We start from the raw sequence: 57,671 nt of genomic DNA on the forward strand, positions 1-57,671 counted from the left end.
CCCAAGGGGGCGCGCATCCGGATCGCCGTCATGGATCAGTACGACGGCATGGTCTACAACGTCACCGACGGCGGACCCGACTCGTCGAGTGCGTTCGCGCCGCTCCGGTCGAACATGTCACCGGAGGCCGAGGGCGTCCCCGTCACGCTGAAGGTCGACATCGACCGCTACAACGGCGTGTGGGTGCCCGACGCGGGCGCCGTCTCCGCGATCGACTTCACGGGCGGTCGCGCAGAGGAGCTGCGCCGCACGGGCTACTACAACACGGAGACCGGCACGGCGGTCGTCACGTCGAAGCTCAAGAAGGGCGACAGCTACACGATCGACACGGTCATGCCCGCGCCGCTCGACGACACCCAGCTGGCCGACGTCGACTTCGGCAAGGTGCCCCTCCCGAAGCAGAGCAACGTTCCGGAGGAGCTCACCTCCCTCGCGTCCGAGACCGTCGCCGGCGCCGAGTCGCCCATCGAGCGCGTCCGCGCGCTGGAGACGTTCCTCGCAGAGGGCGGCTTCTTCAGCCACGGTCTGGAGGGCGAGGTCCTCTCGCGCGCCGGCCACACGGCCGAGCGCATCTCGACGCTCATCGGCGGCGATCAGATGATCGGCGACGACGAGCAGTACGCGGTCGCGATGGCGCTGCTCGCGCGTGAGGTCGGCATTCCGGCCCGCGTGGTGATGGGGTACTACCCCGACGAGGAGCGCGAGGGAGACCCCGAGTTCGCGGCCACGGGCGACGACGTGCACGCGTGGGTCGAGGTCAACTTCGAGGGGGTGGGCTGGCTCACCTTCAACCCGACCCCGCCCGAGGACAAGGTCCCGAACGACCAGAACACCAAGCCGAAGGTCGACCCCAAGCCGCAGGTGCTGCAGCCGCCGCCCCCGCCGCAGGAGCCGGTCGACCTCCCGCCGACGCTGCCGGACGACCGCAAGGGCGAGGACGAGACGTTCAACCTCGCGGGGCTGATCGGCATCATCCTCGCGGTCGGCGGCATCACGCTCGGCATCCTCGCGCTGCTCGCGTCGCCGTTCATCGTGATCGGCGCGTGGAAGGCGGCCAAGCGCCGCTCGCGGCGCAACGCGGCCAGGGCGTCCGACCGCATCAGCGGCGGGTGGGACGAGCTGACCGATCGCGCCGTCGACTACGGAGCCAGGGTCGCGCCCGGCGGCACCAGGGTCGAGGAGGCCGCGACCGTGGCCACCGCCCTCACCCTCCCGCAGGTCACGACGCTCGCCGAGCGCGCCGACGCCGAGGTGTTCGGACCCGCCGATCCGACCCCTGACGACGTGGACGCGTTCTGGGCGGAGGTCGACGGACTCGTCGGCGGGCTCGGCAAGGAGGCGGGCTTCTTCAAGAGGATGAAGGCGCGCCTGAGCCTGCGCTCGCTGATGGGCGGCACCGCCGTGGCGACCGGAATGCAGAACCTGAAGGATGCCGCCACCGCGCGCGTCCGCCGTGAACCTGGCACGATCAAGAGCAGCACCGCTGCGAAGACGCCCCCCGCACCCGAGAGCGAGACCCCATGAGCCAGCCCGCGATCGAGAGCAGCGCGCCGATCCCGCGGCGCGCGATCGCCTACCTGATCGACGCCCTGATCGCCGGGGCGATCGCGATCGTCGGCTTCATCGTCGTCGCCGTGATCGCCTTCAGCACCAGGCCCATCGAGAACCTCATGATCGTGATGCCGATCGGCTACGGGCTGCTCCTTCTGGTCATGATGGGCTGGGCCGTCGCCTACACCGTGATGCAGACCGGCAAGGGCTCGTTCGGCATGCGCGCGCAGGGCGTGCGGCTCGCCTCGGCGACCGACGGCTCCCCGATCCGCTTCGGACGCGCTCTGCTGCGCAACATCGTCTTCTGGCTCACCGCGAGCGTCGTGGTCGGATACTTCTCCCCGCTGTTCGACGGCTCCGGCCGGTTCCAGGGCTGGCATGACCGTGTCGCGGATGCTCGTGTGCTCGACGCGCGGCGACCGTCGACGGCGGCGCCCGCAGCGCCCGCCGCTCCGGCGACGACGGCGTTCCCCGTGGTGGCTCCGGGCCAGGGGTTCCCCGGCATCCCCGCTGCACCGCCGGTCCCCGGCATCCCCGCTCCGGCCGCTCCGCAGCACCCCGGGGCGTTCGCGGCACCCGCAGCGCCCGCGGCTCCAGCGGCGCCGGTCGTCCCCGCCGCACCCGCCGTTCCTCCGGCTCCGGTCGTGCCCGCGGCTCAGCCGGCGCCGGCTGCTCAGCCCGCGACCGTCCACCCGGAGCCGGTCGAGCAGGCCGACGCGGGGTCGCTGATCGCCTTCGTGCCCGGCGTCACCCAGCCCCGGCCCCCGGCCGCGGCTGCACCCGAGCCCGCTGCCGCTCCGGCGGCGTCGGACCTCGACCCGTCGCTCGACGAGACGGTGGTGCAGCGCCCCGCGCCCGCAGCGCCGATCGCCGCCGAGCCGACACTCGCCGCTCCGCCTGCTCCTGCCGTGCCGCCCGCTCCTGCGGCGGCGCCCGCTCCCGCCGTGCCGCCCGCTCCCGCAGCGCCGCCCGCCCAGGATGCGCTCCCCGTCGACGGCGCGGAGGACGAGGCGGAGCTCGAGCAGACCCGCATCAGCATCCCCGGCCACCGCCTGATCTTCACGTGGGACGACGGCACGAGGGTCCCGGTGTCGCGCCGCACGATCTTCGGCCGCAACCCCGCCCCCGAAGACGGCGCCGTGCTCGTGCCCGTGCGCGATGAGACGCTGTCGCTGTCGAAGACGCACTTCGAGGCGGCATCCGAGATCTCCGGCGGCTGGGTTCTCGACCGCCATTCCACGAACGGCATGACCATCGTGCGCGACGGCCAGCGCATCGCCTGCCCCGCCGGCCAGCGCGTGCCGGTGCGGCTCGGCGACGCCATCGAGATCGGCGATCGCATCGTCACGGTCGGCGGCTACGCGTGAGGCCCGGACTCGTCGTCACCACCGGGTCAGCGACGCACCCGGGGCTGCGACGCGCCCTGAACGAGGACGCGTACCTGGCGAGCTCGCCCGTGTTCGTCGTCGCCGACGGCATGGGCGGCCACGAGGCGGGAGAGCGCGCGAGCGCCACCGTGATCGAGGAGTTCGCGCTGTTCATCGGCCGGGCATCCCTCGCACTCGACGACGTCCGCTTCGCCCTGGAGCGGGCGCGGGAGGGCGTCGAGCATCTGTCGACCTCGGGCAACGGGCGCGCCGGCACCACGCTCAGCGGCGTCGTGATCGCCTCGGTCGACGGCATGGGCTACTGGCTCGCGCTGAACATCGGAGACTCCCGCACGTATCGTCTCGCCGACGGAGAGCTCGAGCAGATCACGGTCGACCACTCGGTCGTCCAGGAGCTCATCGAGGCGGGGCAGCTCACCCCCGAGGACGCGGCGACCGATCGGCGGCGCAACATCATCACCAGGGCGATCGGAGCGAGCAGCACGGGGGATGCCGACTACTGGCTCTTCCCCGCCGAGCTCGGCGACCGGATCATGGTGTGCTCAGACGGCCTCACCTCCGAGCTCTCCGACGGGCGGATCCGCGAAGTGCTCACGCTGACGACGGACCCGCAGGAGGCCGCAGACGTTCTCGTCGCCGAGGCCCTGCAGGCCGGAGGACGCGATAACATCACGGTCGTGATCGCGGATGCCGTGTCGGTGGCCTCGCGCCCCGGCACGCTGCTGGAGACCGACGACACCGACATCGACATGGACACGCGTCCGCGCGAGGCAGCAGGAGGGGTTCGCTGATGCAGACGATCTATCGACCGGGACAGTGGCACCTGATCGTGATTCCGGGGGCTCTCGTCGCACTGCCGCCGGACGCGCCCGCCGACCTCGTGGCGCGGCTGTGGGACAGGCTCCCCGCCGAGAAGACCCTCGCCAGCGTGGTCGACGTGCTCACGACGAGCGTCGGGGGATCGTTCACCGCGCTGCCGCCGTTCGCGGCCGCCGTCGCGGAGGGCACCGACGTCCGCATCGCGCTGCGCGGCGGCGTCGTGGCCAGGATCAGCAGCGGCACGGAGTCCGCGCAGGAGTTCACCGGCGCGGAGGTGACCACCTGGAGCGAGCGCTTCGTCGGCGGCGCCACCCGCATCGAGATCACGGTGGAGGAGTCGGATGCCGTCGCCGCGCTCCCGGTGCAGAGCGGGGTCGTGCGGGCCGCGGCCGTGAGCGCTGAGCTCGAGGCGAGCGACGCCGAGCGGATCGTCGCCGTGCTGGGCCCGGCCCCGGTGATCGAGTCCGAGGAGAGCGGCGTGTCCGCCGCGGTCCTGGGAGGCGTACCCGCTCCGGCGCTCGCGCTGTTCGGTGCGGCTGTCGCACCGGTCCCGCCTCTCGTCGCTCCCGTGCCGCCGATCGTCGACGTCGCTCCCGTGCCGCCGGTCGCCGGAGCCGCCCCGGTCGACGCTCCCGCATCCGCTGCGGCGCCCGAGCCTTCTGCCGAGGACGGAGCCGTCGAGGCCCCGATCGATCCGGCGCCCGAGGTCTCCGAGCCGGCGGCCGCGGAGCCGGTGGTCGACGAGGTCCCGGTTCTCCCGGAGTCGGTCGAGGCGCCGGTCGAGGAGCCGTCCGAGCCCGCCGCGGCGCCGTCCGACGAGGATGAGGCGCCCGACGCGGCATCCGACGAGGACCCGTCGGCCGAGGACGAGGTCGAGGGGGTCACGCTGATCCCCACCGAGACGCTGTCCCCCCTGAGCGACATCGATGAGTTCGATCAGCTCTTCGGCGAGACCGTGCACACCGCGCCGAGTTTCGTCGACGCTCCGCCGCCTCCGCCCTTCCCGATCGTGGCCGAGGGCGACCACGACGGAGCGACCATCTCGGCCGCCGAACTGCGGGCGCTGCGCCAGCAGCCTCCCGTGGCCGACGACGCTCCCACCCAGGTGATCCCCGTCGCCTCGGCCGGTTTCGGCCGCATCCGCGTCTCCACGGGCCAGGTGGTCGAACTCGACCGCACCGTGATCATCGGCCGGCGTCCGCGATCCACCCGCGCCAGCGGTGAGAACCTGCCGCATCTGGTCGCGGTGGAGAGCCCTCAGCAGGACATCTCGCGCAGCCACCTCGAGGTGCGCCCCGACGCCGACACCGTCGTCGTGATCGACCTGCACACGACCAACGGCTCGACGCTGCTGCGTCCAGGCGCCGACCCCGTTCGACTGCATCCCGGTGAGCAGACGCTCGTCCTGTCCGGAGACGTCGTCGACCTGGGAGACGGAGTGACCGTGGCCTTCGAGGACCTGCCGTGACCCGTCGCCCCTCACCGCCCCCGCAGCTGCCGGGCTTCACCTATGTGGAGCCGCTCGGCACCGGAGGGTTCGCCGACGTCTTCCTGTACGAGCAGCAGATGCCGCGCCGACGGGTCGCGGTCAAGGTGCTGCTCGCCGACCGGATCTCCAGCGGCGCCGCGCAGGAGTTCGCCGACGAGGCGAACGTCATGGCGATGCTCTCGACGCATCCGGCGATCGTCACGATCTACCAGGCCGGCGTCGCGGGCGATGGGCGCCCGTATCTGGTCATGGAGTACTGCCCCCGGCCGAACCTGCAGCTGCGTGCGCGCAAGGAGCCGTTCTCGGTCGCCGAGGCGCTGCGCGTCGGCGTGCAGGTCGCCGGTGCGGTCGAGACCGCTCACCGGGCAGGGGTTCTGCACCGCGACATCAAGCCGGCGAACATCCTCGTCACCGAGTACAACCGTCCGGCCCTCACCGACTTCGGCATCGCCTCGACGACGGGCGCGACGGGCGAAGCATCCGGCATGTCCATCCCGTGGTCGCCGCCGGAGTCGTTCGCCGAGCCGCCGCAGAGCGGGCCGCGCACGGACGTGTGGGCCCTGGGTGCGACGCTGTACACGCTGCTGGCCGGTCGCTCGCCGTTCGAACGCGTGGGGGAGCGCAACTCCAGCGCCGACCTCATCGAGCGCATCGAGCGCGCCGCCCTGCCGCCCCTCGCGCGCCCCGACTCCCCGGAGAGCCTGCAGCGCCTGCTCGAGCGCTCGATGGCGAAGAACCCCGACGACCGCTACCCGAGCGCCGTGGCCTTTGCCCGCGCCCTGCAGAAGGTGCAGATCGAGCTGTCGCACTCGGTCACCCCGATCGACATCGTCGACGACCACGCACCGGCCGAGGAGCAGGAAGACGACGGAGACGGGCTGACCCGCGTCAGGGAGATCGTCAGCATCGACCCCGAGGTCGCCGCCTTCACACGTCCGTCGGCGACGACGGAGCGCAAGGCACCGGCGGTCGTGTTCCCCGAGGTCCCGCGCTACGATCCGCCCCCCGCCGCGCAGGCGCCGTCGATCGAGGAGACCCAGATCCGGGTGCCCGCTCCGGTGCTCGGAGCGGATGCCGACGAGCGCACGCTGTTGCGCGCGCCTCGAGTGCTCGCGCCGGATGCCTCGGCATCCGCCGCACCGCCCGCCGCTCCCGTCGTCGACGCCCCGGCGCAGACGATGTCGACGGCGCCTCGAGGACGCAAGGGGCTCTGGATCCTGCTCTCGGTCGCGGGAGTCGCCGTCGTCGTCGGTGCGATCGTGATGCTCAACATCCTGGTCTCCGGAATCGAACCGACTCCGCAGGCGACGTCGGAGGCCCCCGACCCGCAGGACGTCGTCTCCGACGTCGTGCCGAAGGTGGGCGACCTCAGCGGCACCAGGACGGGCGAGCAGATCGCGTTCACCTGGACCAACAAGGACCCGCAGGAGGGCGACTCGTTCATCTGGAACGTCGTCGAGGTGTCCGGTGAGGTCGACCCGCAGCAGACGACCGAGCCGACGGCGCAGTTCACGGCGGGCGCGGGGAAGGTCTGCGTCGACGTGATGCTCCGCCGTGACGACGGCCGCGCGTCGGAGCCGGTGCGGGGGTGCGTCGAGTGAGCGGGACGAGCGGCGTGACCGTCGAGTTCGCCGGGGAGTTCTTCCCGCTGGAGCGCGGCGGCCGGTTCGTGGTCGGTCGAGAGGGCGACCTGGAGCTGGACGACAACCTCTTCCTGCACCGCCACTTCCTGGAGATCACGGATGCCGACGGCCTGTGGTGGCTGTCGAACGTCGGCACGCGCCTCACGGCGACGGTGACGGACTCGGCCGGCGGCGTGCAGGCCTGGCTCGCGCCGGGCGCCCGACTGCCGCTCGTGTTCGAGATGACGACGATCGTGTTCAGCGCGGGACCCACGACCTACGAGCTGACGGTGCACGCCGCCGAGCCGACCTTCCGCGCCACGCGCCGTGAGCACGACGACGGCGGCGCCTCGACCATTGGCGACGTGCCGCTCACCCTCAGCCAGAAGCTGCTGATCCTCGCGCTCGCGGAGCCGCAGCTGCGCAGAGACGGCACCGGGATGAGCGACATCCCGACATCCGCGAAGGCCGCAGAACGGCTGGGATGGACGGTCACCCGCTTCAACCGCAAGCTCGACAACGTGTGCGACAAGTTCGACCGCGTCGGCGTCCCCGGCATGCGCGGGGGGCAGCGCCTGCTCGCGACCAACCGCCGAGCGCGTCTCGTCGAGCACGTCATCGCCTCGCGTCTGGTGACGAAGGACGACCTGCCGCTGCTCGACACGGCGCACGCCGACGAGGCAGAGGGGGAGTCCGAGTGATCTGGGAGATCGACGATCACGCCCCGGTGATCGAGGGCCTCGACGCGCACGGACGCCCTGATCCCGCCTATGCCGCCTCGCTCGGACTCCGTGCGGCCGGACGAGGAGCCCGCGTGCTCGCGGCGCTGATCGAATGGCTCGTCGCGGTGCTCATCGCCCTGCCGGCCATCATCGTCCTCACACCTCCGCTCACGCAGGCCCTCTCGGGCACCCTCGACCTGGGATCCGTCTTCGGCGGCGCCAACGGGGTCTGGGCGATCGTGGCCGTCGCCGTGTCACAGGGACTCATGACCGCGTACGTCGTGGTGCAGCTGGTGCTGCACGGACGCAAGGGCGTCACGCTCGGCAAGGCGATCTGCGGCATCCGCTCGGTGAACGTGCGCACGCTGGAGCGCCCCGGATTCTGGCGCGGCGCCGTGGTGCGCTACCTCGTCGCGTACGCGTCGCTGCTGGTGCCGCTCATCGGGCCGTTGCTCGTGATCGCGCTCTCGCCGCTGTTCGACACCGAGCGCCGTGGACGCGGCTGGCTCGACCTGGCGGCAGCGACCTGGTTCGTCGACGTGCGCGGCGGCCTCAACCCCTACGACCAGAAGCGCATGCGCATCGCCCGCAAGCGCGTCAAGACCCCGGAGGTCGAGGAGCAGGCGCCGCTGCCGTCTCTCGCGACGCCGGTCGATCGCGACGCCCCTGCGGAGTACGTGCCGAGCGCCCGTCTGTCCGGCGGTGTGATCGGCGCGCACCGCACCTCGACTCCGACAGCTCCCGATGCGGCGCAGCCGCAGGTCTCCGGTTCCATGGTGTCGGCGGTGCCTCCGTCCCACGCGACGGGGGCCGCCACGCCCTCGCCGGCCCCTGCGGCGCCGACCTCCTTCGCGCCTCCCGCCGCGGAATCCGCGCCGTTCGTGCCTCCGGTGATCGCCCCGCAGCCGACGGGCGCCGCGCCCGCTGCGGTTCCCGCGCCGGCCCCGGCGTCGGCGGTGGCTCCGGCGGTGCCAGCTCCGGTCCCGGTCCAGGCGGCCCCGGCCGTGGTCCCGCAGACCCCCGCTCCCGCCTCGACGCCGGGTCCCGCTTCCGCGGCCTCCGCTGCAGCCCCGGCTCCCGCCTCAGCACCGTCTCCCGCCCCGGCATCCCCCGCTCCCGCGCCTGCCACCCCCGCCGGGGTGCGCGCCGTGCTCGTGCTCGACACGGGAGAGCGCATCGAGGTCCGCGGCACCACGCTGTTCGGCCGCTCGCCGAGCCCGGCCGCCGGAGAGGGCGAGACCCAGCTCGTCGCGGTGTTCGACGACACCCGCTCGGTGTCGAAGACGCACATCGCCGTGATGCCCGCCCGCCGCGGTCTCTTCGTCGTCGATCGGGCCTCGACCAACGGCAGCGCGATCGTGCGGGGAGGCTCCGAGACGGCGTTGGCGCCCGGCCACCCCGTGGAGCTGAAGGCGGGCGACACGGTGCGGTTCGGCGACCGCACGCTCCAGGTCGAACGGGTATGACGCGACAGTGCAGAACGCGCCTGCGGCGCGGTGAGGACGGACGATGAGAGTCAAGCTGACGTTGCGGCGCCCTTCGGCCCCGCTGACGGATGTCGTCGTGATGGCGGATTCGACGGCGACGGTCGCCGACGTCGCGAGGCAGATCGCCTCGACCGACCCGCTGCGCAGCATCCCCGCCGGCCCCTCCGACGTGCTCACGCTGTCGGTCGCACCGCCCACCAGCGATCAACTGACCATGCTCAGCCCCGATCTCCTCGTCGGGGACGCCCCGATCGGCTCCGGCTTCCTCGCCGAGGTGGTCAACGTGGGCGCGAACCGCGCCTCGACGGGCTCGGCGAGCGCGCGCCCCGCGGCCGTGCTCACCGTGGTGGCAGGTCCCGCCGCCGGGCAGGAGTTCCCGCTGCCGATCGGTCACTTCATGATCGGACGCGATCACGCGAACGACGTCGCGATCGCCGATCCGCTGATCTCGAAGCGCCACGCGCGCATCGAGGTCGCAGCGACCTTCGTCGAGCTCGTCGACCTGAACTCCGCGAACGGCATCCTCGTCGACGGCGGTCTCGTGCAGCGCCTGCGCGTCATCCCCGGCCAGCACTTCACGCTCGGCGACTGCGAGTTCGTGGTGCACCTGGTCGGCGACTTCGACGGCTCGGCGTCCGGCGACCCCGTGCTCGAACGCGGCGGCGCCCTGCTGTTCAACCGCAGCCCGCGCGTCGAGGAGCGCTTCACCGGAGAAGACCTCGACGAGCCCCGTTATCCCCGCGACCAGGTGCAGCGCCTCTTCCCCTGGCCGATGCTCGTCGCGCCGATCCTGTTGGGCGCCGTGACGTTCTTCATGTTCGAGAATCCGCGCGCGCTGCTGGTGATCTTCATGTCGCCGCTCATGATGTTCGGCAACTTCATCTCGCAGAAGACCAATCTCGGCCAGCGGCTGCGCAAGGAGGCGGAGTCCTTCGAGGAGCAGTTCGAGCGTCTGGAGGAGAAGCTCTACCACTCCCACCCCAAGGAGCGGGAGGTGCGCCAGAACGAGGTGCCCGCCGTCGCCGTCGTCTTCGACGAGGCGATGCGGCTCGGCCCGCTCCTGTGGACCCGTCGCCCTGAGCACTGGAACTTCCTCTCGGTGCGACTCGGCGTCTGCGAAGACGAGTCGCGCACCGCGATCAAGCGCACCGAGACGCCAGAGGCTCTGGTCGAGTACGTCGAGCGCGTCGACCGGCTCGAAGAGCGCTACCGGATGATCAGCGACGTGCCGATCCTCGAATCGCTGCAGAGCGTCGGCTCGATCGGCGTCGCCGGTCCCACGTCGCTCGCGAGCGATGCCCTCCGCGGCATCGCGGTGCAGCTGTTCGGCATGCACTCGCCGAACGAGCTGGTCACCGTGGCCCTCACCGAACCCGGCTGGGCCAACGAGCTCGACTGGTTGAAGTGGCTGCCGCACACGTCCAGCGAGCGCAACCCGTTCAAGGACGTCTCCCTCGCAGACTCGGCCTCCACGGGCGCCGCCCTGCTGTCGGGTCTGGAGGAGATCGTGATGCGTCGCTCCAGGGAGGCGAAGTCGCAGCGGCCGCCCTACGGCGACGACTGGGATCCGATGCTCTTCGGCACCGACGTCAAGCGGGCGGCGGAGGATGCGACGTTCCCCGGCCAGACCGCGATCCTCGTCATCGTCACCAACGATGCGCCGGTCGACCGAGCCCGGCTCACGCAGATCCTCGAGCGGGGCGCCGACGTCGGCGTCTACGGCCTCTTCGTCGCCCCCGTGGTGGCGGCGCTGCCCGCCGCGTGCCGCACGTTCGTCGACGTGAGTCGAGGGCTCGAGCACGCCACCGTCGGCACCGTGCGCAGCGGCGTCGCCTATCCCGATGTGCAGGTCGAGGGCGTCTCGCACTCGTACATGACGATGTTCGCCAAGCGGCTCGCACCGGTGGTCGACTCCAGCACGGTGATCGAGGACTCCTCCGACATCCCCAACTCCGTCATGTTCCTGTCGCTGATCGGCGCCGACCTCGCGACAGACCCGAACGCGGTGATCGACCGGTGGCGGCAGAACAACACGATCATCGATCGCTCGGGGGCACCGCAGCCGCGTCTCAAGAAGGCGGGCAACCTGCGTGCGATCATCGGTCAGTCGCAGACCGACGCCATGACGCTCGACCTGCGCACCCAGGGACCGCACGCCCTCGTCGGCGGAACCACCGGAGCAGGCAAGAGCGAGTTCCTGCAGGCGTGGGTGCTCGGCATGGCCGCCGCGCACAGCCCCGACCGCGTGACGTTCCTCTTCGTCGACTACAAGGGCGGCTCCGCGTTCGCGGATTGCGTCGATCTGCCGCACACCGTGGGTCTGGTGACCGACCTGAGCCCGCACCTCGTGCGGCGCGCGCTCACCAGCCTGCGCGCCGAGCTGCACCACCGCGAGCACCTGTTCAACCGCAAGAAGGCGAAGGACCTCCTCGAACTCGAGAAGCGCCGCGACCCCGAGACGCCGCCCGCGCTCGTGCTCGTGATCGACGAGTTCGCCGCGCTCGCCGGAGAGGTCCCGGAGTTCGTCGACGGCGTCGTCGACATCGCCCAGCGCGGGCGGTCTCTCGGCATCCACCTCATCATGGCCACCCAGCGTCCGGCTGGCGTCATCAAGGACAACCTCCGCGCCAACACCAACCTGCGCGTCGCGCTGCGCATGGCCGACGAGTCGGACTCGAAGGACGTCGTGGACGACCCGGTGGCGGCATCCTTCCCTCCGTCCCTCCCCGGCCGCGGCATCGCCAAGACCGGACCGGGGCGTCTGGTGCCCTTCCAGTCCGCCTATGCGGGTGGCTGGAGCACCGACGAGGTGCAGGCCGCCGAGGTCAAGGTGGCGGAGCTGCGGTTCGGCTCCATCCAGACCTGGGAGGCCGAGCAGGCGCCCGAGTCGGACTCGCACGACGAGGACCTCGGCCCGAACGACCAGAAGCGCATCGTCGCGACGCTCGTGAAGGCGGCGACCGCCGCCCGCATCCCCGCACCTCGGCGCCCGTGGCTGGACGACCTCGAGCGGGCCGTCGACATGCGCGATCTGCCCGTGCTCGGCGACGGGCAGATCCTGCTCGGCAAGATGGACGTGCCGGAGCGCCAGCTGCAGGAGCCGGCGTACTTCCACCCCGACAAGGACGGCTCGCTGCTCGTCTACGGCACCAGCGGCTCCGGCAAGTCGACCGTGCTGCGCACCCTGGCGATCGCTGCGGGGTTCGACCCGGCCCGGTCGAACGTCGAGGTCTTCGGGCTCGACTTCGGCTCCGGCTCGCTCAAGAGCCTCGAAGAGCTCCCGCACGTCGGCTCGATCATCTCGGGCGACGACGCCGAGCGCGTGCAGCGCATCCTGCGCTCGCTGTCGAGGGTGCTCGACGACCGCGGCAAGCGGTTCAGCGCGGCGAACGCGTCGAGCCTGACGGAGTACCGCGAGATCACCGGCACGGCCGAGTCGCGCATCCTGCTGCTGATCGACGGCTTCCCCCAGTTCCGCAGCGAGTGGGAGTCGACGACCGCGAGGATGCCGTTCTACCAGACGTTCATGCGGATCCTCGGCGAGGGACGGCCGCTCGGCGTCCACGTGATCGCCAGCGCGGATCGCTCGGGCTCCGTGCCGACGGCCGTGAGTGCGAACGTGTCGCGCCGGGTCGTGCTGCGTCTGTCCGACGAGTCGGGCTACGCGATGCTGAACGCGCCCAAGGACGTGCTCGACGAGCGCTCCGCACCGGGGCGCGCGATCGTCGACGGGCTGGAGACCCAGATCGCCACCCTCGGCGGAACCCCCAACGTGGCGGAGCAGACGAAGTTGCAGGGCCTGCTCGCCGCGGAGCTGCGTGCCGCCGGAGCCCGCGAGGTCGCCGAGATCGGCGCACTGCCGACCCGGCTCTCGCCGCGGGAGCTGCCGGACCGCATCGGGGAGTTCCCCGTGCTCGGCATCGCGGAGGACACCCTGGCCGCACGCGACTTCGACCCGGTCGGCACGTTCGTGGTCGCGGGGCCGCCGCAGTCGGGCAAGACGAACGCGCTCAAGGCGATCATCGGATCGATGCGCCGCTTCGACCCCGAGATCAAGCTGTTCCACTTCGGCGGTCGGCGTGCGCAGCTCAAGGAGTTCGCCGACTGGACGCGCAGCGCCGTCACACCGGAGGACGCGAAGGAGCTCGCGAAGGAGATCGCCGAGATCGCCGTCGACGAGACGGTCCCCGTGCGGATGCTGATCGTGGTGGAGGACGTGCCGCAGTTCGCCGACGGACCCGCCGAGCGCGAGATGAAGGCGCTGTTCCAGGCGATCAACCGCAGCGACCACCTGCTGATCGGCGACGCCGACGTCACGCAGGTGACCAGCGGATTCGGCTTCATCGGAGACTTCAAGGCCGGACGCAAGGGCATCATCCTCAAGCCCGACGCCTTCGACGGCGACGCCGTCTTCAAGGTGCCCTTCCCGAAGGTCAAGCGCACGGACTTCCCCGACGGCCGCGGCATCTTCGTGCAGGCCGGGCGTCAGGTCACCGTGCAGATGCCGCTCGTCGAGGGCGAGCGGACGGCGTGAGCGCGCGGCGGCCCGGATGCCGTCGCCGCTGACAGACGCAGGAAGGTGGAACGATGCCCGTGAGCTTCGACATGTCGGCGCTGAGTGCACCGGTCGACCCCGCCGTCGCGCACCGCGAGTTCCAGGAGCGGATCGATCGTGAGGGGCGCCGGACCGGTGCCAGGGTCGGCATGGCCTGGTCCGTCTTCCAGACCGTCGTCCTCGTCGCCGGTGGCGGCATCCTGGCGGCGCTGGCCGTCGTGGCGGTGCAGCTCGCCTTCGGCGGGGAGGGGCTGAACGCCGCGACCGTGATCATCGCGGCGCTCGTGGTCGCACCGCTCGCCGTCGCACGGGTGCGGTCGTACCGGACGGGTCCGGATGCCGTGGAGGCCGACGTGTACCGGCTGACGAGGTTCGCCGCCGCGAACGGCCTCTCCCACGTGCTGGCCGAGAGCGACCCCGACCTCCCCGCCGCACTGTTCCAGGTGGGCGGCGCACGGGTCGCGAGCGACGTGATGGTCGCGGCCTCGCCGCGCAGGTTCGAGGTCGCCAACTACTCCTACGAGACGTGGACGGCCCGCACACGGATGCCGCGGAGCGCGACGTTCGCGGTGCTCGAGTCGGGGATCCCGCTTCCGGCGATGACGATCAGGGCCGCATCCCCCAGCGATCAGGCGGGGGCGTGGGCGCCGCAGCCGCAGCAGACGCCGCTGCCCTTCGAAGGCGGGTTCGGTTCCACGTTCCGCGTCTTCTGCGCCGTGGAGGACGCTGATCGCGTCCGCGCCGTGCTCACGGAGCCCGTGCAGACCGCGCTGATCGCGCTGGTGCGCCACGGCGATGTCGAGATCGTCGGCGGGAGCGTCTTCTTCCTCGCGCGGAGGCAGCTTCGACTCGCCGACGTCGCGTTCTGGGAGTGGGTCGAGGACCTCGTGGCGATGGTGGATGCCGTCGATGACGGCGGCGTGCGGGTGGGCACATCCGCCGATCCGGCGCGGCGCGTGCGGCGCGAAGCGCTGTTCGATGGGCGCAGGAGCAGCAGGCCGTTCGTGCTCGGCTGCCTCCTTCCGCTGGTTGTCGGACTCGCGGCGGCGGCGCTCGTCACGGCGTTCTCGCACTGAGAGACGGCGGATGGGGAGTCCTCCCCATCGCGGTGGGGGGTGTTGTTTCGTAAAGTTGGTGGTGTCGGGCCGGAGAGGTCCGGTCCAATTCGATTACCGGAGGTGTGGACGATGGCCGATTTCGGTGCGTCTTATGCGGAGATGGAGCAGGTGGCGTCGTCGCTGTCGCAGGCTCGTGATGACATTCAGGGGCAGCTGGATTCTCTGAAGTCTCAGGTGGACACCCTGCTGGGTGAGGACTTCAAGACGCAGCATGCGTCGGGCAAGTTCGGTGAGGGCTATGGGGAGCTGACCACGGGTCTGAAGACCGCGGTGGATGGTATCAACGACATGTCGGAGTCGCTGCTGGGCATGATGCGTGCGATCCAGGATCTGGACACGCAGCTCGCCGGCGGCTGACACGCTGCTGCAGGATCTTCGGGGGTCGGCCGAGAGGCCGACCCCCGCTATCTGACACATACCGGAGGAGAACAGCGTGGGCGACGGGGTCAAGCTCAAGTACGACGATCTTGATGATCTGCAGACCGAGCTCAAGAACATCATCGGCGAGTTCGAGGCGGCGGGGAGCCGGCGCAGGGATCTGTCCCATGCCGTCGGGCGGCCCTACGGCGAAGACGCTCTGCAGGATGCCGCCGACGACTTCGAAGGCCGCTGGGACGACAAGCGCAAGACGCTGATGGACAACTGCAAGAAGGTCGCAGAACATCTCGAAGGCGTGATCAAGGGCTTCAAGGACTTCGACGTCGAAGCCGCGAAGAAGTCAGAGAACAACGGGGGCAACTGACGATGTACCGGATGATGCCTCAGACTTCCCCCGCCGGACACTACATCCAGGTGGTCACGGGTGATGCCGACGCGATCAAGGAGCGCGGCACGCAGATCAGCGAGCTCGCGACGGACATGCAGAAGTCCTCCGCCCTCCTCCAGCGTCTGGTCGACAACGGCTCCGACATGAGGGGCGACGCGATCGACAAGCTCAAGGAGCTGTCGAAGGAGGTCCACGAGGACCTCAAGAAGGGCGGCGAGCTCTACAGCGTGGTCGCGCCCTACATCAAGACCTACGGGCAGGAGCTCGAGGGGTCCCAGACGGCGATGACCACGATCATCGAGGACCTCTGCGACCTCTGGGACGAGTACAACCGCAAGGCCGAGGCCGCGGAATCGGCGCGCAACGAGCGCCCTGACTACCCGACGGGCGACGACGCCGACGACGAGCAGCTCCGCAAAGACGCCGAGGATGCGCGAGACGAGGCGGCCGGAGCCGCGAACACCGTCGCCACCAACGCCAAGGGCGCCTGGGACGCCCGTGCGAAGGACTACGACGCCGAGTGGGACTCGTGGCACACGGCGTTCACCAACGCCGCCAACGGCATCCGCGACGACATGGCGGGCAAGATCGAGGACTCCTGGAGCGATGACTTCGGCGGCTTCCTGCAGTTCATGTCCGATGTGCTGGCCGTCGCCGGCATCATCCTCGCGGTGCTCGCCATCATCGTCGGCGGACCGATCATCGCCGTCCTCGCCGGCATCGTCGCCGTGCTCACCCTCGCGGTCGCGCTCACACGGGCGATACGCGGGGAGGGCAGCTGGGTCGACGTGGCCTTCGGCGTGATCGGCGTCATCCCCTTCATCGGTCCCGCCGCCCGCGGCATCCGGACCTTCGCCAGCGCCCCGGCCGGCACCGGCTTCCTCGCCAGGATGACCCCCGCCGCGGGGTGGAGCGCGTGGAGCCGCCAGACCGATCTGGTGAGGAGCTTCCCCGACTTCAGCGCACGACTCTTCGGAGGCCACTCTCTCGTGGAGTTCGGGACGCTGACGAGCGGCACCGCCACCGGCGTGCAGACGCTCGAGATGGTCGGGAAGATCTGGTCCGCGCAGTTCGCGATCGCCGGCGCCACCAAGGATTCCTTCGGCGGCGCCTGGTCGGGGACCTTCGATCCCGATCAGAACCCGTTCAGCTGACCGTTCGCGTTTCTGCAGGGATGACAGACTGGTGCCATGAGCGATCTTCGATCTGAGCTGCTCGGGCGCCGCGGCGCCACCATTCCCCCGTATCGCATGCTCCTCCCTCCGGGGTGGGACGCCTACGACCTGAGCGAGCAGACCGAGAAGGAGCTGGTGAAGCGGGCGACGACCCGGCTGCGCGCCGCGCAGGCGACCGAGGCGCTCACCCTGAACCTCTCGCGGCAGGTCCGCGATGCGCTCGCCTCCGTGCGCGCGCAGAACGGTTTCGTGTACGCCTTCGCGGGGGAGAGCGCGCCCACCTGGGCGCTCGGCTCCGCGAGCCTGATCGGCATCAAGAGAGCGGCGACGCCCGAGGCTCCTCTCGGACGCGTCGTCGAGAACGTGATCGCCAACCAGGGCGGCGTCGCCGTCGGCGAAGGGCATCGCATCGTCCGCTGGACCGAGCGCCGCCCCGTCTCCATGGATGACGTCGATGCCGTGTCGTTCATGATCAACTACCTCATCCCGATCCCCGGCTCGAAGCTCACCGAAGCCGTGCAGTGGACGGTCACCGTCGCGCACGAGGCCGATCTGCCCGAGGACGACCCGGTCCTTGAACTCTGGGTGGCGCTCTTCGATGCCCACATCGCCACGTTCACCTGGGAGGCATGATGGAGATCGGCTTCGACTTCGAGCTGGCCAAGGCCATCCCGGTGGAGACCGCCGACGTCCGGCAGCTGGGCGCCGCCGAATGGGCGGCTCAGGCCGTCTCCCGGTTCACCGCGGTCGTCGATGTGCCGGTCGCACTTCGCGCGCGCCTCCAGGGGGCGCTGGAGAGCGTCGCCGCCGAGGTCTCCGACGACGCGCGACGGTTCCTGCTGGTCGGCACGGATGCCGCCGTGCTCGCTCCCCTGGTGTTCTTCGTCGTCGACCGCGAGCTCACCCGGCAGGAGCAGGCCGACTTCCTGTGGGCGCCGTCGGCGATCCTGCCTCCGGCGTCGCTTCGCGTGGAGACGGAGCATCTCGGCGTCGGATTCTCCTCGACCCTCGCGCAGCGCGAGGACGGTGTGGACTTCGGGACCCGTCGCTGGCTCTTCTTCGGGCAGGGGCTCACGGCAGGTGCTCTGCTGGGTCCGGTGGCGCCGTACTCGCTTGCCGTCGCCGAGCCCATCGCCGAGAGCATCCTCTCCGCCGCGCGCGTGGAGGGCTTCGTCCCGCTCGCGAACCACGACCGGGTCGAGGAGCTCTTGGCCGCTGTCGTCCGGGCGGGAGACGAGTGGAAGGCGTGAGTTCCCTCGAGTTCGACACCGCCGCCCTGCACGCACCGATCAGCCCGTCGGCGCCCGCCCTTCCGGCGGACGGTGCGATCCACGGGAGCGCTGCGGAAGAGCTGTCGGTGCGACGGCTCGTCATCAGAGTCGTCTTCCAGGTTCTCGGGTTCGGCGCGCTGGCCGCGATCGTGGTCATGTTCGTCCAGATGATCTTCGGCGGTGACGGGATGAACGTCCTCACCTGGATCATCGCCGCGTTCATGGTCGCGCCGTTCGCGATCTCGCAGATCGTCGCGTTCGGATCACGCCGCCGCGAGATCGCGGACATCGCGTACCGGCTCCCGCGGCTCGCGGCGGACAACCGGATGAGCCACGTCGCCGCCGAGCCGGCGGCGCAGCATCCCGTCACCCGTTTCCGCGCAGGCGGCCCGCTCGCGATCAGAGACCTGCTGACCTCCCCCGAGCGGTCAGGACTCGAAGCGGGCACGTACTACTACGAGCGGAGCATGGGGCGCTCGATGGTGGAGCACAGCGCGACCTACGTCGCGCTGGATCTTCCGGCCCCGGTGCCGTCGATGACCGTCGCCACGAAGCTCGGCGACGTGTGGAGCCAGCAGTCGACCCGTCAGAAGGCGCAGCATCCGGTCAGCATCGACCCCGACTTCGACGCGCACGTGCGGGTGTACTGCGAGCCGCAGGATGACGACGCCGTGCGGAGGCAGCTGACTCCGCCGGTGCGTGACGCACTGCGCGAGGTGGCGGGTCGGTGCGACGTCGAGGTGGACGGCGGCCGGATCCATGTCATCGCCCGCAAGGCCCTCCCCTTCACGGAACCCGCGTTCTGGCGCTGGGTCGGCGACATCGGCGCTCTCGCCTCCCTCCTCTCGCGGCCGGACGCTCCGGTCCCGGCGGAGACGGCATCGGGATGGAGGAGCCGCGACGCCGAGCGCGAGGCGCTCTTCGCGGCGCCCAGATCGGGGAGGGGCTTCGCCATCGGAGTCCTGTTCATCGTTCTGGGCCTGGTGGCCGCCGCCGTCATCACAGCCACGACCTGATCCGAGCCGTTCCGCGACCCGTTGGTGGATGGGGAGTTGTGCCCATCGACCGGTGGTGCGGGTGTTGTTAGGTTGGTGGTGTCGGGCCGGAGAGGTCCGGTCCAATTCGATTACCGGAGGTGTGGACGATGGCCGATTTCGGTGCGTCTTATGCGGAGATGGAGCAGGTGGCGTCGTCGCTGTCGCAGGCTCGTGATGACATTCAGGGGCAGCTGGATTCTCTGAAGTCTCAGGTGGACACCCTGCTGGGTGAGGACTTCAAGACGCAGCATGCGTCGGGCAAGTTCGGTGAGGGTTACGGGGAGCTGACCACGGGTCTGAAGACCGCGGTGGATGGTATCAACGACATGTCGGAGTCGCTGCTGGGCATGATGCGTGCGATCCAGGATCTGGACACGCAGCTCGCCGGCGGCTGACACGCTGCTGCAGGATCTTCGGGGGTCGGCCGTCTGCGGTCGGCCCCTGTGCATACACGCGACGGAGGGGTCGTACGGATGTCGGAGGAGACGCTGAGAGCGGCGATGCAGTCGCTGCGGGTGCGTGTGCCCGCGTCCGTCGCGGACGCCGCCGAACTGCGCGCCGAGGTGAGGGCGGCCGATGCCGCGCTGGGAGCCTGGCTGCGGGAGACGACGGCGGACCGCCTCGCGCGGCACGACCAGAGTGATGACGGGGGAGACGCATGAGCGACGTCAGGATGGACCTCGCGCGGTTGCAGTCGACCGCGCAGAAGGCCAGGGGGCTGGCGACGACGTTCGACGAGGCGGAGTCTTTCGCGGACGACCTCGGAGGCCTCACCGGTCACGGCGGTCTCAGCGACAAGGTCGACGATTTCGGCGGCAAATGGGACATCGCGCGGGAGAAGCTGCGCGACAACCTGCGTTCGCAGGCCGACTTCATGCAGGCCATCGTCGACACGTTCCGTGACCTCGATCAGAAGATGGCCCAGGACGGGGAGGGTTAGACCATGACCGTTCTTCCCGGAAGACCGGACGAGCTGACCGCGCGCGCCGCGGATCTCGTCGCATCGGCCGGCGTCATCCTCACGGTGATCCACGAACTGCGCGGCATCGTCGAGGACGACGAGGGCAAGGCCGTCCAGGCGCTCTACGAGCAGAACGACGAGATCTCCTCGGACCTCGAGCGCATCCATCCGCGCTACAAGGGAACCGCCGACGCGCTCACCGAGTACGCCGTCGCGCTCACTGATGCTCACGCCGACGCCGAACGCGCGCAGGACGATCTCGACGACGCGCTCCTCGCACAGGGTCGCGCCGACGCGGCGCTCCACGACCTCAACGATCGGGTGGATGCCGCCGGCGACTCCACCGAACCCTCCCTCGCCGATCAGGTCCCCGGTGCGCAGCGTGCGGCGAACGACGCCCAGGCGGCCGTCGGGTCGGCGCGCTCGCGGATCGACGCGGCGCGCGAGGCCATGAACGACGCCGCCGAGATCGCGATCCGCAAGATCGACGCGGCCATCGACTCCACGAACGAGGGGTTCTGGGACAAGGTCGGCGACTTCTTCTCCGACATCGGTGACTTCCTCGCGAGCATCGGCGAGTGGATCGGCGACTTCCTGCAGGACGTCGTCGATCTGCTCAAGAAGATCGCCGACACGCTCATCGCGATCCTGGGCGTTCTCGTGGTGCTGCTCCTCATCATCGCGGTGGGTGCGCTGTTCGGAACGATCGGTCTCATCATCGGGGCCGTGATCGCCGGGGTGCTCGCCGCCTTCATCATCACGAGCATCCTGTCCGACGTGCTCAAGGGCACGCCGGGGGTGAGCGAGACGGATCCTTACGCGAACGTGCCGGCGGAGGACGTTCCCGAGGGGCCGAGTCTGGCGACCGTGCTCGACGGCACCGGGGAGGTGGACGGCCTCGGCGGGGAGACCGACTCGGTCGTGAAGATCACCAAGGTGCTCGGGCCCGACGGCTGGTATTACACCGTCACGCTGCCCAGCACGCAGGAGTGGCTGTCCCGTTTCGGCGACCAGGGAGCGGTCAACGACCTCGACAGCAACCTCGCGCTGATGCTGACGCCGGCTCTGCAGACGCAGTACGAGCGGGCGGTCCTCGAGGCGATGGAGCAGGCGGGCATCGGTGAGAACGACCCCGTCATGCTCGTCGGATTCAGCCAGGGCGGGATCATGGCCGGACACCTCGCGGCGTACAACTCCGACTACAACTGGCAGGCGGTCGTCGTCTCCGGGGCGCCCATCGACCACATGCCGATCCCTGATTCGGTCGACGTGGTCTCCGTGCAGCACAACGGAGACCCGGTGCCGAACCTCGACATCGTCGCCGGCGACCTCGGCACCGAGCACGGCTCGAACTGGACGACCATCCACGTGGACCCGCCGAACCCCGCCCCGGTGCTGGGCGTGGATGCCGGCGCACACAACGCCGACAAGTACTCGCAGACCTACCAGGATCATCTCGCCGAAGTGCAGGCGAATCATCCCGGTCTCTCGAACTTCTTCAACGAGGATGGGTACGTCGACGTGTCCTACTACCACTGGAGCGAATGAGCATGAGGCGAGGACACATCGGAGGGCGACGGATCATCGCCGTGATGCTGGCGGGGTCGCTCCTGAGCGGTGCGCTGGCGGGATGCACGATGCTGATGCCGCAGACGGGCCAGGCAGAACAGACGGAAGGGTCGACAGTGGACTACGGTGATGTGGCGAACGCCGTGACAGCGGCGGTGCCGAGGGTCGTGGGAGTGCGAGATCTCGCGCAGTCGGCCAATGGTCTGGGCCATCGACTCAGCCTCGGACTGGAGGTCGACACCGCCGAGCCGCTCACGGCTGATGAGCTGGATGCCGTGGTCGAGGCGATCTGGGGTGCGCTTCCCTGGGAGCCGAACACGATCAAGATCACGGCCGGTGCGGATACGGCGGAGGGCCACGAGATCGTCGATCTCAGGACGGCGGCGGCCGATCTCGATCCGATGGGCGTGACGAATGCGGGCACGGGTGGAGTGAGCCTGACCGACATGAGCGCTCGGTACGGGAAGTGGTCGGCACCCGAGTGACCGGTCGCGATCTGCGGTTCCGCCTTCCCGGGCGCTGGTTCTCGGTGGACCTGTCCGGCGAAGACGCCACGACGTCCTCCATCGCGCGCATCGCCAAGGATGCGGTGGGACCGGCCGATGATCGCGCGGCCGAGCGTGCCACGGTGCGGCGTCAACTGCAGCAGGCGGTCACGGCGGGGGCGGATGGCGACGTCCGCGCCATCATGTTCTCGACCGAGATCGCCAGGGGAACTCCGCTGCCGGTGACGCTCCTCGTCTTCGAGCCCGCAGACCTACGGATGAGTCCAGCGGTCGGCACGGCGCCGCAGTCGGTGCTCAAGGTCATGGCCGAAGGGCTGAAGCAGCTCGATCCCGGCGCGTATGCCTCGATGATCGAGGTGCGCGGCCCGGGCGTTCCCGCTCTGCGCACGCACCGCGTCGAACAGGTCGAGGAGAGCGGGGACTCGGAGGGGATCCTGCGGTTGATCGCCGACTACTGGATCCCCGTGCCCGACACGAAGCGGATGCTCATGGTGCGGTTCTCGACGCCGCTGGGCGAGCTGGAGAACGTGATGCTCGCACTGTTCGACGAGTTCATCGCCGTCGCCTACTTCAGCGAGGACAAGCCGGAGTCCCTGCGCGATCAGCTGCGCGCGGGTGCGACCGCGCACAGCTGATCGGGCCGACATGATCGCGCGCAGCGATCGCGCTCGGCTGACCACGCGCAGTTGATCAGGCGGCGTCGACGGCGCGGAGCTGACCGGGCGGAGCTGACCGCGCAGCCACCACCGCGCGCGTCCGTCGTTGGTCGACGGGTTGCGGTCTGTCTCAGCGTGCAGCCGCGTCGGCGAGGTGTCTCGCGTTGTGGCTGAGCACCTTGACCATGATGCCCCGGCGACGCAGGTCAGCCACCGTCCTGGTGCCTTCTTCGGCGTTCCGGCCGAGGGCGTTGATGTTGGCGACGACCAGGACGTCACCGGGATGCAGTGTCGCGATCAGCCGCGCGAGGCGGTCGTTCCAGCTCTCCAGGATGTCGGGTGCCGGGTGCCGGAAACCCTCGATCGGCACCCCGAACCGGGTGAGATCGTCGCGCTGCTCGACCACCGACGGCATCCCATCGCGTGCGACGACCAGACCGACCAGTCGTGACCCGTCCGGTCGCGCCGACCAGAAGTCCCTGTTCTGCTGCAGCTCGGTGAAGCACTTCGGGCACTCTGCGGCCGCGTGCGGCAGGTGCAGCGGGCTCGTCAAGGCGTCATCCACGGATGCCGCAGCCTTCGTCGGTTCTGTCATCTCGCTCATCGCGCACCTCCAGCGTCCATTCTGCCCTGTCCGCACACCCCTGGCATGCCTGCCTGCAACCTGCGGGCACGCCCTCAGAGTCGCTGCAGTCGCCGTTGCGGACCTTCGAGACGGGCCACGGCGATCTTGACCTCGACGATCTCACCCGCCAGGTGGTCGAGCTGGGACTCGACGCGGTCCATCCTGCCCTCGACGCGGTCGATGCGCGTGTCGAGTCTGTCTATCCGTGCATCGACCTGATCGAAGCGCGCTCCGACCTGATCGAACCGTGCATCGAGTCCCCTCGACTGGTGCGCGATCATCCCGCCGACGCCACCGAGGACGGCGACGGCGAAGGCGAAGAGGGCGATGACCATTCCGATCACGTCAGGCGACACGAACACCCTCCCATTCTGCTCCGGCGACCAGGGCTCGTCCATCGACTTTAGGCCAGAGAATCCGGCGGTTCCGCGGTCTGTGGACGAACCCGATCGGTGGCGCGATGGGGAGGAGGAGTGCGGGTCAGAGCAGGCCGAGCGCCCGCACGGTCTCGCGCTCGTCGACGAGCTCTGCGACGGACGCGTCGATCCTGGCCCGAGACCGTGCGTCGGGCTCGAGCCCCTCGACGATGCGCCACTCTCCGTCCACCGACTGCACGGGGAACGAGGAGATCAGCCCCTCCGGCACTCCGTACTCGCCGTGGGAGACCACCCCCGCCGAGGTCCAGTCGTCGGTGCCCCGCACCCAATCGCGCACGTGATCGATCGTGGCGCTCGCTGCCGAGGCCACGGAGGACGATCCGCGGACCTTGATGATCTCGGCCCCGCGCTGAGCGACCCGTGGGATGAACGTCTCGTCGAGCCACGCGGGCACATCGCCCACGATGGCGGCGAGAGCATCGCCGACCGGCATCCCGGCGACGGTCGCGTGCGAGACGTCGGGGAACTGCGTCGCCGAGTGGTTGCCCCAGATGGGCACCCGGCGCACGGTCTCGACCGGGACGCCGAGGGTGGCCGCGAGCTGCCCGCGGGCGCGGTTCTCATCGAGTCTGGTCAGCGCCGTGAAGCGCTCCGCCGGCACGCCGTCGGCGGATGCCGCAGCGATCAGGGCGTTGGTGTTGGCCGGGTTGCCGACGACCGTGACGCGCACACCGGATGCCGCGTGCGCCGCGATCGCGCGCCCCTGCGGACCGAAGATGCCGCCGTTGGCCGCGAGCAGGTCTCCGCGCTCCATCCCCGGTCCTCGGGGGCGGGCGCCGACCAGCAGCGCGAGGTCGCTTCCGTCGAAGCCGACAGCGGGGTCGTCCGTCACCTCGACGTGCTCGAGGAGCCCGAACGCGCCGTCCTGCAGTTCCAGAGCCGCACCCTCTGCGGCGCCCAGGCCCTGCGGGATCTCCAGGAGGCGCAGCCGGACCTTCTCGTCGGGCCCCAGCAGGTCGCCTGCGGCGATGCGGAACAGCAGGGCGTAGCCGATCTGGCCGCCCGCACCGGTGATCGTGATGGTCGTCGTCATATGTCGAGCCTATGACGGCATCCGCCCGGGAGTACCCTCGATCCATGACGTTCAATCCGGATGCCGACATCTCGACCAACACCACTCGTCGCCGAGGACGCGGGGCTGTCGTCGCCGGCGCCGGAGGAATCGGCCTCCTCGGGATCATCGCGCTGATCGCGGGTCCGCTTCTGGGCATCGACCTGACCGGACTGATCCCCGGCGGCACCGATGGTGGCGGGAGCGGCGCGGGAGCACCCCAGGAGTCGAGTCTTACGGACTGCAAGACCGGCCAGGATGCGAACGAGAGGACCGACTGCCGTATGGCAGGCGCCGAGGTGGCGCTGAACGCCTACTGGGAGGACCACGTCGACGGATATGTCAAGCCGGGCATGGTCGTCGTCGACGGATCGACGTCCACGGCGTGCGGCACCGCATCGAACGCGGTGGGCCCCTTCTACTGCCCGCCGGATCAGACCGTCTACATCGACCCCACCTTCTTCCAGGTCATGCAGCAGCAGTTCGGGGCCTCCGCCGGAGACCTCGCTCAGCTCTACATCGTCGGGCACGAGTGGGGCCACCACATCCAGTACATCACCGGCACGATGGACAAGTATCCGAACAACGGCACAGGACCCGAGAGCAACGGCGTGCGCACCGAGCTCCAGGCCGACTGCTATGCGGGGGCCTGGATCGCGCGCATGTCGGAGGACAAGGATGCCGACGGTGTTCCCTACCTGAAGCCTTCGACCGAGGAGCAGCGTCGTGACGCGCTCAATGCGGCACTTGTGGTGGGCGACGATCACATCCAGCAGCAGTCGGGCGGCTTCGTGAATCCGGAGAGCTTCACCCACGGCACGAGTGCTCAGCGCCAGTACTGGTTCGCGAACGGGTACAAGAACGGCCTTGACGTGTGCGCGGCGACCTTCACTCTGCCGGGGGATCAGCTCGACGGCCAGTAGCGTTAACGGCGTAGGTCTGTGATCTGGAGGATCGATGACGATGAATCTGGATGCGCTGTATCCGGCGATCGAGCCGTATGAGACGGGCGAGCTGCTCGTGGGCGACGGCCACCGCATGTACTGGGAGGTCAGCGGCAACCCGGAGGGCAAGCCGGTGGTGTTCCTCCACGGCGGCCCCGGGAGCGGGACGTCGCCCTGGCAGCGACGGTTCTTCGACCCCGAGGTCTACCGGATCGTCCTGCTCGATCAGCGCGGCTGCGGACGCAGCACACCGCATGCGGGGGAAGCGGGCGCCGACCTGCGCCACGTCACCACCGCGCACCTCATCGCCGACATCGAGCTGCTGCGCAAGAACCTCGGCATCCGCACCTGGCAGGTGTTCGGCGGCTCCTGGGGCAGCGCGCTCGCGCTCGCCTACGCGCAGGCGCACCCGGATGCCGTCTCCGAGCTCGTGCTCCGCGGCATCTTCACCCTGCGCCGCGAAGAGCTGGAGTGGTTCTACGAGGGCGGGGCGGCCGCGTTGTTCCCCGACCTCTGGGAGGCGTTCATCGCGCCGATCCCCGTGCTGGAGCGCACGAGGATGATCGAGGCGTACCATCGGCGCCTGTTCGATCCGGACCCGGCCGTGCACGAGCCCGCCGCGGTCGCCTGGTCGACCTGGGAGGCGTCGACGGTCACGCTCACTCCGGATGCCGAGCAGATCGCCGCGATGTCCGATGCGCGCAGGGCCACCGCGTTCGCGCGGATCGAGAACCACTTCTTCGTGCATCGCGGCTGGTGGGACGAGGGACAGCTGATCGCCGGTGTGGACGGCATCCGTCACATTCCGACCGTGATCGTGCAGGGGCGGCATGACGTGTGCACGCCCATGATGACCGCGTGGGACCTGCACAGGGCGTGGCCGGAGGCGGACTTCGTCGTGGTCGACGACGCTGGCCACTCGGCATCCGAACCCGGCATCCAGCGCGCGCTCAGGGCCGCGACCGACCGCTTCGCCGCGTCATTCTCCGCCGGTCGGTGAGCGAGCTTCCTCTCGGCCGTTGAGCGAGGGAGCGGAGCGACCGAGACGAAACGGATCTGTCGGCGGGGCGTCTCGTCTCGCTGCGCTCGCTCAACGACCGGGACTTCAGGGAGCGGAGCGACCAAGACAGACGGGGTGGGGTCAGGGCTACGCGCGCAGCGCCTTCAGCAGCGTCTTCACGAGACCCGCGGTGCTGCCGTTCACGCGGAACCGTGTCAGCCCTTCGCTCACCTCGGCGCCGGTGCGGGCCGACACGAACCACGGCGGCTTCGGGAGGATCGTGAGCCGACCGCCGCCGTTCACCACGGGCAGCGACCGGGGGAACGGGCGGAACGGTCCGCGGATCACCGAGCGCTCCACGCCGTCGAGCAGCAGGGCGTTGTGCACGATGCCGATGCCGCTGCCCACGTCGTCGATCGTGCTGCCGGGGAACGCGCCCCACGTGAGGGTCGGGGTGATGAAGCCGAAGGCCGTCCAGCCGTTGATGGCGATCGAGCCGTAGCGGAGGTTCGCGATCGCACGCTCGAATCCGCTGCCGAGCGACTTCTCCGTCGCCGGGTCGATCAGCAGGTTCGCGCCGAGCGTGCCCTGCAGCTCGTCGTTGGCGTACGAGACCGCGGCGTCGAGGAAGGACTGGCCCTCGCCGGGGACGGTCACGACGCCGAGCACAGGGGCGAAGTACTCGGTGTGCTGCAGGGCGTCGGGGTCGTCTCCGTCGCCGATCTCGACGAGCAGGCGGTCGCCGAGCACGAGGGCGTCGGGGTACGCGTCGGTGGCCTGCTGCATCCTCGAGGGCGACCCGGGGTACCAGATCGGCCGTTCCGGGGCGTTCGCGTAGGCGCGGCGCAGCTCGGCGCGGAAGCGGTCGGCCTGCGCCCAGTCGGACGACAGGATGACGACCTGACCGGCGATGCAGTTGTGTCCGCCGTTCTGCAGACGCATGGTCGCGACGTGCTCCGCCTGGTAGCGCAGGTCGTCGTCCGACCACGCGCCGGGGACGACGATGATGGGCGAGACTCCGCCCAGCTCGGCGGTGATCGGCTTCTTCAGCTGCGGACGGTTCTCGCGGCGGCGTCTGGTGGCCGCGGCGCCCGTGCCCCACACGATCGCGTCGAACGTCGCCGCTGAGCCCGTGATGTGCACGTGGACGAGGTCGGGGTGACCGGTCAGGTAGGCGCCGACCGCCGGTCCGCCGCGCACGATGCGCAGGAACCCCGGCTCGATGAGCGGCGCGAAGGCGCGTTTGTAGACGGGCACGAGGGCGTCCTGCGTGGGGTTGACCTTCAGCAGCGCGGTGCGGTTGTGGGCGAGCAGTTCGTAGAGCACGTCGAGCACGGGGATGGAGGTGATGTTGCCCGCGCCGAGCACGAGTTCGACCCCGCCGGATGCGGTCGGGGTGCGCTGCGCGAGCCCCGCGGCGGCCCGCGCCCCGTTCGGGGTGATGCCCGGTTCCAGCCAGACCTCTCCGGTGAACCCCGACAGCAGGAACCTGTCGATGCCGGTCAGGGGGAAGGTGTGCACGCGGGTGCGTCCGCCCGGGGCGCGGTCGATCTTCACGCCGTCGAGGGGGTTGGTGCCGTCGGCGAGACGCGAGAGGGTCTCGATGTAGGCGTCGAGGGCGCCGAGCACGCTGTACGGGCCGCTCAGCCACTCCTCGCCGCGAAGAGGATGCCGTCCGTCCAGCCCCTTCGACGCCGCAGCGGTGTCTGCCCAGTCCTCGGCGGTCGCCGCGACGCTCGTCCGCACCGCGCGCAGGAGAGTGACGCGCTGTGACAGCGTCAGCGCCGACCAGATCGAGGCGCCGGTCTGCAGGTCGCCGATCGCGGAATCGAGGCGCGTGCGCTCGCCCTCATCGAGTGCGGGGAGGGCGGAGGCGGATGCGGTGGTACCCGAGCTCTTCGCCGTCGCAGGTGCGGTGCTGGCGGCTTCCGAGCTCTTCTGCCGTGCAGACGCCGGAGCCTTCGCGGTCTTGGTGCCACCCGGGCTTTTCGCCGCCGCGGCGGCGGTCTTCGGCCGTGCAGACGCCGGAGCCTTCGCGGTCTGGGCAGCATCCGGGCGCTTCGGCGTCGCGGGCGCGGTCTTCGGGGCTTTCGCGCCCGACGAGGCCTTCTTCGCAGGGCGAGGGGTGCTCGACGCGCTCTCGTCGGCGCTGGGCGATGTCGCAGAAGTCATCGGCGTCTCCTTCAGGCAGGACCCCAGCTTATGCCGCCGGGTCCGGTTCGGCCCGGTCTCACGTGGTGGACCTGGGCTTTCGCGCGGCGAGAACCTGCACGAGCTGCAGAAGTTTCGGGCGCGTGCGCAGCAATCAGCAGCGCGAGCGGGAGAAGAGCCGCGCGAGGGAGGGGAGCAGCGCGAGCGGGAGAAGCGCAGCGGGAACGGGGAGCCTGCGCGAGCGGGTATCAGCCCTCGATGTCGGCGCGACGGAGGCGGTAGCGGCGCAGCGCGGCGAGACTGCCCAGCATGAGGACCGCCGGGAGGATGCTGAAGCTCAGTACGATGCCGGCGATCGCGGCATCCGGCTGGGTCGTCGTCGCCCCGGCGACTGTCGACACGTAGCCGGTCGCGGCCAGCGTGAGCGACACGACGGTGGCGCCCAGGGCGAAGCCGACGGTCTCGCCGGCGGTCCAGACGCCCGTGAACGTGCCGGCCTGGCCGGCGCCGTGGAGGCGCTCGTCATGCGAGATGACGTCGGGGAGCATGGCCATCGGCAGGGACTGCAGCCCGGCGTAGGCGACTCCGGCCACGGCCACCGAACCGTAGATCCACGGTCCGGGCGCCCACACGGCGAGCGTGATCGATGCCGCCGCGACGGTGAAAAGCACGCTCGCGACACCGAATGCGCGTTCCTTGCCGACGCGACGGGCGATCGCGGTCCAGCCGGGTGTCGCGAGCAGCGCAGGGCCGACGAGCGCGAGGAAGACCAGCGTCACGGCATCCTCCGACCGCAGCACCCAGGTCGCCACGTACTGGGCGCCGGCGAGCATCGTGCCGGTCGCGAGCGCCTGAAGGAGGAACGTCGCGAGCAGCGCCCGGAAGGGCTGGCTGCGGCGGAGGGCGCTGAGCCCCGATGCGTAGTGGTCGCGCAGGCTCGCCGTCTCCGGCACGGCGCTCGCCGCAGGGCGCGCACGGGATGCCGCGGCATCCGCCGTCTTCGCGGCCACGTACATCCCGATGCCGATCGCGAGACCGGCGGCGATGCCCATCAGGAGGTATCCGACGACCTGGTCGGAGCCGGCCTTGCGCAGCTCGGGGCCGCCCGCGCCGAACAGCAGGATCGCCGCGGTCAGGACGATGACGCGCCAGCCGAGCAGCCGCGTGCGCTCGTCGTAGCTGTCGGTGAGCTCGGCGGGGAGGGCGACGTACGGCACCTGGAACAGGCTGAAGGCCGTGGCGGTGGCGAGGAACGCCAAGAGCACGCATGCGGCGCCGGCGACAGGGCCCCACGATGGCGGCACCGCGAAGGTGAGCGCGAAGAAGAGGGGGAGCGTGAGCGCGCCGGTGACCATGAATCCGCGGCGGGATCCGGTGCGGGCGAGCTGACGGTCGGATGCCGCCCCGATGACCGGGTCGATCACCACGTCCCAGATCTTCGCCGCGGTCACGATGAGCCCCGCGGCCAGGGCCGCGACACCGAGGTTGTCGGTGAGGAAGTAGGTCAGCACCAGACCCGGCAGGGTCGCGTAACCGCCGGTCCCCAGGGAGCCGATCGAGTACAGTGCGATCGTGCGGGCGGACAGGCGTGCGGATGCTCGTTCGGGGCGAGCCTCGGTGCTCATCGCGCCAGTGTATCGGTCGCCTCGGCGAGGCGATCCGCGCCGTCCCGCTGAGGGGTCGGCGAGGATCGAACGCCGATCGGGATCAGATCAGGGAGAGCTCGCGGAGCTTCGCCTCGACGTCGGCGTTGGACGGCTCGACGTGGTGGGAGGAGTCCGGGTAGACGACGACGGGGATGTTCGTGCGGCCCGAGATCTCCTTCGCGACGTCGGCTGCGGAGGGATCGGCGACGAGGTCGATGTAGGTGTACTCGATGCCGAGCTCGTCGAGCTGCTTCTTGGTGCGGATGCAGTCGCGGCACCAGTCGGCGCCGAACATCGTGATCTCGGATGCTGCAGGAGTGGTCATACATCCAGGGTACGACGAACGGATGCCCCCGGCGTCGTTGACGAGTAAGGGTAGCCTTACCTATTCTTGAGGGATGAGCACCGCATGCGAGCACCTCGAGGATCCGGACTGGGAGAGCATCGAGGGCGCGGTGCTCATCGCGGGCGATGCCGCGGACGCCGTGTACATCGCCGGCATCTGCGCCCGACTGCCGTGGGACGCGCAGGGCGTGGTCCTGCTCGAGGCCGCCGCCCGCATCCAGCTCCGCCATATCGACGTGCCCGACGGGGTGTCGGTGCGATGGCTGATGCGGGGCGACGGCATCCGCCAGCACGTCAAGGGGGAGCGTCTCGCCGCCGCGGTCCACGCCTGGTGCGTGGAGTGGACCTGCACGGAGCCTCCGGCGCAGTGGACGGTCTGGCTCGGCCCGCACACTCCTCCGCGGGTGGCCCGTATGGCTCGGAGCCTTCTCGGCGTCGCCAACTGACCACGCGCCGCCGACCCCGGAGGGCGGCGGCGCGTCCCTCGACCGCATCGACCCGGCGGCCCCAGCTCGGCCGGATCGATGCGGTCGGTCTCAGCGCGCGACGGCGGATGCCGTCTGCGCGGCCCCGGCGGTGATCGCATCGAGGGCGCGGCGCAGCGAGGAGCTCGAGGTGTGGGCGGTGTACGGGAAGTACACGACCTCCACTCCGACCTCGGCGAACTCCCGCTCGAGCCGCAGGCCCTTCTCGGTGCCCCGCCAGTCGTCGCCCTTGAAGAAGTGCGTGAAGTGCACGTCTCGCCAGGAGTCCATCTTCGACGGCGTCGTCTCGACGTAGACGTCGTCGACGAACGAGATGTGACGAACGATCTCCGCGCGCTCCGCCGTCGGGATGACGGGCTCGATGCCCTTCACCTCGCGCAGCATCTCGTCGCTCACGACGCCGGCGATCAGAATGTCGCACTGCTGCTTGGCGTGTCGAAGAAGGTTCAGGTGCCCGACGTGAAACAGGTCGAAGGCACCAACGGCATAGCCGATGCGCGTCCCCATGATCTCCCCAGATCAGTAGATTCCCCAGAAGCGGATCCCCATCCGCTCAGCGACTCCCACAGCCGCATCCGGTCAGCCTAGCAGGAGTTCGCCCGAAGCGGGGAGTGCCCGGTTCTGACCCTTCTCACGCGGGGCCGAATATGGAAAGGTTGTTTATGAAGTGAGCGGGGACGTTCTCAACTCATAGCAACCCGTGAAACGATGGAGTCGGCATCCGAAGAGGGGGATCAGGTGGTGGCAGAGGTCACGGTCATCGTGCCGACGTACAACGAGCGCGACAACGTCGCGGAGCTCGTCGCACGCACCGCCGCCGCGCTCGCGGGGCGCGACACCGAGATCCTCTTCGTCGACGACAGCACCGATGACACCGCTCTCGAGGTCGAGCGGGTCGCGGCCGACGCGCCCCTGCCCGTCCGCGTGATCCACCGCGAAGACAACACCGGCGGACTCGGCGGCGCCGTGGTCGTCGGACTCAAGGCCGCGGCATCCGACCTCTGCATCGTCATGGACGGCGACCTGCAGCATCCGCCTGAGCTGCTGCCCTCGCTCCTCGACCGCCACGACGAGGGCGGCGCCGACGTCGTCGCGGCGTCGCGCTACATCGGCGGAGGCGACACCAGCGGGCTCGGCACGGCCGTGAGATTCGGGGTGTCGCGCGCCGCGACCTGGCTGACCAGGGCGATGTTCCCGATCCGCCTCGCGCGCAGCACCGACCCGATGACCGGCTTCTTCCTGGTCGACCGCAGCAGGCTCGACCTCGACGCGCTCCGACCGCAGGGGTTCAAGATCCTCCTCGAGATCCTCGCGCGCACCGACCTGCGCATCGCCGAGGTGCCGATGGAGTTCGCCGAGCGACGCCACGGCACATCCAAGGCGAGCCTCCGGCAGGGGGCCACGTTCATCGCCCACCTGGCCAGGCTCCGCTTCGGGAAGATGTCGCTGTTCGCGATGATCGGCGTCATCGGCGCCGTCGCCAATCTCGGCATCATGTGGCTGCTCGTCGAGGCGGGAGTGCCGGACATCTGGGCGGCGATCATCGGCGCCGAGGTCACGATCATCGGCAACTTCCTGCTGCAGGAGCGCTTCGTCTTCGCCGACATGCGCACGGACGCCAGGGCCCTCGGCATCCGCTTCGCCTCGTCGTTCGCGTTCAACAACGCCGAGGCGGCACTGCGCATCCCGGTGATGGCGCTGATGGCCTCGAGCTGGCACATCTCCAGCGTGCTCGCCACGGCGCTCTCGCTGATCGTCGCGTTCTTCGCCCGGTTCCTGTTCCACTCCCTCGTCGTCTACGCGCCGCGTCGGCGGCGGAAGGCGGATGCCGCGGAGGAGCCTTCCGTCGACACCGCGGCGCTCAGGGTCATCAGGGCGATCGACGCCGAGGCGATGCGGCCGGGGGAGCTCTAGTTCTTCGGGCGGGCGTACTCGCCGCGCACGATGCCGAGGGCGGCGAGCATCCGTCCCTGCGCGAACCAGGCGCGCCGCTGGTAGACGGCGTTCGCCGCCGTGTCGCGTCGCAGAGCCGAGACCGCGCGTCCGCCGGTGAAGGCGACCCAGCGCACCGCTCCGCCGACCAGGTGCGCGACGTGCAGGAGCGGGCGCTTCCACGCCGGCGCCTCCCGGATCAGCAGCCGCACGCGGGCCTGCCCGTGCGAGATCGCGCGGCGGTGCACGAACTCGCGCGTCGTGCGCTCGGGCGCGATGTCGTCGCGGGCCACGGAGTCGGCGGAGGCCACGATCGATCCTCCCCGCGCGACGATGGCGCGGCCGAACACGTTGTCCTCGCCGCCGATGAGACCGAGCGAGACGTCGAAGCGCACGCCGAGGGCCCGCACCTGGGCGGTGTCGACGAGCACGTTCCCCGTGGCGAGGGAGTCGAGCCGCTTGCCGTTCGGGAAGCGCGTGCGGCGCATGAAGCCGCCCGCGGCGATCCACGGATCGGTGCCCTCGGGCCATACGTAGCGGACGTAGCCCATCACGACGGCCGCACGTGTGTCGCGCCAGACGTCGACCAGGCCGTGCAGCCACCCGTCCTCGGGGAACACGTCGTCGTCGATCATGACCGTGAGCTCGTCGTCGGATGCCGCGTCGAGGGCCGCCTGCCGGACGGCGGCGATACCGGGGGTCGTCTCCGAGAGGTACTCGACGCCCAGCTCTCCGGCGACGACCTCGGCGGATCGCTCCGGGTCGTTGTCGACGAGCAGGATGCGCGTGCGCAGCCCATCGGTCTGCGTGCGGATCGCCGCGACCAGAGGGGGCAGCAGAGCAGCGCGTCGGTACGTCGGGACGGCGATCAGCACGGACTCGGTCATCGTGTTGCTCCGCGACGGTGCGCCACCGCGCGCGTGAAGGCCTCGCGATGGGCGACGCCCGCCCGGTCCCAGTCACGGGCCGAGAGGTCGGGCTCACCGGCGGGAAGGGTGCGGATCGCCTCGGCGAACGCCAGGAGGTCGGATGCTGCGAGCTCCTCGTCGAACATCGTGATCCAGCCGGGGCCGACCTCCGCCGACAGGGCTTCGTTAACGGCGGTGCGGGGCACCAGCACGGGGCGGTTCAGGGACAGCGCCGCGAGCACGGTGCCGGAGTTATGCATGAAGCGGTAGGGCAGCACGATGCCGGAACTGCTCATGACGGCGCGGGCGAAGTCGGGCTCCGACAGGTAGCGGAGGTCGAGCTCGATGCGGCCGTCGGCCTTCGCGCTCGCCCGCACCTCGTCGGCGAGGCCGGCGCTGGTCGGGTTGCCGGCGATGCGCAGCCGCAGCTCGGGGGCGATCTCCGCCGTCTCCGAGAAGACGCGGATCAGGTCCTCGACGCCCTTGTACCGTCGCACGAGGCCGACGAATCCGAGGGTTCCGGGAGCGGCATCCGTCTTCTCGACATCGGCGAACCAGTCGCGGTAGTGGCCGTGCGGGATCAGCGTCGACTCCGCGCCCTCCGGCAGCTCCGTCAGCTCGTTGAGCACGATGCGGTGATCGGTGCGACGCTCCACCCATTCGAGGTAGCGGCGCTGCCAGGGGGAGACGTCGCCAGGGAGCTCGACGTTGTGCACGGTGCGGATGACGGCGACCCGGCCCATCGAGATGCGGGCCCGCAGCGCGATCGCGTACGCCCGACGGGCGAGGCCCTTCGCACCCGTCCCTGAGCCGAACAGCGTCTCCGGCCAGTGGAACTGGATGGCGTCGAGTCGGCCGAACAGCGCCTGACGGCGGTCGAAGCGCCGGTGCTCGACGCCCGGCGTCGACGCCAGCGCCTCATCCAGCATGTGCACATACGGATTGGATGTGGGGCGCGGCGCCCCGAACGACTGCATCACCCTGATCGGGCGCGCAGAACCCCCTGATTTGTTCCCCATGGTTCCAGTGTGCCAGCAGTCGGGCTCTACACTGGTCGGGAATGACCCGGGCATGTGGGGTGCCCGCGGGTCGTGACATAGGGGAGTCGACATGTCCGCATCCTTCGCTGCCGCATACCGGCAGCTGGCCGCTGCGCAGAAGGGCCATGCCCGCGGGGCGCCCGGCTACTCGGTGTACGTGAACCGCAGGGTCGGGCGGATGCTGGCCGCCTTCGCGTTCCGCGTGGGCATCACGCCGAACCAGGCCACGGCCATCAGCGCCGTGCACACGTTCACCGGTCTCGCGCTCCTGCTCCTCCTCCCGGCGGCGTGGTGGACCGGCATCCTCGTCGCCCTGCTGCTCGCCCTCGGCTACGCGTGGGACTCGGCCGATGGCCAGATCGCACGGCTCCGCGGCGGCGGCAGCCTCGCGGGCGAGTGGCTCGACCACTTCGTCGACGCGCTGAAGATCGCCTCGCTGCACCTCGTCGTGCTGCTCGCTCTGCAGCTGCACACCCCGCTCGCCGGCACGCCGTGGCTGCTCATCCCGCTCGCCTTCTCGGTGGTCGACGTCGTGACGTTCTTCGGGATGCTCCTCAACGACCTGCTGAAGCAGAAGAAGGGAGTGCAGTCGACGCACTCCCGCGGCGGTGGCACCTTCCTGCGGTCGATGATCCTGCTGCCCACCGATTTCGGGCTGCTGTGCCTGGTGTTCGCCCTGTGGGGATGGACGACCGGCTTCCTCGCCGTCTACGCGGTGCTCGCCCTGATCAACGCGCTGTTCCTCGCGCTCGCCGCCGTGAAGTGGTTCCGTGAGATCAGCGCGCTCGACCGCGAGGACGGCTGAGCGGCATGGCTGCCGCACCCGCGTTCGCGGTCGTCACGGTCAACTACGGTTCCAGTGCGCTGATCGCCGAGAACTTCGGCCGTCTCGCGCTGCCCCCGGAGGGGCGACTGGTCATCGTCGACAGCTTCAGCTCCGCGGCCGAGCGCGAGGCCGTCCGCACCGTGGCCGACGCGCTGGGCGCCGAGTGCGTGCTGCTCGACGAGAACCTCGGCTACGGCGGCGGGACCAATGCCGGGGCGGCGCGGGCGCTCGAGCTCGGCGCCGAGGTGATCGTGCCTCTCAACCCCGATGCGAGCATCGCGATCGACGACCTGCGTCGGATCGTCGACGCCGCGCACGGCACCCGAGATCTCGTGTCTCCCCGCATCGTCACGGGAGCGGGCGCCAACTGGTTCGCGGGAGCCGACCTCTACCTCGATGACGGCACGACCGCCGGGCGCGCGGCCAGGGCGAGGCACGAGGGCCGCCCTCGACGCGAGTGGGCCACCGGCGCGTGCTTCGCGCTGTCCGCCGACGTGTGGCGGGACCTCGACGGATTCGACGAGGAGTACTTCCTGTACTGGGAGGACATCGACCTCTCGCATCGTGTGCTCGATGCCGGCGGGGCGCTCGTGCTGGCCGACGCGGTCGTCGTCCACGACGAGGGCGGCACCCACGAGGGCGAGACCACCGATCGTGCGAAGTCGCCGACGTACTACTACTTCAACATCCGCAACCGGATGATGTACGCCCGCAAGCATCTCGATCAGGACGGCATCCGCCGGTGGCGGCGCTCCTCGCTGCGCGTCGGGTACGGGATCCTCCTTCAGGGTGGTCGACGCCAGCTTCTGTCCACTGCCCCGTGGCGCGCCTATGCGCGCGGGGTCCGCGACGGCTTCCGGGTGAGCCGGGGGAAGGCGACGGGACGATGAGCGGCATCCTCACGGTCTGCGACGCGAACGTGTGCCGTTCGGTCGCAGCGGAGTTCCTCCTTGCCGAGGAGTTCTCGCAGCGCGCCTCGCTCGCGGGGGTGCGGGTCTCCAGTCGAGGAGCGCAGGCTCTGCAGGCCCACTCCGCCTGTCGGCTCGTGGCGGAGATGCGCGAGGACGAGACCTGGCTCGCGCGGTCTCGACGGCATCAGTCGCTCCAGCTCGGCGCCGAGGAGATCGAGGACGCGGATCTGATCCTGACGGCGACGACGAGTTCCCGCGCGGCGGTCGTGTCGCTGGTTCCGGGTGCGCGGCGCCGGGTCTTCACGATGCGCGAGGCCCTGTGGCTCGCTCCGGGGTTCGCACCGAGACCGGGCGCGGTCGGTGACGACCTCGTGCGGGACTTCGCCGCGCACCTCGATGCGCAGCGCGGGCTCCAGCAGGTTCCGGTGAAGCGGGCGCGTCCGTGGCGGCGCGCTGCTCACCCCTTCGACATCGCAGACGGGCACGGCGCCGGTCGTCGTGCTCATGCCGCGACGCTCCAGCAGGTGCAGAAGACGGTCGCAGAGCTGGTCAGGGCGATGGCCACGGATCCGACTTTGCCTTTTCTCTCGACACGGAGGGCACCCGTCCAGTAGGATTCGGGTTGTGCGACTTAGGGAGTCGCGCATGGGAGCGGCTTAGGGGAGCCGCCACTGGGGAAAACTGGGGAAAAAACGTGAGCCTTCATTGGTGCACGCGTCGAACGGGGTATTCGACGCTGTCAAAAACTGTCGGGGGAGCCGTCGTCATCGCGGCGATGCTCACCCTTGCCGCATGCGCGCCCGCTGAGACGGACGGCGCTTCGCCGTCTCCGTCGCCGAGCGCGACGCAGATCCTGCCGCCCGGCGCGACCGAGAGTCCCGACGCCGGGGACGGCCCGCAGACCGCGGCTCCGCTTCCGACGCAGGATGCCGCCGTCGGCGAGACCGTCGCCTTCGACACCGGCATCTCCGTGGTGATCGACAAGGTCGAGTCCGTGACCGTCAAGGCGGAGACGCCCGGCGAGGTCTCCGGAACCGCCGTCGTCGTCACCGTCACCGCGAAGAACGGCACGGATGCCGCGCAGAGTCTCGACTCCGCCGTCGTCACCGTCAACGCGCAGGACGGCGAGCCCGGCATCGGCACGACCGCGGGCGATCCCGCGCCGCTGACCGGCTCACTCGCACCGGGGAAGTCCGCAACCGGTCGCTATGTCTTCATGCTCGGCTCCGCGTCCGGTCGCGACGTCGCCGTCTCCGTCAACTACGCCGCCGGTGAGCCCGTGGCGATCTTCACCGGAAAGGTCTCCTGATGGCTGTTCAGGCTGGAACTTCGCGCTCGCGTCTGCGGGCGGCCCTGGCGTTCGGCGTCGGCATCGCTCTCGCAGCGGCCGCTGTCGTCGCCGTCCCGAACGCCGCGTCCGCGGCGGTGCCGGCGGCGAAGGCGCCTCTGCTCGAGCGCACGAACGACGTGATCACCTCCGACCCGCTGCCGACGGTCCAGATCGACTCGGGGTACGTGTGGGCGCAGGCCACGATCGGCAACATCGTCTACGCGGGCGGCAGCTTCACGAACGCGCGGGCCGCGCTCGCGGCTCCGGGCACGAGCCTGACCCCGCGCAGCAACATCCTTGCCTACGACATCACGACGGGTGAGCTGCAGGGCTTCGCTCCTGCAGTGAACGGCGTGATCAAGGCCGTCGCGGCGTCTCCCGACGGATCGCGCATCTACATCGGCGGCTCGTTCACGCAGGTCAACGGCACCGCGCGGTACAACTTCGCGGCCCTCGACGCCCAGACCGGGCAGCTGATCCCGGGCTTCGCGCCCGCTGTCGGCGGCGCCGGCGTGTACGGCATCGCGGTGAGCGCGGACTCCGTGTACGTGGCGGGCAACTTCACGCAGGCGAACACGGTGGCGCGCAAGAACTTCGCGGCCTTCGCGACCTCGAACGGGGCGCTGCGCGACTGGGCGCCGACCTCCGACCAGCAGGTCGACGCGCTCGTCATGGAGCCCGGCGGGCAGCACGTGATCGCCGGCGGACGCTTCTACCTCATCAACAACGCGACCCAGCGCGGGCTCGTGGCTCTCGATCCGACCACCGGCGGCATCGACACCGGATGGGCCGCACCGAACACCGTGAAGAACGGCGCACCGCTGAGCTCGAGCTACGCGGGCAAGACCGGCATCTTCGGCCTGTCCGTCGACCAGTCCGGCGTCTACGGCACCGGCTGGGTCTACGCGAACGCCGCGTCGGGAAACCTCGAGGGCGCGTTCGCTGCCGAGGCGGGCACCGGAGCGATCCGCTGGGTGGCCGACTGCCACGGCGACAACTACGGCGTGTACTCGACCGGCAAGGTCGTCTACACCACGAGCCACACGCACGCCTGCGAGACGGCCAACCTCTGGCCCGAGCAGAGCACGCGCACCTGGCGCTACATGCTCGCCTTCACCGCCACCGCCGAGGGCACGCTCACGCGGAGCCTCACGGCGGGCACGACCTACGCCGACTGGAACGGCACGGCCTCCCCTTCCGCGTACGCGGTGACCCCCGACTACACGGTCGGCAATACGTCGGGTCTGGGCCAGGCGGGCCTGTCGATCACGGGCGCCGGCGACTACGTCGCCGTCGCGGGAGAGTTCACGAGCGTGAACAACAAGATGTTCCAGGGCATCGTGCGCTTCTCCTCCAAGCCCGCGGGCGGCGCCAAGCAGGGGCCGCGACTGTCCGGCACCGACTGGACCACGCCGACGGCGACGTCGACGCAGTCCGGACGCGTGCGCGTGTCGACCACAACGAACTGGGATCGCGACAACCGCGACCTCACCTACCAGCTGCTCCGTTCCGACTCGGCCACTCCGGTCGATCAGGTGACCACGCAGTCGGTGTGGTGGCAGGTCGGCGCGGTCGTCCTCAACGACACCACGGCCGCACCCGGAACCAACTACACCTACACGGTCAAGGCGGTGGATGCCGACGGCAACTCCGCGCTCAGCCAGCCGGTCTCGGTGACCGCCGCCGGCGGCACGGGCTCCGACTACGCCAACCTGGTTCTCAACGACCGCGCCGAGCTGTACTACCCGCTCGGCAGCCTCGGCGGCAACTGGGCCGGCGGCGCGAACCCGGTCGTGGGCAGCGGCGTGAACAACACGTCGCCCGGAGCCGTGCAGGGCACGACCGGCGCCAGCGCCTCCAGCTTCAGCGGCTCCACGTCGGGCCGCGTCTCGTCGGCGACCTCGTCGAAGGGCGACGACAACTACGCCGCCGAGGCCTGGTTCAAGACGAACACCACCCGTGGTGGCAAGATCTTCGGCTACGGCACCTCGCAGACGGGCAGCTCCGGCACCAACGACCGCAACGTCTACATGCTGAACAACGGCCGCCTGATCTACGGCGTGTACCCGGGGTCGACCAAGACCGTGACCACCACGACGTCGTACAACGACAACAAGTGGCACCACGTCGTCTCGACACTGGGCCCGGCGGGCATGGTTCTCTACGTCGACGGCAAGGCCGTGGCGCAGGACACCTCCGTGGTCGCCGCGCAGGACAACTACGTCGGCTACTGGCGCGTCGGCTACGACAACCTGAGCGGATGGCCGAGCGCACCGACGTCGAACTCCTTCGCCGGCAGCATCGACGAGTTCGCGGTCTACCCGAACGCGCTGACGGCCGCGCAGGTCGCGCAGCACTACGCGACGGGTATGGGCTTCAAGGCCCCGACGGCCTCGTTCACCACGGCCGCGACCGACCTCTCGGTCGCCTTCACCGGCACCGCAACCGCCGACACCGGACAGACCATCACGGGCTACTCCTGGAACTTCGGCGACGGACAGACCGCGACCGGCGCGACGCCCACGCACGTGTACGCCGCCTCCGGCACGTACACCGTCACGCTCACCGCCACGGACAGCCGCGGGATCATCGGGGTGGCCACCCAGCAGGTCACGGCCCTCGCGCCGAACGTCCTGCCGACGGCGGACTTCACCTCCACGGTCTCCGGACTCACCGCATCGGTGAACGGCCTGCCGTCCGCCGACTCCGACGGCACGATCGCCGGGTACTCCTGGAACTGGGGCGACGGAACGCCCGCTGGTGCCGGAGCCACGGCCACGCATGCCTACGGGGCGGCGGGAACCTACACCGTGACGCTCACGGTGACGGATGACCGCGGCGGTCAGGCGACCAAGACGGGCGACGTCGTCGTGACGCATGCCGCTCCGGTCGCGTCGTTCGAGGCGAGCCCGAATGTGCTCGACGTGAACGTCAACGCCTCGGCCTCGACAGCGTCGGATGCCGCGACGCTCAGCTACTCCTGGAACTGGGGCGACGGCTCGGCCGCGGGCAGCGGAGCGACCGCGTCGCACCACTACGCAGCGGCCGGCAACTACACGATCACCCTGACGGTGACCGACAGCCTCGGCGCGACCGCGACGACCACCCGCACGGCGACCGTCGCCGACAAGCCGTTCGCGATCCGCGACGACTTCGAGCGCACCGCGGCATCCGGCTGGGGATCTGCCGAGGCCGGCGGCGCGTACACCGTGATGAACGGGGCGGCGGCCGCGGCATCCGTCGCGGGCGGTCGAGGACTGCTGACTCTCGCCACCGGTCAGACGCGCAACGTGGCACTGCAGGGCACGTCGCTCGCCGACACGCTGACGTCTCTGTCGTACTCGATCGACCAGGCGCCGTCCACCGGCGGATCCTACGTCGGCGTGAGCGCACGCAAGTCCGCGACGAACGAGTACCTGGCCCGCGTCTGGATGCGGACCGACGGCAAGCTCTGGCTCACCGTCCAGCGCGGCAGCACCGTGATCGCCACGCAGGCGCTCACCACGACGTGGGCCGCAGGAGACGTGTTCCGTCTCGCGGTGAACGTCAGCGGTGCGTCGCCGACGACCATCCAGGTGAAGACCTGGAAGGACGGAGCGATCGAGCCCGCCGACTGGCAGCTCACCGTGACCGACTCGACCGCCGACCTGCAGGGGACCGGCTGGACGAGCGTGCACGCATCCCGTGGATCCACGGCGACGTCGACCGCGGTCTTCTCGTTCGACTCGCTGCGGGTCACCGACCTCAAGGCCCCGCTGCCGAATGTGGCTCCGACGGCGGCGTTCACGAGCACCGTGACGAACCTCGGTGTCGCGGTCGACGGATCGACGTCGACGGACAGCGACGGCACCGTCGCCGGGTACTCCTGGAACTGGGGAGACGGCACCGCCGCAGGCGCCGGCGCGACCGCGACGCACACCTATGCCGCGGCGGGCACGTACGACGTGACGCTGACGGTCACGGATGACGACGGCGCCACCGGCACCGTCACCCACCAGGTCGTCGCCACCGACCCGCCCGTCGTGGACCCGGCGATCGCGCGCGATGTGTTCGCCCGCACGGCGACCTCGGGCTGGGGCCCGTCGGACGTCGGCGGTGCGTGGACTCTCACGGGCGGTGCGGCATCGGCCGCATCCGTCGCAGACGGCGTCGGAAAGCTCACCCTCGCGGCGGGCGGAACGCGCAATATGCTGCTGAATTCGGTGTCCGCGAAGAATGTGACGATGTCGGCTGATTTCAGCGCCGATGCGGCTCCGTCCACCGGGTCCGCATATGTCGGCCTGATCGCACGATCGAGCGCCACGGACAACTATCTCGTGCGCGCCTGGCTGAACGCGAACGGGACCGTGTCGATCGTGATCCAGCAAGGATCCGCTGTGCTGTCCACTTATGTGGTCCCGGGAATCACTCGCGGCGCCGGAGACGCGTTCACCCTCAAGGTCGACGCATCCGGCGGAGCATCCACGACGATCTCGGCGAAGCTGTGGCGTCAGGGCGCCGAGGAGCCGGCGAACTGGCAGACCTCGTTCGTCGACACCACCGGTATCGACGCGGCTGGCGCCGTCGGAGTGCACGGCAACCGTGTCAGCTCCGCCACCGCTCCGACCGTCATCTCCGTCGACAACTTCCGGGTTCTCGACAACGGCTGATCCGGCCGCAAACGAAGAGTCGACAGGCGGTCGCCTCTCGCCGAGACATTTCTCTGCGAGGGGCGGCCGCTTTCTTGCGTGAAATCGGTGGAAATCTGCAGAAACACCCCTCGACGGAGATGAGGGCGACGGGGTAATATACCAATGCGACCGCTTAGGGGAGTGGCCGTAATACTGGGGAAACTGGGGATCACGTGAACCGTCATCGGTGCACGCGCCGAACAGGGAATTCGGCGCTGTTCGAATTCACTGCGTCTGGCCTTCCGGCCACAGCCTCCGTCAGCCATGCCGTCGGGGAGCCCGTGGCAGTCACATTCGGAAAGGTCGCCTGATGAGCACTCTGGTCGCACGTCGCAGGACCGCGCGCTGGCGCGCGGTGTTCGCCGCATTCGTCGGCATCGTCCTCGCCTTCAGCGCAGCGCTGATCGCTCCCGTCACGGCATCCGCAGCCGTCCCCACCGCCAAGGCGCCGTTCCTCCAGCGAACCGCCGACGTGGCGACGGCCGACGCGTTGCCGACGGTGCAGATCGACTCCGGCTACGTGTGGGCGCAGACCACGGTCGGCAACACCGTGTACGCGGCGGGCAGCTTCTCGAACGCACGGGCCGCGCTCGCCGCTCCCGGCACGAACCTGACTCCGCGCAGCAACATCCTCGCCTACGACATCACGACCGGCAATCTCCTGCCCTTCGCGCCGTCGGTCAACGGCGTGATCAAGTCGATCGCGCACTCGACGGACGGGTCGCGCATCTACATCGGCGGCTCCTTCACCCAGGTGAACGGCGCCGCGCGCTTCAACTTCGCCGCCCTCGACGCCCAGACCGGTCAGCTGATCTCCGGCTTCACCCCCTCCGTCGGCGGGGTCGGCGTGTTCGGCATCACCCTGCTCGGCGACTCCGTCTACGTGGCAGGCAACTTCACTCAGGCCAACGGGACCGCCCGCAAGAACTTCGCCGCCTTCGCGACCTCGAACGGCGCTCTGCGGAGCTGGGCTCCGACGTCTGACCTGCAGGTCGACGCGCTCGTCACCGACCCCGACGGCTCGCAGATCATCGCGGGCGGCCGCTTCTCCATGGTCAACGGTCTCGCCTCGCAGCGCGGGCTCTCGGCCATCGACCCCGTCTCCGGTGTCGTGAACACCGGATGGCAGGCGAACAGCACGGTCATCAACGGCGCGGCATCCGGAAAGGCGGGCATCTTCGCCCTGTCCACCGATGCCACGGGCGTCTACGGCACCGGCTGGGTCTTCTCCGACGTCAACACCGGCAACCTCGAGGGCGTCTTCGCCGCGGACGCAGGCAGCGGTGCGATCCGCTGGGTGGCCGACTGCCACGGCGACCACTACGGCGTCTACTCCACCGGCAAGGTCGTCTACGCGACGAGTCACATGCACCAGTGCGAGACCGTGAACCTGTGGCCCGAGCAGCCGGTGCGTCAGTACCGCTACATGGAGGCCTTCACCACGACGGCCGAGGGGACCCTGAGCCGCTCGGTCTCCGTCGGCTCCATCTACAAGGACTGGAGCGGCACGCCCTCCCCGTCCGGATACGCCTGGTACCCCGACTTCACGGTCGGCACGGCGTCCGGACTCGGTCAGGCCGGTCTCTCCATCACCGGCGTGGGGGACTACATCTCCGTCGCCGGCGAGTTCACGAGCGTCAACGGCCAGCGCTACCAGGGCATCGTGCGGTTCTCGACGACGCCCTCGGGCGGCGCGAAGCAGGGACCGCGTCTCACCGGCGCGAGCTGGGGCGCCCCGACGGCGGCGACCGCATCTCCTGGCCGCATCCGCGTGTCCATCCCGGTCAACTGGGATCGTGACGACCGCGACCTGACCTACCAGCTCCTGCGCACGGGTACAGCCGGCGTGCTCGACCAGAAGGTCGTTTCGTCGGGGTGGTGGAACAAGACGCAGCTCTCGTTGAGCGACAAGACGGTCGCACCGGGATCCACGTACACCTATACCGTGAGAGCGGTCGACGCGAACGGCAACGCCGCCACCAGTCAACCGGTCACGGCCACGGCGACGAGCGGATCGGCCTCCGACTACGCCAACGCCGTGCTCGATGACGGCGCACAGCTCTACTATCCGCTGGGAAGCACCACCACGGACTGGGCCGGGGGAGCCGCCCCGTTGTTCAGCAGCGGGGTGAGCGTCACGTCGCCGGGAGCCGTCGAGGGCACCACCGGGACGTCGGCGTCGAAGCTCGACGGCACGACATCAGGCCTCGTCTCGTCCGGGTCCTCGGTCAGCGGGCCGAACGTCTTCTCCACCGAGGTGTGGTTCAAGACCACCACCACCGACGGCGGCAAGATCGTCGGCTTCGGCAACCAGCAGACCGGCTTCTCCGGGAACTACGACCGGCATCTGTACATGCAGAACAACGGACGACTGACGTTCGGCGTCTACCCGGGCGGGGTGCGCACGGTGTCGTCGAGCGCCTCGTACAACGACGGTCAGTGGCACCACGCGGTGACGTCGCTCGGCGATGACGGCATGAAGCTGTACGTCGACGGTGCCCTCATCGCGCAGGACGCCTCGGTCACCGATGCGCAGGGCTACGACGGCTACTGGCGCGTGGGCGGGGACAACATGGGCGGCTGGCCCGACGCCCCCGGACGCTGGGAGTTCAACGGCACGGTCGACGAGTTCGCGGTCTACCCGACGGCGCTGAGCGCCGCGCAGGTCGCCGCCCACTACGCGGTGGGCGCCGGCATCCACGCACCGACCGCCGCGTTCAGCTCCACGCCGACGAACCTGTCTGTGGCGTTCGACGCGACGGCCAGCACGGTCGACGCAGGACAGACGATCACGGGCTACGCGTGGGACTTCGGCGACGGCCACAACGGAACCGGCGCGACCCCGACTCACGTCTACGGGGCCTCCGGCACCTACGACGTCGTGCTGAGCGTCACGGACAGCCGTGGCCTCACGGGTACCGTCACGCACCAGGTCGCCGTCACCGGGCCCAACGTGCTGCCGACGGCGGACTTCACCTCGACGGCATCGGGCCTCACGGCCTCGGTGAACGGCGCGACGTCGGCTGACCCCGACGGCACGATCGCGTCGTACTCCTGGAACTGGGGCGACGGCTCCGCGGCCGGCTCGGGCGTCACCGCCTCGCACGCCTATGCGGCGCCGGGCACGTACGCGGTGACGCTGACCGTGACCGACGACCGCGGCGGGCAGGCGACGAAGACCGCGAACGTCATAGTGACCCATGCGGCGCCGGTGGCGAGCTTCACGGCCGCCGCCAACGCGCTGACCGTCTCGGTCGACGGGTCGGCGTCCACGGCATCGGATGCCGCGACGCTCGCGTACTCGTGGAACTGGGGAGACGGCAGCCCCGCGGGCAGCGGAGCCACCGCCTCGCACGTCTACGCGGCGGCCGGCGACTTCACGATCACCCTCACGCTGACCGACAGCGTGGGTGCGACCGCCACGACCACGCGCACCGTCACGGTGGCGGACCAGTCCTTCGCGATCCGTGACGACTTCGAGCGCACGGCATCGTCCGGATGGGGATCTGCCGAGCTCGGCGGCGCCTACACCGTGATGAACGGGGCCGCGTCGGCGGCATCCGTGTCCGGCGGCGCAGGAAAGCTGACGCTGGCGGCGGGGCAGACGCGCAACGTGGCCCTGCAGGGCACGTCGCTCGCCGACACGCTCACGACGCTGACGTACTCCGCCGATCAGGGCCCTGCCACCGGCAGCTCCTATGTGGGGGTGAGCGCCCGCAAGTCGGCGACCTCGGAGTACCTCACCCGGGTGTGGATGCGCAACGACGGAAAGCTGTGGCTGGTGATCCAGCGCGACAGCACCGTCCTGGTGTCCAAGGCGCTGACGACCACGTGGGCGGCGGGAGACGTGTTCCGCCTCTCGGTCAAGGTCTCGGGCGCATCGCCGACGACCATCCAGGTGAAGACCTGGAGGGACGGCACCGCGGAGCCCGCCGACTGGCAGCTCTCCACGACTGACGCCACGGCGGGACTGCAGGGCAGCGGATGGACGAGCGTCCACGCGAACCGCGCCGGCAGCGCCACCTCGACCGCGGCGTTCTCGTTCGACGCGCTGCGGGTCACCGACCTCAAGGCCCCGGTCGGCCCGCTGCCGAACGTGGCTCCGACGGCGGCGTTCACGAGCACGGTGACGAACCTCGGTGTCGCGGTCGACGGATCCACGTCGACGGACAGCGACGGCACCGTCGCCGGGTACTCCTGGAACTGGGGAGACGGCACGGCCGCAGGCACCGGCGCGACCGCGACGCACACCTACGCCGCGGCGGGCACGTACACTGTGACGCTGACGGTCACGGATGACGACGGCGCCACCGGCACCGTCACCCATCAGGTGGTCGCCACCGACCCGCCCGTCGGTCCGCAGCCCGGAGCGGTCGTCGCGAGCGACGACTTCGGCAGGACGGCGACTGCGGGCTGGGGCACCGCCGACCTGGGTGGCGCGTGGACGCTCTCCGGGGGTGCGGCGTCCGCAGCATCCGTCGACGGATCGGGCGTGCTCACGCTCGGCGCCGGCAGCACGCGCAACATGCTGCTCAACACGGTGTCGGCGAAGAACGTCACGATGTCGATGGACTTCAGCGCCGATGCCGCACCGGCCACGGGGCAGGCGTACGCCGGCCTGATCGCACGATCGAGCGCCACGGACAACTACCTCGTGCGCGCGTGGCTGAACGCCAACGGCACCGTGTGGATCGTGATCCAGCAGGGGTCCGCGGTGCTCTCGACGTACCAGGTGCCGGGGATCACGCGCGGTGCGGGCGACGCCTTCACCCTGAAGGTCGACGTGTCCGGCGGGGCCTCGACGACGATCTCGGCCAAGCTCTGGAAGCAGGGCACCACCGAACCAGCCGCCTGGCAGACCTCGTTCGTCGACACCACCGGGATCGACGCCGCCGGAGCGGTCGGGGTGCATGCGAACCGCGTGAGCTCCGCCACCGGTCCGGCAGTCCTGAGGGTCGACGGTTTCCGGGTCACGGACAACGGGTGAATCCCAGGGCACGTGCCATAGGCTCGTGCTGATGTCCGAACTGCTGATGCGGCGATCGTCGTGAACGGGAGCACTCTCCTGCTCGCGGCGATCGCCGCTGGCGTGGGCGTGATCGGCATCCTGTTGTTCCGGGCCAGCCCGCGTCTCACCTTCGTGGTCTGGGCCCTCGTCCTCTTCTTCGTGCCCGTGTGGATCGGCGTCAACGTCGGCTTCTTCTGGTCGGCGATCACCCTGCTCACCCTCGTCGCGGTGCTGACGAACATCTCCGACATCCGCCTCAACGGGATAGACCTCATCATGGGGGTGTTCACGCTGATGGCGGCGACGCAGTTCGCCCTCAAGATGACCGGACTCTCGGCCACCGTGATCGCTCTGCTCGAGTGGGTGCTGCCGTACATCTGGGGTCGACTGGTGCTGTCGCGCGTGAAGCGCTCGTTCGTCACTGCGGTGCTCGCCACCGTCGTGACGGTGGCGGCCGTGCTCGGTCTCATCGAGTTCGCCACCGGCACGAACATCTTCGTGTCGCTTCCCGCGATGGGGGCTGACCTCTACGCCAGCTGGGGCGGCTTGCAGGTCCGTGCCGATCGGCTGCGGGTCGAGGGCGCCTGGGGCCATTCGATCGCGATGGGCGCGGCCTTCGCGATGTCGTCCGCCTTCATCGTCGCCGCCCGATGGCCGGTCGCCGTCCGGCTGGTCGCGCTCGGCATCGTCACTGCGGCGACGGTCACGACCATCAGCCGCATCGGCATGCTGACCCTCGCCTTCACCGTCGTGCTCTCGGTGCTGCTGCTCCCCGGGCTCGATCGCGCGATGCGCTGGTCGGTGGCCGCTCTCGGAGTCGTCGCCGCGATCATCATCATCCCCTTCGTCGGGGAGATCTTCCTCGAGGCGGGCGATGAGGCGGGCGGCAGCGCCGACTACCGCTCCGGACTGTTCTCGCTCGTGTCGCAGGTGCAGCTGTTCGGCAGCGCGGGCGACTGGAGCGGACTCACCGTCGGAGGCGAGTATCTCGGCGCCTACGCGAAGTCGGTCGACAACGCGTTCCTCGTGTTCGCACTGCGGTTCGGGTGGATCCCGTCACTGCTCCTGATCGCCGCGCTCGTGTTCGCCGCGGCGTACATCCTCCGCCCCGGCAAGGCGTCGCCGCCGTCGATCGCCGTGGCCTCCCAGCTGCCCGCGATCTTCGCCGTCGCGCTCATCACGCAGGCAGGCGCGTACCTGTGGTTCCTCGCCGGCCTCGCCGTCGCGTGGGCTCAGCAGGGGAGGGATGCCGATGCGGCCGACGATCAGGCCGCGCTGCCGTCCCTCTTCAGCATGAGCCGCACGAACGAGGACAGCGTCTTCGCGTCGCGACGGTAGACCGGGATCGCGAGGGCGGCGGCGGAGATCGCGAGACCGGCCACCAGCCCCACTCCGAGCTGCACCCAGGCGTTCGTCGCCGTGAGGGCCTGCGCGGCGCCCCAGGCGGCGAGTCCGGCGGCCAGCGAGACGGCGATGATGCGCCCGGCGCCCTGGTACAGCTGCCGTCGCGGCATCGGCGTGATCCGGGAGAGCCAGGCGAGCGAGATGGGCCACGCGATCGCGGGGTGCACGGCGAAGGCGATGGCGACGCCGAGGACGCCGAAGAACGAGCCGATCACGATGCACACCACCTTGATGAGGGCGGTGACGATCGTGTACCGGAGCAGGTCGGCACCAAGGCCGCGCGCGAGGTACACCCAGTACCCCACGAACGAGACGGTGGTCAGGATGCCGGCGATCGCGAACATGCGCAGCATCGGGGCGGCCTCCGCCCACCGGCTGCCGAGCATGATGTCGACGGCCGGCTCGGCGAGGCCGGCGACGATCGCCACCGGGATGCCGAACAGGAAGCCCAGCGCGAGCTGCGCGGCCGTCACATAGGTCTCGAAGCGCGGCTGGTCCTGCTGCACGCGCGACAGCACGGGGAGGGCCACCGACTGCAGCGGGGAGCGCACCTGCGTCAGAGGCGTCATGATCAGCTGGAAGGCACGGTTGTAGAGACCCAGAGGGGCCGTGCCGAACCGGAAGCTGATCATGACCGTGTCGATCTGACGCGCGGCGTAGCCGATCAGGTTGGTCGCGACCAGCGTCCATCCGAAGTTCACCAGCTGCTTGACCGGATGCGATCGCGAGTACGGGCGCGGCAGCCAGCGGCCGGCCGCGACGACGCCGACGAGCAGGATGATGCCGGTGACGAGCTGCTGGATCACCAGGGACCAGTAGCCCATGCCGGCGACCGCTGCGACGATCGCGACCGCGAGGGCGATGGCCGACGACGCGACGTCGATGACGGCGAGGGGACGCAGCTTGAGGTCGCGCATCAGGTTGGCCCTGTGCTGCGTGGCGAGTCCGTTCAGCAGGAACGTCAGCGACAGCCACTGCGAGATGCCCACGAGCTCGGGTTCGCCGGTCACGGCGCCGATCGCCCACGACAGCGAGAACATGATCGCGGTGAGCACCACGCCGATCGCCGCGTTGATCCAGAACAGGTTGTCGCGCTGGCCGGTGGACAGCTCGGGCGCCTGGATGGATGCCGAGGTGAGGCCGAAGTCGCGGAAGATCTCGCCGAGGCCGACGACGACGAGGACGATCGCCAGCAGACCGTAGTCGTGCGGGGAGAGGATCCGCGCCAGCACCACGACGGACAGCAGCTGCAGGATGATCCTCGCGGCCTGCGCGGCGAGGGTGAAGTAGGCGCCGCGGGCTGCGGAGTGCGCGAGGGACGAGGCCATCAGCGCCTCTGTGCCGCGCGCACCCGGCGGAGCGTCCCGCGCAGCACCCGGATCGCCTCGCGGGGCCGCGCGGCGGTCAGGCGGATCAGGTCGAAGCCGCGGTAGCGCGGAGGGCGTCGACCGGCGAGGCGCGAGCCGAGCAGGCGGGCGAAGAGGAACTGTCGACGTGCTGTCTGCAGAGGCTGGGCGTCGCGCAGGTGCGCGCCGGGGAGCGGACGCACGGCGATGACTCCGGCGTCGACGGCGGCGAGGATCACGTCCCGTCCGCGCGGCGTGCGGGCGACGAGGGCGCTGATGCCGTCTCCCTCGGCGAAGGTCGGGTATCCCCGTTCGTCGGTCTCCCAGGAGTCGGCGCACACGATGTCGGCGGCCTGTCCGACGCCGTCGGGGCAGATCTTGCAGCGCCACTGCGTGGTGGGCCCGAGAACCCTGCCCCAGGACTCGTCGTAGTCGGCGGAGACCTCGAGATCGCCGCTGCGAGCGGTGAAGCGGCCGGGCCAGCCGTTGCCGCGATAGCGCAGCGCATCGACGGGCTGGTCGGGGGAGACGCCGAGCTCGGTGAGCAGCGACTCGGTGGCCTTCTGGCTCGGCGTGCCGGCGCAGAAGAACGACAGCAGCAGCGGAGCCTCTCCGTCGACGAGCTGAGGCGCCGCGGCGCGCAGCGCCGCCACCTCGCAGGGCTTCGCCGCCACCGCGCTGTCAGTGCGGAACACGTCGGGGTTCTCCAGGGCGCCGACGGGCGCGTAGCGCGAGCCCGCGGCGGCGAGGGCCTGCTCGCGCGTCGTGATCGTCACGGGAACCGTGCGCCGCGGGGAGGTGCGCTCGGCGGCGGCTCCGGTGATGCGGGCGGCCCGGCCGGTGTCGAGCAGCCAGGCGTGCAGCGCCGTGAGCGCGCCGCCGCTGCTGCCGGCGCGTCGGATGTCGTCGTCGGTCGCCCAGGCCTGCCAGAGGCCGACGTTCGGACCGAGCAGGGCATCGTGCTCGGCTCCCTCCGGAGCAGCGGGAGCGGTGATGCGCATGCCCGGGCATGAGCGATCGAACACCTCGGCCGCTCCGTCGATCGGCGCCGACTCCGCCTCGTATGTCGGGCGCAGGTAGCCGCGGTCGTCGAGGCGCATGCTGACGCCGGGATCGAGTCGCGGGCACAGGCCGCACCCCGAGCACGCGTCGCGGGTCAGCACATCGGCGATGCGCTCCTCCAGCGCGGTCACAGCGACTGCTTCAGGCCGGCCACCAGGGGCTCGAGCAGGGCACGACCCCTGTCGCGGGCCTCTTCTGCGCCGCTGCGCAGATCGGGGGCCGTGGCGTGTGCGAGCACCTCGCCCGCCCAGTCCCCGTTCTCGGTGATCGAGACGACGCGGGTCCAGCCGACGGCATCCATCAGCGGGGCGAACTTGCGCGAGTAGGCCATCGCGATCGCCGGCGTGCCGGTGGAGAGCGCGTTGAGGCAGGCGTGCATGCGGGCGCCGATGACGAGCTCGCTCGCCGCGATGATCGACCGTGCGTCCTCGAGGTCGGCGGGCACGACGAGGTCGACCCGTCCGTCGTACTCGGCGGCGAGCTCGCGGCTCACCGGCACGTCGTTGTCGTGGCTCTGCGAGTCGAGCACGTGCGGGAAGATCGTGACCGATCGGCCTGCCGCCAGCAGCTCGTCGATGATGCGGCGGATGGCGTCGCGATAGTGCGGGGCGTCGACGTGCGGGTTGTCGTTCCACAGCAGGCCGGACACGTTCAGCAGCACGTCGCGCTTCGTCGCCGACGGCGTCGGCTGGTCGATGCCGAACACGAGATCGCTCGTGACCGCGGCGACCGGGCGCCCCAGCTGGGCGGAGGCGTTCGCGCTGACGATGTCGCGGGCGAAGACCAGGCGGCTGCGGCGCAGGTTGCGGCGGGCGAGAGCGCGGCCGCGGCGGGTGTGGAACGGGCCGATGGTCTGCGGCGCCATGACCGACGGTACGCCGGCCTGGGCAGCGAACTCGTGCAGCAGCGACATCGTCGTGTGCCGGGTGAGGCCGTAGATGTCGGCGAAGCTGTCGCCCGAGCGGGTGTCCCACACGAGGTCGAAGCCGCGGAGCCAGCGCTGCATGCCGAGACGCCCCGTGACCCGCTCGCGCACCAGGGCGCGCGGACTCCACGGAACCTCGGGCTGCCGCCGCCCGTAGTTGAGATAGGTGAACTCCGCGTCGGGCCAGACCGATCTGACCAGATCCTCGGACCCGCGCGCGAGCGCGCGGACTCCCAGATTGACGCTGGAATCGTTCGCCCATGCGATGAGAACGCGCACGTAAACCCCCTCGACCCCGACGCGCCCCGTTCGCGATCGGGCCGCTGCCCTTCAGACGCGGTCATGACGACCGCACATCTCCCCAGATGAATGCCCAGCGCGCCGTACGAGGATACGGCTGAGCAGGCTCATCCTAGCATCACGAGCCCCGTATCCTCAGGGTTCGCGCAGGCGGTCGGCTACCATGAGAACGCGCCGCGTTCGCTCGGCGACGTCGTCACATGGGGAGGCGACGCTTGCCGGCACTGGAGGGGCACGGATGAAAGCTGACGCGACGGGTTGGTCGCTCGCCAGCGCATGGTCTGCGATTCGCAAGTTCTGGTACGTCATCATCGGCATGGCCATCATCGGGGGAGCCGTCGGGTACGGCATCTCGGCGACGACGACGCCGCAGTACCAGTCGACGGCGACGCTGTACTTCGCGATGAACCAGGGCACGACGGGCACCGATCTCAACCAGGGCTCGACCTACACCCAGTCGCAGATGCTCTCCTTCGCGCAGCTCGCGACGTCGTCGCGCGTGCTCGCCCCGGTCATCGACGAGCTCGGGCTCGACATCACGCCCAAGGAGCTCGTCCGCAGCATCGCGATCACGATCCCGCAGGACACCACGATCCTCAGCGTGCAGGTGACGTCGACCGGCGCCCAGCGCGCGACGGACATCGCCAACGCGATCTCCGAGGAGCTGTCCAGCGCGGTGAAGACGATCGTGGCCAAGGGCGTCGACCAGAAGCCGACGATCATCCCGTCCGTCATCGACGAGGCGGTGGTCCCGCAGTTCCAGTCGCTGCCCAACAAGAGCAAGGATGCCGGCCTCGCCGCCGTCCTCGGTCTCGTCCTCGGCATCCTCGTCGCCTTCATCGCGACGATCGCCGACACCCGCGTGCGCAACGAGGCGGCGCTCGCCCGTGTGACGGACCTGCCCTATCTCGGCTCGATCACCCGCACCAAGCGGGGGACGGATGCCGGTCTGATCGTGGTGCGCGAGCCGCGCAGCCACATCGCGGAGGACTTCCGGCGGGTGCAGGCGTCGCTGGCGTTCGCCAACATCGACGGGCAGTCGCGCCGACTCCTGATCACGTCGGCGTCCCCCGCCGAGGGCAAGTCGACCTTCTCGGCGAACCTCGCCCTCACCCTCGCCGATCTCGGCGAGAACACCCTGCTGATCGACGCCGATCTCCGACGCCCGCGCATCGGCGAGATCTTCGGGCTCGACGCCGCCGTCGGGCTCACATCGGTCGTCCTCGGCTCCGCCGAGCTCAGCGAAGCGGTGATCCCGTGGCGCGAGGGCGGACCCGATCTGCTGCTCTCCGGCGAGGTGCCCCCGAACTCGGCATCCGTGCTCACCTCCCACGCGTTCGCCGAGGTCCTCGGCGCCGCCAGCGAGGGGCACGACGTCGTGGTGATCGACTCCCCTCCGGCGCTCACGGTGGCCGACACGAACCTCGTCGCGCCTCTCGTGGACGGCGTCGTCATCGTGGTCGACGCATCGAAGACCAGCAGGCCCCAGCTGGCGGCGACGATCCGCACGCTCGAGGGGTCGGGCGCGCCCATCATCGGCATCGTCCTGAACAAGGTGCGCCTCCCGCGCAGCCGCACCACGTATTACGCGCAGGAGAAGTCTTCAAGCTAGTCCTGCTACCCTGTTCTGCGGATGGGGGCATCTGTCGTTAGCGACGGGTGTGTCTTGTTGCATACAGAACGGTTCATACGTGACTTCCATCCCATCCAGACTCCGTCGTGCGCGCGCATCGCACGGCATCCTCGCCTTCCTCGTCGTCATCACCGCGCTCGCCGCGATGCTGACGGGCACGTCCCGCGCTGACGCGGCGACAACGGGGACGATCCTCACCGACACCATGGACCGCACCTCGGCCTCCGGCTGGGGCTCCGCACCCGCTGGCGGCGCCTATACGGCATCCGCCTCCTCCGTCACGAGCGTGTCCGAGGGAGCGGCCTCACTGGCGGCCCCGGCAGCCGGGCGCACCGGGATGGTCCGCTGGAACGCGACGACCGCCGCCGACGTCGACCTGGTGACGACGGCATCCGTGCCGGAGCTCCCCGCGTCGAGCGGCGTGTACCTGAGCACCCACGTGCGCGACTCCGGCGATCGCTCGTATGCGGCCCGGCTGCGCCTTCTCGGCGACGGGCGCACCGAGCTCGAGCTCGTGTCGTTCTCCGGTTTCACGGCGTCCGTGCTGTCGGGCAAGACGATCGCCCTGGGCGACGCGGTGGGCAGCGGCTTCTCGGTCGAGGTCGTCGCCGTCGGCACGAACCCCGTCCAGCTTCGGGCGCGCGCCTGGGCCACGGGGGAGACCCGCCCCGACTGGCAGGTGAAGGCGTCCGACTCCTCGGCGACCCGCATCACCGCCGCGGGCGGACTCGCGTGGAGCGAGTACGCCTCCACCGGGGGCGCGGTGGCGCCCGTCCTGATCCAGGACGTCACGGCGATCCCTGGCACCCTCCCCGACACGGGCACGAGCAAGGGCTGCGCCGACGGCGACCTCGCCTGCGACCAGTTCGATCGCACGAACGGCACCGGATGGGGCTCGGCTGATCTGGGTGGGGCGTGGACCGCGTCCGGCGCGGCCGTCCTCAGCGTCGACGGCGATGCCGGAGTCATCTCCAGCCCTGCGGCCGGGCGTTCGTCCACCGCGACCCTTGCGGCCCCGGTCGCCGCCGACTCTCGCGTCACCGCCGACATCGGCATCCGCGCCCTGCCGACCGCGGGCTCGGGAATCTACCTGAGCGTGGCGAACCGCGTCGTGGGCGACTCCTCCTACGCCGTCCGCCTGCGCGTCATGCCGGACGGAAGCTCCGAGCTGCAGCTGGTCCGGCTGCAGAAGCTCGTCAGCGCCGAGGTGCTCGCCTCCGCCCGTCTCGAGGGAAAGGTGGCGGCCGGCGACGAGCTGCGGATCGCCTTCCAGGCGACCGGCACCGCGACCGTCACCCTCTCGGGCAAGGCATGGCCGGTGGCCGGTGCCGAGCCCGCAGCGTGGAACGTGTCGGCGACGGACGCTTCGGCAGCGCGCGTCAAGGATGGCGGCCGCATCGGCATCGCGCTGTACTCGGCGAGCGGCGGCAGCACTCCGCAGGTCGCGATCGAGTCCATCGCCGTGCGCGCGGCCAAGGCCGGTACCGAGCAGCCCACCGAGCCGACGGAGCCCACAGAGCCCGAGGTTCCGACGAACCCGAACCCCGACGGGCCCTTCCCGCGCGGTGACGCCGGTGCGGCAGCACCCGGATCCTTCTCCTTCTCCGCGCCTGCGACCGCAGTGCACGTGGCCCGCACGGGGTCCGACGCCAACAGCGGCACGGCGTCGCAGCCGATGCAGACCATCACCGCGGCGCTGCGCAAGGTGCCCAGCGGCGGCACGATCGTCGTGCACAAGGGCTCGTACCACGAAGAGGTGCTCGTCCCGCCGCAGAAGCGCGTGACGATCCAGCCGGCCCCGGGTGACGAGGTCTGGCTCGACGGCGCCGAGGCCGTGACCGGCTGGCGTGCCGAGGGCGGCGTCTGGGTCAAGGACGGCTGGACCGTCAGGCTCGACGCGAGCCCGACCTACACCAAGGGCGCTCCGGACGGCACGTCGGCCGGGTGGCAGTTCGTGAACCCGCAGTACCCGATGGCCGCGCATCCCGACCAGCTCTGGGTCGGCGGGGTACAGCTCACCGAGGTCGCGACGCGTGCGCAGGTGAAGGCCGGCACGTTCTACGTCGACAAGGCCAGCTCGCAGCTGGTCATGGGATCAGACCCGTCGGGCAAGCCCGTCGAGGCCAGCACGCTGACGCAGGCGCTGTCGATCCGCTCAGCGGGCACGGTGCTCCGCGGCATCGGCGTCAGGCGCTATGCGACCAGCGTGCCCCAGATGGGAACGGTCGTCATCGCGGCCGCCGATGTCACGGTCTCCGATGTCACGATCCGCGACAACTCGACCACCGGCCTCTACACCTGGTCTCCGCGATCGACCTTCACCCGCGTCTCCGTGCTCGGCAACGGTCTGCTCGGTGCGGGCGCATCGACCGCAGACGGGCTGCGGGTGAACCACCTGCTGTCGGTGGGGAACAACGCTCAGCAGTTCAACCGGGCGCCGGTGTCGGGGGCGTTCAAGGTCACGAGGTCCCGCGACATCGAGGTGAAGGACAGTGCGTTCCTCGACAACCTCGGTCAGGGCCCCTGGTTCGACGAGTCCGTCTACGACATCACCTTCACGGGCAACGACGTCGTGGGCAACACCGGCAACGGGCTGGTTTTCGAGCTCTCGGAGAAGGCGGTCATCGCCGACAACATCGTGTCCGACAACGCGTTGAACGGCATCTACATCATCGACACCGGCAACGTCCAGATCTGGAACAACACCGCGGTCGGCAATCAGCGCAACATCGCGATCATCCAGGACAAGCGCCGCGCATCCGACACGAGCGCCGCGGGTCACGACCCGCGGCAGCCGAACCCCGACCCGACGGTGCCGTGGATCACACGCAACACCGTGATCGTCAACAACGTGGTGGGGGATGCCGGAGGCAACTGCCTGATCTGCGTCGAGGACCGTTCGAAGGAGTTCACCGGAGGTCAGCTCGTGGCCCGCAGCGACGGCAACCTCTACTCCCGACCCGCCGTCACCGCCCCCGTGTGGTTCGGCATCTGGTCGCG

Annotated in this window: 46 protein-coding genes (2 of these 46 cut by a window edge); 34 read left to right on the top strand and 12 right to left on the bottom strand. The window is 70.1% G+C overall.

What is annotated here, in order from left to right; genetic code table 11:
• The 21 genes from CQ047_RS07585 to CQ047_RS07685 form a co-directional block, all read left to right on the top strand.
• A protein-coding gene (locus CQ047_RS07585) for a transglutaminase domain-containing protein (RefSeq protein WP_105673865.1) crosses the window boundary here: on the top strand, positions 1-1,524 show its 3' portion. The gene continues 882 nt to the left of window position 1, outside the view; only the last 1,524 of its 2,406 coding nucleotides appear in the window; the start codon falls outside the window, past its left edge; the stop codon is at positions 1,522-1,524.
• Positions 1,521-2,918: an RDD family protein gene (locus CQ047_RS19165; RefSeq protein WP_105673867.1), complete on the top strand. Its 1,398-nt coding sequence runs from the start codon at positions 1,521-1,523 to the stop codon at positions 2,916-2,918. The genes CQ047_RS07585 and CQ047_RS19165 overlap by 4 nt, the downstream gene beginning before the upstream one ends.
• Positions 2,915-3,730, top strand: a complete 816-nt coding sequence (locus CQ047_RS07595; protein WP_105673869.1) for a PP2C family serine/threonine-protein phosphatase — start codon at positions 2,915-2,917, stop codon at positions 3,728-3,730. Before CQ047_RS19165 ends, CQ047_RS07595 begins: the two co-directional genes overlap by 4 nt.
• Positions 3,730-5,226: an FHA domain-containing protein gene (locus CQ047_RS07600; RefSeq protein WP_105673871.1), complete on the top strand. Its 1,497-nt coding sequence runs from the start codon at positions 3,730-3,732 to the stop codon at positions 5,224-5,226. The genes CQ047_RS07595 and CQ047_RS07600 overlap by 1 nt, the downstream gene beginning before the upstream one ends.
• Positions 5,223-6,848, top strand: coding sequence for a serine/threonine-protein kinase (locus tag CQ047_RS07605; RefSeq protein WP_105673873.1), 1,626 nt, complete (start codon positions 5,223-5,225; stop codon positions 6,846-6,848). The genes CQ047_RS07600 and CQ047_RS07605 overlap by 4 nt, the downstream gene beginning before the upstream one ends.
• A 14-nt stretch (positions 6,849-6,862) precedes the next feature.
• Positions 6,863-7,570, top strand: a complete 708-nt coding sequence (locus tag CQ047_RS07610) for a hypothetical protein (RefSeq protein ID WP_223587192.1) — start codon at positions 6,863-6,865, stop codon at positions 7,568-7,570.
• Positions 7,567-9,057: an RDD family protein gene (locus CQ047_RS19170; protein ID WP_105673877.1), complete on the top strand. Its 1,491-nt coding sequence runs from the start codon at positions 7,567-7,569 to the stop codon at positions 9,055-9,057. Before CQ047_RS07610 ends, CQ047_RS19170 begins: the two co-directional genes overlap by 4 nt.
• Positions 9,058-9,100: 43 nt before the next feature.
• Positions 9,101-13,612: an FtsK/SpoIIIE domain-containing protein gene (locus CQ047_RS07620; RefSeq protein ID WP_105673879.1), complete on the top strand. Its 4,512-nt coding sequence runs from the start codon at positions 9,101-9,103 to the stop codon at positions 13,610-13,612.
• Between the two features lie 53 nt (positions 13,613-13,665).
• Entirely contained in the window at positions 13,666-14,709 is a 1,044-nt protein-coding gene (locus CQ047_RS07625; RefSeq protein WP_105673881.1) for a hypothetical protein, read from the top strand.
• Between the two features lie 111 nt (positions 14,710-14,820).
• Positions 14,821-15,108, top strand: coding sequence for a WXG100 family type VII secretion target (locus CQ047_RS07630; protein ID WP_105673989.1), 288 nt, complete (start codon positions 14,821-14,823; stop codon positions 15,106-15,108).
• 76 nt (positions 15,109-15,184) lie between these two features.
• On the top strand, positions 15,185-15,493 hold the full coding sequence (locus CQ047_RS07635) for a flagellar protein FlgN (protein ID WP_105673883.1): 309 nt from the start codon (positions 15,185-15,187) through the stop codon (positions 15,491-15,493).
• Positions 15,494-15,504: 11 nt separating this feature from the next.
• Positions 15,505-16,671 (top strand): DUF308 domain-containing protein, encoded by a 1,167-nt coding sequence (locus CQ047_RS07640; protein WP_146114285.1) that lies wholly within the window; start codon positions 15,505-15,507, stop codon positions 16,669-16,671.
• A 36-nt stretch (positions 16,672-16,707) separates the two neighbouring features.
• Positions 16,708-17,325 (top strand): hypothetical protein, encoded by a 618-nt coding sequence (locus CQ047_RS07645; RefSeq protein ID WP_105673887.1) that lies wholly within the window; start codon positions 16,708-16,710, stop codon positions 17,323-17,325.
• Positions 17,322-17,942 (top strand): hypothetical protein, encoded by a 621-nt coding sequence (locus CQ047_RS07650; RefSeq protein WP_146114286.1) that lies wholly within the window; start codon positions 17,322-17,324, stop codon positions 17,940-17,942. The genes CQ047_RS07645 and CQ047_RS07650 overlap by 4 nt, the downstream gene beginning before the upstream one ends.
• Complete coding sequence (locus CQ047_RS07655; protein ID WP_146114287.1) at positions 17,939-18,979, top strand: hypothetical protein; 1,041 nt, start codon at positions 17,939-17,941, stop codon at positions 18,977-18,979. Before CQ047_RS07650 ends, CQ047_RS07655 begins: the two co-directional genes overlap by 4 nt.
• A 128-nt stretch (positions 18,980-19,107) precedes the next feature.
• Complete coding sequence (locus tag CQ047_RS07660; RefSeq protein WP_105673989.1) at positions 19,108-19,395, top strand: WXG100 family type VII secretion target; 288 nt, start codon at positions 19,108-19,110, stop codon at positions 19,393-19,395.
• 78 nt (positions 19,396-19,473) lie between these two features.
• Positions 19,474-19,662 carry a hypothetical protein gene (locus tag CQ047_RS07665; protein WP_105673893.1) on the top strand — a complete coding sequence of 63 codons (189 nt, stop codon included), beginning with the start codon at positions 19,474-19,476 and terminating at the stop codon, positions 19,660-19,662.
• Positions 19,659-19,940, top strand: coding sequence for a hypothetical protein (locus CQ047_RS07670; protein WP_105673895.1), 282 nt, complete (start codon positions 19,659-19,661; stop codon positions 19,938-19,940). Before CQ047_RS07665 ends, CQ047_RS07670 begins: the two co-directional genes overlap by 4 nt.
• 3 nt (positions 19,941-19,943) lie before the next feature.
• Complete coding sequence (locus CQ047_RS07675; protein WP_105673897.1) at positions 19,944-21,509, top strand: hypothetical protein; 1,566 nt, start codon at positions 19,944-19,946, stop codon at positions 21,507-21,509.
• On the top strand, positions 21,506-22,015 hold the full coding sequence (locus tag CQ047_RS07680; RefSeq protein ID WP_146114288.1) for a hypothetical protein: 510 nt from the start codon (positions 21,506-21,508) through the stop codon (positions 22,013-22,015). Before CQ047_RS07675 ends, CQ047_RS07680 begins: the two co-directional genes overlap by 4 nt.
• Positions 22,012-22,671 (top strand): hypothetical protein, encoded by a 660-nt coding sequence (locus CQ047_RS07685; RefSeq protein WP_146114289.1) that lies wholly within the window; start codon positions 22,012-22,014, stop codon positions 22,669-22,671. The genes CQ047_RS07680 and CQ047_RS07685 overlap by 4 nt, the downstream gene beginning before the upstream one ends.
• 151 nt (positions 22,672-22,822) lie before the next feature.
• Here the strand turns inward: CQ047_RS07685 and CQ047_RS07690 are convergent, their stop codons facing one another.
• From CQ047_RS07690 to CQ047_RS07700, 3 genes are all read right to left on the bottom strand, one after another.
• Positions 22,823-23,296, bottom strand: coding sequence for a recombinase family protein (locus CQ047_RS07690; protein ID WP_105673903.1), 474 nt, complete (start codon positions 23,294-23,296; stop codon positions 22,823-22,825).
• Between the two features lie 74 nt (positions 23,297-23,370).
• Positions 23,371-23,679 (bottom strand): response regulator, encoded by a 309-nt coding sequence (locus CQ047_RS07695; RefSeq protein WP_146114290.1) that lies wholly within the window; start codon positions 23,677-23,679, stop codon positions 23,371-23,373.
• A gap of 118 nt (positions 23,680-23,797) precedes the next feature.
• Positions 23,798-24,787, bottom strand: coding sequence for a malate dehydrogenase (locus CQ047_RS07700; protein ID WP_105673907.1), 990 nt, complete (start codon positions 24,785-24,787; stop codon positions 23,798-23,800).
• 44 nt (positions 24,788-24,831) lie between these two features.
• Here CQ047_RS07700 and CQ047_RS07705 point away from each other — a divergent pair, with 44 nt between their 5' ends.
• The gene (locus tag CQ047_RS07705) at positions 24,832-25,728 is read left to right on the top strand and encodes a neutral zinc metallopeptidase (RefSeq protein ID WP_105673991.1); all 897 of its coding nucleotides are present in this window, start codon (positions 24,832-24,834) and stop codon (positions 25,726-25,728) included.
• Positions 25,729-25,762: 34 nt separating this feature from the next.
• On the top strand, positions 25,763-26,749 hold the full coding sequence (gene pip, locus CQ047_RS07710; RefSeq protein WP_181155868.1) for a prolyl aminopeptidase: 987 nt from the start codon (positions 25,763-25,765) through the stop codon (positions 26,747-26,749).
• 147 nt (positions 26,750-26,896) lie between these two features.
• On the opposite strand, the gene CQ047_RS07715 is transcribed toward pip, so the two are convergent.
• The 3 genes from CQ047_RS07715 to CQ047_RS07725 all read right to left on the bottom strand — a co-directional run bounded on the left by CQ047_RS07715 (position 26,897) and on the right by CQ047_RS07725 (position 30,871).
• Complete coding sequence (locus CQ047_RS07715) at positions 26,897-28,921, bottom strand: aldehyde dehydrogenase family protein (RefSeq protein ID WP_258132525.1); 2,025 nt, start codon at positions 28,919-28,921, stop codon at positions 26,897-26,899.
• A gap of 227 nt (positions 28,922-29,148) precedes the next feature.
• Positions 29,149-30,525, bottom strand: a complete 1,377-nt coding sequence (locus CQ047_RS07720; protein ID WP_105673909.1) for an MFS transporter — start codon at positions 30,523-30,525, stop codon at positions 29,149-29,151.
• Positions 30,526-30,607: 82 nt separating this feature from the next.
• Complete coding sequence (locus CQ047_RS07725) at positions 30,608-30,871, bottom strand: glutaredoxin domain-containing protein (protein WP_105673911.1); 264 nt, start codon at positions 30,869-30,871, stop codon at positions 30,608-30,610.
• Positions 30,872-30,944: 73 nt separating this feature from the next.
• On the opposite strand from CQ047_RS07725, the gene CQ047_RS07730 reads away from it, so the two are divergent.
• Entirely contained in the window at positions 30,945-31,337 is a 393-nt protein-coding gene (locus tag CQ047_RS07730) for an SIP domain-containing protein (protein WP_105673913.1), read from the top strand.
• A gap of 90 nt (positions 31,338-31,427) precedes the next feature.
• Here the strand turns inward: CQ047_RS07730 and CQ047_RS07735 are convergent, their stop codons facing one another.
• On the bottom strand, positions 31,428-31,883 hold the full coding sequence (locus tag CQ047_RS07735; RefSeq protein WP_105673915.1) for an adenylyltransferase/cytidyltransferase family protein: 456 nt from the start codon (positions 31,881-31,883) through the stop codon (positions 31,428-31,430).
• A 201-nt stretch (positions 31,884-32,084) separates the two neighbouring features.
• Between CQ047_RS07735 and CQ047_RS07740 the strand changes: the two genes are divergently transcribed.
• Positions 32,085-33,290 (top strand): glycosyltransferase, encoded by a 1,206-nt coding sequence (locus CQ047_RS07740; RefSeq protein WP_105673917.1) that lies wholly within the window; start codon positions 32,085-32,087, stop codon positions 33,288-33,290.
• Here the strand turns inward: CQ047_RS07740 and CQ047_RS07745 are convergent.
• Positions 33,287-34,195: a glycosyltransferase family 2 protein gene (locus tag CQ047_RS07745; RefSeq protein WP_105673919.1), complete on the bottom strand. Its 909-nt coding sequence runs from the start codon at positions 34,193-34,195 to the stop codon at positions 33,287-33,289. The two genes, CQ047_RS07740 and CQ047_RS07745, sit on opposite strands and share 4 nt — an antisense overlap.
• Entirely contained in the window at positions 34,192-35,145 is a 954-nt protein-coding gene (locus tag CQ047_RS07750; protein WP_223587484.1) for a glycosyltransferase, read from the bottom strand. The genes CQ047_RS07745 and CQ047_RS07750 overlap by 4 nt, the downstream gene beginning before the upstream one ends.
• Before the next feature lie 181 nt (positions 35,146-35,326).
• On the opposite strand from CQ047_RS07750, the gene CQ047_RS07755 reads away from it, so the two are divergent.
• From CQ047_RS07755 to CQ047_RS07785, 7 genes are all read left to right on the top strand, one after another.
• Complete coding sequence (locus tag CQ047_RS07755) at positions 35,327-36,061, top strand: CDP-alcohol phosphatidyltransferase family protein (protein WP_105673924.1); 735 nt, start codon at positions 35,327-35,329, stop codon at positions 36,059-36,061.
• Positions 36,062-36,066: 5 nt separating this feature from the next.
• The gene (locus CQ047_RS07760; protein ID WP_105673926.1) at positions 36,067-36,972 is read left to right on the top strand and encodes a glycosyltransferase family 2 protein; all 906 of its coding nucleotides are present in this window, start codon (positions 36,067-36,069) and stop codon (positions 36,970-36,972) included.
• Positions 36,969-37,607: a hypothetical protein gene (locus CQ047_RS07765; RefSeq protein WP_105673928.1), complete on the top strand. Its 639-nt coding sequence runs from the start codon at positions 36,969-36,971 to the stop codon at positions 37,605-37,607. Before CQ047_RS07760 ends, CQ047_RS07765 begins: the two co-directional genes overlap by 4 nt.
• An 80-nt stretch (positions 37,608-37,687) precedes the next feature.
• Positions 37,688-38,302, top strand: a complete 615-nt coding sequence (locus tag CQ047_RS07770; protein WP_146114291.1) for a DUF4352 domain-containing protein — start codon at positions 37,688-37,690, stop codon at positions 38,300-38,302.
• Complete coding sequence (locus CQ047_RS19175; RefSeq protein WP_105673932.1) at positions 38,302-42,972, top strand: PKD domain-containing protein; 4,671 nt, start codon at positions 38,302-38,304, stop codon at positions 42,970-42,972. Before CQ047_RS07770 ends, CQ047_RS19175 begins: the two co-directional genes overlap by 1 nt.
• A 331-nt stretch (positions 42,973-43,303) precedes the next feature.
• Entirely contained in the window at positions 43,304-47,980 is a 4,677-nt protein-coding gene (locus CQ047_RS07780) for a PKD domain-containing protein (RefSeq protein ID WP_105673934.1), read from the top strand.
• Positions 47,981-48,040: 60 nt separating this feature from the next.
• Positions 48,041-49,339, top strand: a complete 1,299-nt coding sequence (locus tag CQ047_RS07785) for a hypothetical protein (protein WP_105673936.1) — start codon at positions 48,041-48,043, stop codon at positions 49,337-49,339.
• On the opposite strand, the gene CQ047_RS07790 is transcribed toward CQ047_RS07785, so the two are convergent.
• From CQ047_RS07790 to CQ047_RS07800, 3 genes are read right to left on the bottom strand one after another with little or no spacing between them, the layout of a single operon-like run.
• A complete protein-coding gene (locus tag CQ047_RS07790) occupies positions 49,267-50,733 on the bottom strand; it encodes a lipopolysaccharide biosynthesis protein (protein WP_105673938.1) in 1,467 nt (488 codons plus the stop codon). The genes CQ047_RS07785 and CQ047_RS07790 overlap by 73 nt on opposite strands.
• Positions 50,733-51,944: a Coenzyme F420 hydrogenase/dehydrogenase, beta subunit C-terminal domain gene (locus CQ047_RS07795; RefSeq protein WP_105673940.1), complete on the bottom strand. Its 1,212-nt coding sequence runs from the start codon at positions 51,942-51,944 to the stop codon at positions 50,733-50,735. Before CQ047_RS07795 ends, CQ047_RS07790 begins: the two co-directional genes overlap by 1 nt.
• Positions 51,941-53,017 carry a polysaccharide pyruvyl transferase family protein gene (locus CQ047_RS07800; RefSeq protein WP_105673942.1) on the bottom strand — a complete coding sequence of 359 codons (1,077 nt, stop codon included), beginning with the start codon at positions 53,015-53,017 and terminating at the stop codon, positions 51,941-51,943. The genes CQ047_RS07795 and CQ047_RS07800 overlap by 4 nt, the downstream gene beginning before the upstream one ends.
• Positions 53,018-53,276: 259 nt before the next feature.
• Here CQ047_RS07800 and CQ047_RS07805 point away from each other — a divergent pair, with 259 nt between their 5' ends.
• The gene (locus CQ047_RS07805) at positions 53,277-54,650 is read left to right on the top strand and encodes a polysaccharide biosynthesis tyrosine autokinase (protein ID WP_181155869.1); all 1,374 of its coding nucleotides are present in this window, start codon (positions 53,277-53,279) and stop codon (positions 54,648-54,650) included.
• 79 nt (positions 54,651-54,729) lie between these two features.
• Positions 54,730-57,671, top strand: the 5' portion of a protein-coding gene (locus CQ047_RS07810; RefSeq protein WP_258132530.1) for a right-handed parallel beta-helix repeat-containing protein. Its footprint extends 259 nt past the window's final position; the window shows 2,942 of its 3,201 coding nt (coding positions 1-2,942); its start codon is at positions 54,730-54,732; its stop codon lies off the right edge, out of view.

The organism is Microbacterium sp. MYb72, from assembly GCF_002979415.1.
Lineage (GTDB): Bacteria > Actinomycetota > Actinomycetes > Actinomycetales > Microbacteriaceae > Microbacterium > Microbacterium natoriense.

Coding starts and splice junctions, on each gene's coding strand:
- CQ047_RS07730 (WP_105673913.1), top strand. CDS start 30,945: ATGAGCACCGCATGCGAGCACCTCGAGGATCCGGACTGGGAGAGCATC.
- CQ047_RS07700 (WP_105673907.1), bottom strand. CDS start 24,787: ATGACGACGACCATCACGATCACCGGTGCGGGCGGCCAGATCGGCTAC.
- CQ047_RS07670 (WP_105673895.1), top strand. CDS start 19,659: ATGAGCGACGTCAGGATGGACCTCGCGCGGTTGCAGTCGACCGCGCAG.
- CQ047_RS07665 (WP_105673893.1), top strand. CDS start 19,474: ATGTCGGAGGAGACGCTGAGAGCGGCGATGCAGTCGCTGCGGGTGCGT.
- CQ047_RS07680 (WP_146114288.1), top strand. CDS start 21,506: ATGAGCATGAGGCGAGGACACATCGGAGGGCGACGGATCATCGCCGTG.
- CQ047_RS07750 (WP_223587484.1), bottom strand. CDS start 35,145: ATGCTGGATGAGGCGCTGGCGTCGACGCCGGGCGTCGAGCACCGGCGC.
- CQ047_RS07600 (WP_105673871.1), top strand. CDS start 3,730: ATGCAGACGATCTATCGACCGGGACAGTGGCACCTGATCGTGATTCCG.
- CQ047_RS07805 (WP_181155869.1), top strand. CDS start 53,277: ATGAAAGCTGACGCGACGGGTTGGTCGCTCGCCAGCGCATGGTCTGCG.
- CQ047_RS07725 (WP_105673911.1), bottom strand. CDS start 30,871: ATGACCACTCCTGCAGCATCCGAGATCACGATGTTCGGCGCCGACTGG.
- CQ047_RS07790 (WP_105673938.1), bottom strand. CDS start 50,733: ATGGCCTCGTCCCTCGCGCACTCCGCAGCCCGCGGCGCCTACTTCACC.
- CQ047_RS07690 (WP_105673903.1), bottom strand. CDS start 23,296: ATGAGCGAGATGACAGAACCGACGAAGGCTGCGGCATCCGTGGATGAC.
- CQ047_RS07660 (WP_105673989.1), top strand. CDS start 19,108: ATGGCCGATTTCGGTGCGTCTTATGCGGAGATGGAGCAGGTGGCGTCG.
- CQ047_RS07740 (WP_105673917.1), top strand. CDS start 32,085: ATGGAGTCGGCATCCGAAGAGGGGGATCAGGTGGTGGCAGAGGTCACG.
- CQ047_RS07720 (WP_105673909.1), bottom strand. CDS start 30,525: ATGAGCACCGAGGCTCGCCCCGAACGAGCATCCGCACGCCTGTCCGCC.
- CQ047_RS19165 (WP_105673867.1), top strand. CDS start 1,521: ATGAGCCAGCCCGCGATCGAGAGCAGCGCGCCGATCCCGCGGCGCGCG.
- CQ047_RS07780 (WP_105673934.1), top strand. CDS start 43,304: ATGAGCACTCTGGTCGCACGTCGCAGGACCGCGCGCTGGCGCGCGGTG.
- CQ047_RS07630 (WP_105673989.1), top strand. CDS start 14,821: ATGGCCGATTTCGGTGCGTCTTATGCGGAGATGGAGCAGGTGGCGTCG.
- CQ047_RS07715 (WP_258132525.1), bottom strand. CDS start 28,921: ATGACTTCTGCGACATCGCCCAGCGCCGACGAGAGCGCGTCGAGCACC.
- CQ047_RS07625 (WP_105673881.1), top strand. CDS start 13,666: ATGCCCGTGAGCTTCGACATGTCGGCGCTGAGTGCACCGGTCGACCCC.
- CQ047_RS07745 (WP_105673919.1), bottom strand. CDS start 34,195: ATGACCGAGTCCGTGCTGATCGCCGTCCCGACGTACCGACGCGCTGCT.
- CQ047_RS07765 (WP_105673928.1), top strand. CDS start 36,969: ATGAGCGGCATCCTCACGGTCTGCGACGCGAACGTGTGCCGTTCGGTC.
- CQ047_RS07705 (WP_105673991.1), top strand. CDS start 24,832: ATGACGTTCAATCCGGATGCCGACATCTCGACCAACACCACTCGTCGC.
- CQ047_RS07640 (WP_146114285.1), top strand. CDS start 15,505: ATGATGCCTCAGACTTCCCCCGCCGGACACTACATCCAGGTGGTCACG.
- CQ047_RS19175 (WP_105673932.1), top strand. CDS start 38,302: ATGGCTGTTCAGGCTGGAACTTCGCGCTCGCGTCTGCGGGCGGCCCTG.
- CQ047_RS07620 (WP_105673879.1), top strand. CDS start 9,101: ATGAGAGTCAAGCTGACGTTGCGGCGCCCTTCGGCCCCGCTGACGGAT.
- CQ047_RS07735 (WP_105673915.1), bottom strand. CDS start 31,883: ATGGGGACGCGCATCGGCTATGCCGTTGGTGCCTTCGACCTGTTTCAC.
- pip (WP_181155868.1), top strand. CDS start 25,763: ATGACGATGAATCTGGATGCGCTGTATCCGGCGATCGAGCCGTATGAG.
- CQ047_RS07760 (WP_105673926.1), top strand. CDS start 36,067: ATGGCTGCCGCACCCGCGTTCGCGGTCGTCACGGTCAACTACGGTTCC.
- CQ047_RS07645 (WP_105673887.1), top strand. CDS start 16,708: ATGAGCGATCTTCGATCTGAGCTGCTCGGGCGCCGCGGCGCCACCATT.
- CQ047_RS07650 (WP_146114286.1), top strand. CDS start 17,322: ATGATGGAGATCGGCTTCGACTTCGAGCTGGCCAAGGCCATCCCGGTG.
- CQ047_RS07755 (WP_105673924.1), top strand. CDS start 35,327: ATGTCCGCATCCTTCGCTGCCGCATACCGGCAGCTGGCCGCTGCGCAG.
- CQ047_RS07675 (WP_105673897.1), top strand. CDS start 19,944: ATGACCGTTCTTCCCGGAAGACCGGACGAGCTGACCGCGCGCGCCGCG.